Origin of the sequence: Psychrobacter pasteurii (assembly GCF_900162815.1) — a bacterium.
In the GTDB taxonomy this organism is placed as follows: domain Bacteria; phylum Pseudomonadota; class Gammaproteobacteria; order Pseudomonadales; family Moraxellaceae; genus Psychrobacter; species Psychrobacter pasteurii.
This window is the reverse complement of sequence record NZ_FUGD01000076.1, coordinates 1-57,671: the sequence shown is the minus strand read 5'-3', so window position 1 is coordinate 57,671 and position 57,671 is coordinate 1. Positions and strand designations below refer to the sequence as shown.

The 57,671-nt window shown below is 43.3% G+C and carries 43 protein-coding genes and 1 pseudogene; 28 read left to right on the top strand and 16 right to left on the bottom strand.

Going from position 1 to position 57,671, the window contains the following annotated elements; all coding sequences use genetic code 11:
- Positions 1–89: 89 nt before the first annotated feature.
- Together A1232T_RS06410 and cysS are read right to left on the bottom strand one after the other, a co-directional pair.
- Positions 90–2,042: a mechanosensitive ion channel family protein gene (locus A1232T_RS06410; RefSeq protein WP_077448635.1), complete on the bottom strand. Its 1,953-nt coding sequence runs from the start codon at positions 2,040–2,042 to the stop codon at positions 90–92.
- 106 nt (positions 2,043–2,148) lie between these two features.
- Positions 2,149–3,588 carry a cysteine--tRNA ligase gene (cysS, locus tag A1232T_RS06405; RefSeq protein WP_425272063.1) on the bottom strand — a complete coding sequence of 480 codons (1,440 nt, stop codon included), beginning with the start codon at positions 3,586–3,588 and terminating at the stop codon, positions 2,149–2,151.
- A 257-nt stretch (positions 3,589–3,845) separates the two neighbouring features.
- On the opposite strand from cysS, the gene A1232T_RS06400 reads away from it, so the two are divergent.
- A complete protein-coding gene (locus tag A1232T_RS06400) occupies positions 3,846–4,442 on the top strand; it encodes a cob(I)yrinic acid a,c-diamide adenosyltransferase (protein ID WP_077448633.1) in 597 nt (198 codons plus the stop codon).
- 148 nt (positions 4,443–4,590) lie between these two features.
- On the opposite strand, the gene A1232T_RS06395 is transcribed toward A1232T_RS06400, so the two are convergent.
- Complete coding sequence (locus A1232T_RS06395) at positions 4,591–5,583, bottom strand: hypothetical protein (RefSeq protein WP_077448632.1); 993 nt, start codon at positions 5,581–5,583, stop codon at positions 4,591–4,593.
- A gap of 351 nt (positions 5,584–5,934) precedes the next feature.
- Between A1232T_RS06395 and A1232T_RS06390 the strand changes: the two genes are divergently transcribed.
- The 6 genes from A1232T_RS06390 (at position 5,935) to glyA (ending at position 13,221) form a co-directional block, all read left to right on the top strand.
- A complete protein-coding gene (locus tag A1232T_RS06390; RefSeq protein ID WP_077448631.1) occupies positions 5,935–6,828 on the top strand; it encodes a glycerophosphodiester phosphodiesterase in 894 nt (297 codons plus the stop codon).
- A gap of 507 nt (positions 6,829–7,335) precedes the next feature.
- On the top strand, positions 7,336–8,526 hold the full coding sequence (locus A1232T_RS06385) for an acyl-CoA desaturase (protein ID WP_244152404.1): 1,191 nt from the start codon (positions 7,336–7,338) through the stop codon (positions 8,524–8,526).
- A gap of 290 nt (positions 8,527–8,816) precedes the next feature.
- Complete coding sequence (locus tag A1232T_RS06380; protein WP_077448630.1) at positions 8,817–9,923, top strand: RNA-guided endonuclease InsQ/TnpB family protein; 1,107 nt, start codon at positions 8,817–8,819, stop codon at positions 9,921–9,923.
- Between the two features lie 18 nt (positions 9,924–9,941).
- Complete coding sequence (locus tag A1232T_RS06375) at positions 9,942–11,174, top strand: GNAT family N-acetyltransferase (RefSeq protein ID WP_279625891.1); 1,233 nt, start codon at positions 9,942–9,944, stop codon at positions 11,172–11,174.
- 27 nt (positions 11,175–11,201) lie between these two features.
- Positions 11,202–11,672 carry a chorismate--pyruvate lyase family protein gene (locus tag A1232T_RS06370; RefSeq protein ID WP_077448628.1) on the top strand — a complete coding sequence of 157 codons (471 nt, stop codon included), beginning with the start codon at positions 11,202–11,204 and terminating at the stop codon, positions 11,670–11,672.
- A 292-nt stretch (positions 11,673–11,964) separates the two neighbouring features.
- Entirely contained in the window at positions 11,965–13,221 is a 1,257-nt protein-coding gene (glyA, locus tag A1232T_RS06365; protein WP_077448627.1) for a serine hydroxymethyltransferase, read from the top strand.
- A gap of 106 nt (positions 13,222–13,327) precedes the next feature.
- Here the strand turns inward: glyA and A1232T_RS06360 are convergent, their stop codons facing one another.
- Positions 13,328–13,576 (bottom strand): DUF2164 family protein, encoded by a 249-nt coding sequence (locus A1232T_RS06360; RefSeq protein ID WP_077448626.1) that lies wholly within the window; start codon positions 13,574–13,576, stop codon positions 13,328–13,330.
- A gap of 183 nt (positions 13,577–13,759) precedes the next feature.
- On the opposite strand from A1232T_RS06360, the gene pepF reads away from it, so the two are divergent.
- Positions 13,760–15,595 carry an oligoendopeptidase F gene (pepF, locus tag A1232T_RS06355; RefSeq protein WP_077448625.1) on the top strand — a complete coding sequence of 612 codons (1,836 nt, stop codon included), beginning with the start codon at positions 13,760–13,762 and terminating at the stop codon, positions 15,593–15,595.
- Between the two features lie 101 nt (positions 15,596–15,696).
- Here pepF and gltS read toward each other — a convergent pair whose 3' ends face one another.
- Both gltS and A1232T_RS06345 read right to left on the bottom strand, forming a co-directional pair.
- On the bottom strand, positions 15,697–16,971 hold the full coding sequence (gene gltS / locus A1232T_RS06350; RefSeq protein WP_077448624.1) for a sodium/glutamate symporter: 1,275 nt from the start codon (positions 16,969–16,971) through the stop codon (positions 15,697–15,699).
- A gap of 631 nt (positions 16,972–17,602) precedes the next feature.
- On the bottom strand, positions 17,603–18,901 hold the full coding sequence (locus A1232T_RS06345) for a glutamate-5-semialdehyde dehydrogenase (protein ID WP_077448623.1): 1,299 nt from the start codon (positions 18,899–18,901) through the stop codon (positions 17,603–17,605).
- Positions 18,902–19,319: 418 nt separating this feature from the next.
- Here A1232T_RS06345 and A1232T_RS06340 point away from each other — a divergent pair, with 418 nt between their 5' ends.
- From A1232T_RS06340 to A1232T_RS06300, 9 genes are all read left to right on the top strand, one after another.
- Complete coding sequence (locus tag A1232T_RS06340) at positions 19,320–20,129, top strand: ABC transporter ATP-binding protein (protein WP_077448664.1); 810 nt, start codon at positions 19,320–19,322, stop codon at positions 20,127–20,129.
- Positions 20,130–20,535: 406 nt separating this feature from the next.
- The gene (locus tag A1232T_RS06335) at positions 20,536–21,333 is read left to right on the top strand and encodes a transporter substrate-binding domain-containing protein (protein ID WP_077448622.1); all 798 of its coding nucleotides are present in this window, start codon (positions 20,536–20,538) and stop codon (positions 21,331–21,333) included.
- A gap of 69 nt (positions 21,334–21,402) precedes the next feature.
- Positions 21,403–22,248 carry an ABC transporter substrate-binding protein gene (locus A1232T_RS06330; protein WP_077448621.1) on the top strand — a complete coding sequence of 282 codons (846 nt, stop codon included), beginning with the start codon at positions 21,403–21,405 and terminating at the stop codon, positions 22,246–22,248.
- Between the two features lie 184 nt (positions 22,249–22,432).
- Positions 22,433–23,266, top strand: a complete 834-nt coding sequence (locus A1232T_RS06325; protein WP_077448620.1) for an ABC transporter substrate-binding protein — start codon at positions 22,433–22,435, stop codon at positions 23,264–23,266.
- A 374-nt stretch (positions 23,267–23,640) separates the two neighbouring features.
- A complete protein-coding gene (locus A1232T_RS06320) occupies positions 23,641–24,381 on the top strand; it encodes an ABC transporter permease (RefSeq protein WP_077448619.1) in 741 nt (246 codons plus the stop codon).
- 9 nt (positions 24,382–24,390) lie between these two features.
- Positions 24,391–25,116: an ABC transporter permease gene (locus tag A1232T_RS06315; RefSeq protein ID WP_077448618.1), complete on the top strand. Its 726-nt coding sequence runs from the start codon at positions 24,391–24,393 to the stop codon at positions 25,114–25,116.
- A gap of 134 nt (positions 25,117–25,250) precedes the next feature.
- Positions 25,251–25,946 carry a fumarylacetoacetate hydrolase family protein gene (locus tag A1232T_RS06310; protein WP_077448617.1) on the top strand — a complete coding sequence of 232 codons (696 nt, stop codon included), beginning with the start codon at positions 25,251–25,253 and terminating at the stop codon, positions 25,944–25,946.
- 233 nt (positions 25,947–26,179) lie between these two features.
- On the top strand, positions 26,180–28,213 hold the full coding sequence (locus tag A1232T_RS06305; RefSeq protein WP_077448616.1) for a PhoX family protein: 2,034 nt from the start codon (positions 26,180–26,182) through the stop codon (positions 28,211–28,213).
- Positions 28,214–28,351: 138 nt separating this feature from the next.
- Entirely contained in the window at positions 28,352–29,800 is a 1,449-nt protein-coding gene (locus A1232T_RS06300) for a PGAP1-like alpha/beta domain-containing protein (protein WP_077448615.1), read from the top strand.
- Between the two features lie 101 nt (positions 29,801–29,901).
- Here A1232T_RS06300 and hslO read toward each other — a convergent pair whose 3' ends face one another.
- The gene (gene hslO / locus A1232T_RS06295; RefSeq protein WP_077448614.1) at positions 29,902–30,831 is read right to left on the bottom strand and encodes an Hsp33 family molecular chaperone HslO; all 930 of its coding nucleotides are present in this window, start codon (positions 30,829–30,831) and stop codon (positions 29,902–29,904) included.
- Positions 30,832–31,473: 642 nt separating this feature from the next.
- Here hslO and A1232T_RS06290 point away from each other — a divergent pair.
- From A1232T_RS06290 to A1232T_RS06260, 7 genes are all read left to right on the top strand, one after another.
- On the top strand, positions 31,474–33,174 hold the full coding sequence (locus A1232T_RS06290) for an AMP-binding protein (protein WP_077448663.1): 1,701 nt from the start codon (positions 31,474–31,476) through the stop codon (positions 33,172–33,174).
- Between the two features lie 98 nt (positions 33,175–33,272).
- Positions 33,273–34,883, top strand: a complete 1,611-nt coding sequence (locus A1232T_RS06285) for a carboxyl transferase domain-containing protein (RefSeq protein WP_077448613.1) — start codon at positions 33,273–33,275, stop codon at positions 34,881–34,883.
- Between the two features lie 104 nt (positions 34,884–34,987).
- The gene (locus A1232T_RS06280; RefSeq protein WP_077448612.1) at positions 34,988–35,809 is read left to right on the top strand and encodes an enoyl-CoA hydratase/isomerase family protein; all 822 of its coding nucleotides are present in this window, start codon (positions 34,988–34,990) and stop codon (positions 35,807–35,809) included.
- Positions 35,810–35,922: 113 nt separating this feature from the next.
- The gene (locus A1232T_RS06275; RefSeq protein WP_077448611.1) at positions 35,923–38,052 is read left to right on the top strand and encodes an acetyl/propionyl/methylcrotonyl-CoA carboxylase subunit alpha; all 2,130 of its coding nucleotides are present in this window, start codon (positions 35,923–35,925) and stop codon (positions 38,050–38,052) included.
- A 56-nt stretch (positions 38,053–38,108) separates the two neighbouring features.
- On the top strand, positions 38,109–39,020 hold the full coding sequence (locus A1232T_RS06270) for a hydroxymethylglutaryl-CoA lyase (RefSeq protein WP_077448610.1): 912 nt from the start codon (positions 38,109–38,111) through the stop codon (positions 39,018–39,020).
- A 69-nt stretch (positions 39,021–39,089) separates the two neighbouring features.
- A complete protein-coding gene (locus A1232T_RS06265) occupies positions 39,090–40,277 on the top strand; it encodes an isovaleryl-CoA dehydrogenase (protein ID WP_077448609.1) in 1,188 nt (395 codons plus the stop codon).
- Positions 40,278–40,413: 136 nt separating this feature from the next.
- Positions 40,414–41,811, top strand: a complete 1,398-nt coding sequence (locus A1232T_RS06260) for an FAD-dependent oxidoreductase (RefSeq protein ID WP_077448608.1) — start codon at positions 40,414–40,416, stop codon at positions 41,809–41,811.
- 98 nt (positions 41,812–41,909) lie between these two features.
- On the opposite strand, the gene A1232T_RS06255 is transcribed toward A1232T_RS06260, so the two are convergent.
- The 3 genes from A1232T_RS06255 to metX all read right to left on the bottom strand — a co-directional run bounded on the left by A1232T_RS06255 (position 41,910) and on the right by metX (position 44,777).
- Complete coding sequence (locus A1232T_RS06255; RefSeq protein WP_077448607.1) at positions 41,910–42,491, bottom strand: tetratricopeptide repeat protein; 582 nt, start codon at positions 42,489–42,491, stop codon at positions 41,910–41,912.
- Between the two features lie 409 nt (positions 42,492–42,900).
- Positions 42,901–43,512, bottom strand: a complete 612-nt coding sequence (gene metW / locus A1232T_RS06250; protein ID WP_077448606.1) for a methionine biosynthesis protein MetW — start codon at positions 43,510–43,512, stop codon at positions 42,901–42,903.
- A complete protein-coding gene (metX, locus tag A1232T_RS06245) occupies positions 43,509–44,777 on the bottom strand; it encodes a homoserine O-succinyltransferase MetX (RefSeq protein WP_279625890.1) in 1,269 nt (422 codons plus the stop codon). The genes metW and metX overlap by 4 nt, the downstream gene beginning before the upstream one ends.
- Positions 44,778–45,169: 392 nt before the next feature.
- Here metX and hemH point away from each other — a divergent pair, with 392 nt between their 5' ends.
- Positions 45,170–46,189 (top strand): ferrochelatase, encoded by a 1,020-nt coding sequence (gene hemH / locus A1232T_RS06240; RefSeq protein WP_077448605.1) that lies wholly within the window; start codon positions 45,170–45,172, stop codon positions 46,187–46,189.
- A 164-nt stretch (positions 46,190–46,353) separates the two neighbouring features.
- Here the strand turns inward: hemH and A1232T_RS06235 are convergent, their stop codons facing one another.
- Both A1232T_RS06235 and A1232T_RS06230 read right to left on the bottom strand, forming a co-directional pair.
- The gene (locus tag A1232T_RS06235; protein WP_077448604.1) at positions 46,354–46,545 is read right to left on the bottom strand and encodes a hypothetical protein; all 192 of its coding nucleotides are present in this window, start codon (positions 46,543–46,545) and stop codon (positions 46,354–46,356) included.
- A gap of 184 nt (positions 46,546–46,729) precedes the next feature.
- Entirely contained in the window at positions 46,730–47,149 is a 420-nt protein-coding gene (locus A1232T_RS06230) for a hypothetical protein (protein ID WP_143513961.1), read from the bottom strand.
- 619 nt (positions 47,150–47,768) lie between these two features.
- On the opposite strand from A1232T_RS06230, the gene A1232T_RS06225 reads away from it, so the two are divergent.
- Entirely contained in the window at positions 47,769–49,532 is a 1,764-nt protein-coding gene (locus A1232T_RS06225; protein ID WP_077448602.1) for an amidohydrolase, read from the top strand.
- Positions 49,533–49,789: 257 nt separating this feature from the next.
- Positions 49,790–51,043, top strand: coding sequence for an alkane 1-monooxygenase (locus tag A1232T_RS06220; protein ID WP_077448601.1), 1,254 nt, complete (start codon positions 49,790–49,792; stop codon positions 51,041–51,043).
- Between the two features lie 53 nt (positions 51,044–51,096).
- Here A1232T_RS06220 and A1232T_RS06215 read toward each other — a convergent pair whose 3' ends face one another.
- Positions 51,097–52,143, bottom strand: coding sequence for a hypothetical protein (locus A1232T_RS06215; protein WP_077448661.1), 1,047 nt, complete (start codon positions 52,141–52,143; stop codon positions 51,097–51,099).
- A 230-nt stretch (positions 52,144–52,373) separates the two neighbouring features.
- On the opposite strand from A1232T_RS06215, the gene A1232T_RS06210 reads away from it, so the two are divergent.
- Complete coding sequence (locus A1232T_RS06210) at positions 52,374–53,621, top strand: oxygenase MpaB family protein (RefSeq protein WP_077448600.1); 1,248 nt, start codon at positions 52,374–52,376, stop codon at positions 53,619–53,621.
- Position 53,622: 1 nt separating this feature from the next.
- On the opposite strand, the gene A1232T_RS06205 is transcribed toward A1232T_RS06210, so the two are convergent.
- The 3 genes and pseudogenes from A1232T_RS06205 to A1232T_RS06195 all read right to left on the bottom strand — a co-directional run.
- Positions 53,623–53,889: a hypothetical protein gene (locus A1232T_RS06205; protein WP_077448599.1), complete on the bottom strand. Its 267-nt coding sequence runs from the start codon at positions 53,887–53,889 to the stop codon at positions 53,623–53,625.
- 142 nt (positions 53,890–54,031) lie between these two features.
- Entirely contained in the window at positions 54,032–56,941 is a 2,910-nt protein-coding gene (gene polA, locus A1232T_RS06200) for a DNA polymerase I (protein WP_244152402.1), read from the bottom strand.
- A gap of 440 nt (positions 56,942–57,381) precedes the next feature.
- Positions 57,382–57,671 (bottom strand): annotated as a pseudogene (locus A1232T_RS06195) (transposase); the annotation flags it as partial.

The following is a 57,671-nucleotide window of genomic DNA, read 5'->3' as shown; positions in this document are numbered from 1 at the left end:
GGTATTAATTCGACCTTAAGTAATTGTTAATATTAAGTAGCATTTTACTTTCAATTATTTATACAAAATCTGATAACTCAAGGCGCAATCTATGATCTGGGCGCATAAGTAATACGGTCTGTCGGTAGATAGTCACGGTGCTCTTCATTTAAGTAATCCAGCATTTGCTTACGAATATCACACTCTAAATACCAAGCATTAAGTGGACCATCAGCGCTTACCTTGCCTCGAAGCGTAATACTGTCTTTATCAACGGCCGTGACCTTCATTTCAGGCTCCATCTCTTCATCCCAAAGCTCATGTGCCAAAGCCAGTTCAAAAAACTTTTTTTGTATGGCTTCAATATCCGCCCCATAATCGACATATAAATAGACCGCAGTAGATTGGTGGCCCGAGGTGTGAGACCAGTTTTCTAACACTTCGGTGACAAAATACTTCATCGGCACAATAAGCCTTCTATCATCCCAAGTTTTCAGAACCGCATAGGTATAACGTAAATCCTCTACTTCACACCAAATACCGTCGACAAATATGGTATCGCCTATTCTAATGGGCTGAGTAATTGCCACCTGAAATCCGGCGATAATATTACCTAATGTCGGCTGAGCTGCGATACCAATAATCGCCCCAGCGATACCTGCAGAGGTCAATAATGTGGTGCCTAAGCCTTCTAAATCTGTAAACTCGGCTAAGCCAATCCACATCCCCCCAAGCACCATGACAAAAATAAAAATACGTCTAAAAATTGAGACATAGGTCATGCGTATGCGCTGGGTATTGAACTCTTCTTCACTCAAAGAGTCAATGTGATAGTCCTGATAGCGGTTTGCAAAAAAGTTAATAATTCTAACCCCCAACCACAATCCGCTGACTACCAGACACAGCCAAATAAAGGCTCGGGTGGAGGTAGCAATGGCATCCACTCTCGGCAAACTGCCCGAAACCAAAGCAAACATCATAGAGAAGCTAAGAGTAACCGTTAAGGGCACCGTAATTTTGGTTAATAAATCCGTTAGCCCTTTACTTCGCAGCGATAATTGATCTGTCTTAGTCCGCTTAATAATGACATCAGAATAGAGAGATACCAATTTAGTGACGCCTATACTAATCAGGTAGCCTATCCCCATGGTGGCCAACATAAATAAAAATAGGGTCAATACTTCCCAAACACTCACGCCCCAAACTTTGGTGGTCATGGCTTTGGGTAAAAACCGCTCAAAATCCGCCGGCTTATGCATGTCATACAAGGCATTGATATTAGCCACAGATTGTGATGAAAACACCCAAACTGGGGCCTGCTCACCGACTCGAACTCGCTCAAGGTATAACGGAACACTTCTATTTTTGTAGTCAATGCTACCTAGCTTAATAGAGCGTCTTGGCACCCCATGAACAGGGCTGTCCGTACCCAGTGACGGCTCAATCAAGCCATCGGAGCGATCTGGAAGCTCATCGAAAGCGTAAAGCGATTTTTCGGTCATTAAGTAATCTAGCTTCTCAGCTAACTCTGCCGCCTCATTTTTTTGGTCAGCTTCAGGCAATAAATTTAAGTTTAAAGCATAGGCCGCTAAGGCAAAGTCCTTTTGCATACTGGCACTATTAAAGAACTCTAAAGTAGCCAGAGGTGTTTCAAGATTGGGCGGTGTGGATAATGCAGGAAGGCCGGAATTCAGCGTATTTAGGACATAATAGGCTTCATTGAACTCTCCGGTAAGCTCATTTTCAGCCAATAAAGGGCGGGTTGGATCCTCTTCTTCAGTCTCTGGATTATCTTGTTGAATCTGCTGAATAGCGTAATCAATGATGTTATCAGGCTCTTCATCACTCTGCTGCTCTTGTGTCTGTGCGGTTTCAGCAGAAGCTTTAGCTTGAGATAAAATGGGTGTAAAGGTCATAAACAACACGACCACAGCTAATTGGAGCGCCCTAACAAGACGGTTATTCCAATTAGTCATGATCGGAGTGACCATAGCATCGTCATCAGCATGAGAAGCTGATGACTTATGCTGAGCCACATTACCTTTGTACGGTAAGTTATTCATACACACTCCAAATATTTTGGTTGCCAATCCCTAGCATTTTGTGTGAAACAAAGACTCTACCCACCTAGTATGGACTTGTCATTTATGACCTTCTTTTAAAGTTAAACTAGATACGTCTCCAAGTTGTCCCTTGCTTACTGTCCTCAAGCTCAATGCTGTTTTGCTGCAGTAAATCACGGATCTCATCAGCACGAGCAAAGTCCTTATTGGCCTTAGCATCAATACGCTCTTGAATAAGGGCATCAATTTGCTCATCGCTCATCTGATCTTCACTTACTGCACCAATTTGAGCTTGTAAAAATTCGGTCGGGTTTACTTGACCAATATTTAAGGTAGCTGCCAGTGCTTTTAAAGTTGCCACAGCGGTTTGTAGTTTCGCGATGTCTTGTTCGCTTTGTGTCTCACGTGCCAGCTTATTAACTTCTTTTGCCAAGCTAAATAGAACACTAATGGCTTGTGGTGTATTAAAGTCATCATTCATGGCTTTGATAAAGTTAGCACTATAGCCACTAATTTCATTAACCACTTCGGTTGAAGCTTCTACCGACTCACCCGCTTGGCCGGCTAGTTTTTCATTCAAGACAGCTTCAGCCGCTTTTAACGCTTGATAAACACGCGTTAAACCTGAGTGCGCTTCTTTTAGGGCAGCGTCTGAGAAGTTCACCTGACTGCGATAATGGCTTGATAAAATGAAGAAACGAATGGTCTCAGGGTGGAACTTCTCCATCACTTCACGAATGGTAAAGAAGTTACCTAAAGACTTAGACATCTTTTCGCCATCAACGTTGATGAAACCCACATGCATCCAGTTATTGGCATAAGTACAGCCTGTTGCTGCTTCTGACTGGGCAATCTCGTTTTCATGGTGTGGGAACTGTAAGTCGTGACCGCCGCCATGAATATCAAAGCTGTTCCCTAAGCACTTGGTCGACATGGCAGAACATTCAATGTGCCAGCCTGGACGTCCACCACCCCAGTTAGAATCCCACTGCGGCTCACCTGGCTTAGCAGCTTTCCATAACACAAAGTCAAATGGGTTCTTTTTATCGGTATCGACATCGACACGTGATCCTGCTTGTAAATCATCTAGTTTACGCTTAGATAATTTGCCATAGCCTTCAAAGGTTTCAACGGCATAATAAACATCACCGTTAGCTGCAGCATACGCATGGTCTTTTTGTTCCAGGGTATCAATCATTTGCAGCATTTCATCAATGTGCTCTGTGGCGCGTGGCTCTGAGTTTGGATCCGCACAGCCTAAAGCCGCAGCATCTTCATGCATAGCTTTGATAAAACGTTCGGTTAAATCGCCAATTTTTTCGCCATTTTCATTAGCACGCGCAATGATTTTGTCATCGATATCGGTGATATTACGCACATAGTTCACGTCAAAACCTAAGTGACGCATCCAACGTGACACCACGTCAAAAGCAACCATGACACGAGCATGACCAATATGACAATAATCATAGACCGTCATACCACACACATACATACCTACCTTGCCCGCTTGTAGCGGTTCAAACTTACGTTTGTCGGTGGTCATTGAATCATAAATCTTCAACGTGGCCTGACTTTCGACCAGTTGTTTTGACAAGAATTCAGGAGTTTGTGTGATTTTGGCGGATACAGACATATTAAAACCTTATAATGAAAACTGATGAATTATGACATCAAGTATTATTCTTAGCGAGGCTCATATTACCTAAGCTTGGCAAAAATTGCTATATTTCATCGGCATAGGATATGATGCCAACTTAACTTTTTTACTAAAATGACCTTAACTTTACTGGAGCTCCCGTTATGGGCAATCGATTGACCAAAATTTACACCCGCACCGGAGATGATGGCACTACAGGCATGGCAGATGGTAGCCGTGTCAGTAAAGCAGATGCCCTCTTTGTCGTGATGGGCGATGTTGACGAATTAAATGCCCATATCGGCATGATTTTGGCACAGATAAACAGCCTAGCCGCTGAGCAGATAAAAAACTTTGATGCGATATCTGATAGCTTAAGCACCGTTCAACACTTATTATTTAATGTTGGCGGCGAGCTTGCCATGCCTGAGTACCAAGGCATTAGTGAGGTTCATATTGGCTGGCTAGAATCTGAAATTGATGCTTTTAACCAAGACCTGCCTGCCTTGAAAGACTTTATCTTACCTGCCGGCTCAACCTTAGTTAGCCAAGTTCATATTGCTCGTACTGTCTGTCGCCGCGCAGAGCGTCAAGCAGTTAACCTGCAGCTGGTCAATGACAAAGCCATTAGCGCCAACGCACTTAAGCTATTAAACCGTTTATCAGACTGGTTATTTGTCCTCTCAAGATATTGCGCTAAAGTTGAGGGCTCAAAAGAGGTGTTATGGAACAAAACCATACTGGACAAATTTAGCAGCTAAGCTTTCGGTTAATACAGACTTTAAATTAAAACTATTTACAAAAACCGCTTACAATAAAAAAGGTCCGACAAACTATGTTGGACCTTTTTTTTATCAAACCTAGAAGCTTTACTTACTTCAAGCTTTGTTAAACTTAGCTTTCTTAAACTTAGTAAGTACCGTCTTCTTCAATGATGACCATTTCGATACTGTCATCTTTAGGCGTGGTTAGATTCTTCGGAGCTTCAACTGGCTTAGCGGCTGTATTATTCGCCTCTTCAGCTGCAGGCTTACTTGGCTTTGGCGTTTCAGCAGGTTGCGGCTTAGCAGGCTCAGCGGGTTTAGCAGCTGGCTTTTGTTGAGCTTGCGTCTGTGCTTCAGCACTGCGGGCAGGCTGAGTTTGACGTACAGGCGCTTTTTGCTTTTGTTCAGGCTCTGGACGAACACGAGGCTGCGTAGGCTGTCTTGGCTCAGCAGGTAACGCTGGAGCTGGTCTTGGCTTATTGGTATCTGGAGCAGAACGGCGTGCATCAATAATAGCTTGGTACTGAGACTTAGAGATAATATCTGCCGCAGCCATTAAGATAGCAGGCTGACCCACAACTCGAGCAACAGACTGACCGCCTTGCATGCCCACAACATAATTAAAGTTATCGCTAACTAACATGTTGTTATTTAAGATAATACCTTCAGAACGTAACAAATCAGCTAGGCTACGGTCTTCAACTTGTGTGTACACACGGTTGGCACGACTCACGTCTTGGTTTGGTAAAGTTAAGCTTAGGCTCGCACTACAAGTAATCATACCTTGTGCATTGGCCCCTTGGATCTCTCTTGGATTAGCAACATCAACCAACACTGACCCTACCGCACTCTTAAGGTTGGTTAGACTTAATGTCTCGCCATTGCTTTCTGCATAACTATTAAATAGTCTTTGTGACTGAGACCCTAAGGTAGACTGCACAGTTTGTGTCAGCTGAGTTAAGGCGACTTGATCATCACATTGAACTACTGGATCAGTGGTGACTACTTCAACTTTGGCCTCATCTGATTTATCAGTAGACTCCTCTTTTTTGCTACAACCCACAGCGGTTAATCCGCATAGCAACATCACTCCTACCAAGCCGGCAGGACGAGAAACACGATCAAAACTTAACTTCATTATAACCTCTTTTAAGACCTGCTTTGGCTATCGCATGGCAATTGATATATTTAATAAAGAGCTTATAGGTCTTTGATGTAAGACAAGCGCCTTAACCCTACTAGCCAGTATTGTTGCGTATTATACGCCAAAGCATAAAAATTTGTTAATTCATATTTCAGTTATCCTATTTTAATGAAGCCTTATCACAATTTATATCTATACTTTGTAAAGCAGGCTGATTAACCCCCTATCAATTGGGCTAATTGAGTTAATTGGGCTGTTAATTGTTTTTATTATCTGCCATTATTTACTACTTATCTTGTTCCGTTTTAGCCAAAAAAAATGTTGGTTCAATCTCAAAGAGTGTTTATGACTTCCCTAGCTACCTTACTCGATACTCATAAAACCTATCTATTAGGTCACCGAGGCGCTCGTGGTGAGCAATTAGAAAACACTAAGGCTGGCTTTATCCATACCCAGCAGCTCAGTCAAAAGTCGACAAGCTACTTGGCTAAAAGTAAATTAGTTGGCATAGAGTTTGACGTTCAGTTAACGCTAGATGGCAAATTGGTGGTATTTCATGATGAAAACCTGCTTAGGCTATTTTCTCATCAATCTAGAATAGACCAATTAACCGCGGCACAGATCCAGCGTATCAGCCGCTCTGCTAGAGCCGAAAAAAGTGACTCTATTTTGCTGCTGCAACAGATGCCAAAGCACCTTAAAGGTTATAGCCATATTGAACTGGAAATTAAAACTCACGAACGCACCAACTATGCCCAGCTGATTCAATCATTAAAGCAGTGTTTGGTAGACCCAAACTTGAGTAGTTTACCTTTGACCTTGACCAGCTTCGATATTCGGTTACTTGAGCAGTTACAGGCAGATTCTGTACTTAGTCACTTTAAAAGAGGCCTTTTAGTTGAGCCTACCTGTCCTCAATTAACGATTGACCTTATGAGAAGCCCTGCTCTTAACCCCTCAAAACGCCCCATTATTGATATGAAAATTGATATAAAAAATGCAGCGATGAGTACGGGCCAGCCCCTAGCCGATACTGTGTTAATTGCGTTACGACTAGGCTGTTCTTCTATTGGTTTGTTTTATCCTTTATTTGATTCAAATTTGATTGCTCAATGTCAAAGATACGGCCTTAGCAGCACAGCCTGGACAGTTAATGATGTGGATTATGCCAAGCAGCTAACCAAACTTGGGGTGAGCTATCTTATTACCGACTACCCTACCGCCTTTTTGCACAATTAACCTGACTTGCACAATTAACCTGACAAAAAGTGCTTAGGCTAAATTTGTTTCCACCCTATTAATCAACTGTTATATAAAAGTAAAAAAGCCCCAAAACCTCCCTTTCTCAACAAAATTCGAGTGTATAAGTGTTCACTTTAATCTTTATTTAAGGTATTCTACTTACATCGAAATCTCCAATCTCAATTCTTTATATCAAGTAAGGATGCTCTAAGAATGAAAATAAGAAATGGAAGTCTTTTATCTTCCTTGCGTGCTGTCGGACAACGTTCACTACACAATGCCAGCAAAGCAGTTAACTCCGGCAAAAAAGTAGCAGGCGCATTGTCTCGTTCGCCATTAGTTCAGCTAATTAATAAACAGCTGAACTCTAGCAGCCCTTTGCCTATTCCTACTTCTATGAAGACTGTCAAAGATGAGCGTCAAAATACAGCAGAGTTAGAGTCAGAATCTGTTGGTAATTCTTCAGAGCCATTAACGGCTGAGGAACAACTCAAACAAGAGCAACTGGCCAAAGAACTTGCCTTTAAACGTGCTCCCATTAACTGGATTCCTGCAGCAGTATTGATAGCAACTCCGATTGCCGCAGCAGTGATTACTCCTTGGTATCTCGCTACTCATGAAGTCAGCAAACCTGTCTGGATAACTTTTGGTGCTATTGCCATTTGGACAGGGATGAGTATTACCACCGGCTATCATAGATTGATGTCACATCGCACTTATAAGGCACATCCTGCAGTGCGTAACTTCTTCTTATTAGGAGCCACACTGGCGGTTCAAGGATCAGCATTTGATTGGTGCTCAGGTCACCGAACTCACCATAGACATGTAGATGACCCTATGGATGATCCTTATTCAGCCAAACGCGGCTTTTGGTTTAGTCACATTGGTTGGATGTTAAAAAATTACCCCAGTGGTAACTTTGACTACAAAAACATCCCAGATTTAACCAAAGACAAGGTGCTCCAAATCCAGCATAAATATTATGGATTATGGGTAGTGGCCACTAACGTTGGTCTAATCGGTGCTATTGGCTGGTTAATTGGCGATGTCTGGGGAACTTTATTGCTAGCAGGTCTAGTGCGTTTGGTTATCAACCACCACTTTACCTTCTTTATTAACTCTTTATGCCATATGTTTGGAACCCGTCCTTATACGGATACCAACACTGCCAGAGATAACTTCTTATTGGCTATACCGACTTGGGGTGAGGGCTATCATAACTACCATCACTTCTTCCAATATGACTACCGTAATGGGGTTAAATGGTGGCAATACGACCCAACCAAATGGCTTATTGCCGCGTTAGCAAAAGTAGGATTGGCCTCTGATCTACGTACGGTAGACAACATGACCATTAAACACGCTGAAGTAAATATGATGTTTAAGCGGGCTCAGAAAAAGATTGAAAAAATCAGTGATGAGCAAGGTCTAATTACTGACAGTAACCTGCCACGTAGCCTGCAAAACTTTAGCGACCGTGTTCATTTTGAATATCAGTTATTTAATGACACCGTTAAAGAATGGCAAGCTTTAAAAGCCAAAGCCATGCAGCTGAAGAAAAATGAATTTGCTGAGCGTTTGCACGAGGCAGATGAGGCGCTTAAAGATCAGTACCACATGATTGAAAAACGCATCTTAAAACACAACCACAACTTAAAGCAGGCTTTTAAAGAAATAAGCTTTAAAACGGCTTAAGCCAAAGCTTTAAACAAAAAAATAATAATAACAAAACTAAAAATAAGAACTAAAATAATAATAACAGCAAACTTTCTCCACCCCCTTGCTTCTGGTAAGGGGGATTTTTTTATTCTCCTGTTATTGAAAAACTCTATGACTACTGTTATTAACAAGTTCAGGCAACAGCTTATTTATCACCGGTCGCCGTAAAACCACCCACTTCAGGGGGTGGATATAAGGCGACGTATACTGTCGTGAGTAGTACTTAAAGGGTTGTAAGTTAAAATTAACCTCGGCATACTAAAGGTATGAAAACCCTCAAGCTACGCATTAAAGACAAGCACATAAAAGAGCTGAATCAGCTAAGCGGTTCGGTAAACTTCGTGTGGAACTATGTTAATGCTCTAAGTTTTGAGCATCTAAAACGTACCGGTAAGTTTTTTAGTGCTTATGATCTAAGTGAGTACACCAAAGGAAGCGGTGAGTATTTAGGATTACACAGTCAGACCTTACAAGCTATCAATGAGACTCACGCCAAGGCTCGCAAACAGTTTAAAAAGGCCAAACTTAACTGGCGTACCAACCGTCCTGATGCCAAACGTAAATCACTGGGCTGGATACCTTTTAAAAAATCTGCTATCAAGCATCTAAGCACAAGACAAACGGGAAAGAAAGCACTTAAATCAACCCTTCAATTATCACTATCCAAAGGTCAAAAGCTTATTATAGATGTATTCGATAGCTACAACCTAAGCCTGTATCAAATCAACACGCTTGAGATAGTACAAGACAGTCGTAATCGTTGGTATGCGTGTATTACTGTTAAAGACTCCCCCAAACAAGCAAGTGGTATGGGCAGCATTGGTATTGACTTAGGTTTAAAAGAGTCTGCTACCACCTCAAATGGTGACAAGCTAACTATTAAGCAAACGCAAAAGTGGGCGAATAAATTAGCAGTAGCCCAGCGTGCTAAGAATAAAAAACGTGTCAAAGCAATTCATGCCAAAATAAAAAATACAAGATTAGACTTAATTCATAAATTCACCACCAAGCTTGTGCAGAATAATGCCTTGATTGTGGTTGGTGATGTTAAATCACGCTCATTTACCAATTCGATGACCAAACTGGCTAAATCGACATACGATGCCGGATGGTTTGAACTTAAACGACAACTGGAATATAAATGCAAGCATGCAGGTTGTCAGTTTGAGATGGTAAATGAGAGTTACACTACCCAGACCTGCTCGTGCTGCCTTAATATAAGTGACAGTAGTCCGAAAGGTAGAGCAGGTTTGCGAATAAGAGGATGGAGGTGTGCTGAGTGTGGCTCATGGCATGATAGAGATATCAATGCTGCTAAGAACATCCTTGCGGTCGGGCTTGACCGTCTAGCTGTAGGAATCCCCTCGGTTTAGCGAGGGGAGGAGGTCAAGATTTATTCATACGCAATCACGCAAGACTTAACTTGGCAGGCAGACGCTAACTGGCAGCAGCCAGACACCCCCTTTATGTCTTTTGCTTATTGGCAAGCGCTGACAGAGACGGGCGCTATTGGTCAAAAATCAGGTTGGGTGCCGTTATATATTATTATTTATCAAGATGAAGAGCAGTCGCCAGTTGCGGTACTTCCTCTGTTTATTAAAGGTCATCATCAAGGGGAGTATGTGTTTGACCATGCATGGGCGGATGCTTATGCGCGTTATGGTGTGGACTATTATCCTAGGCTCGTGACCAGTGTGCCTTATACCCCAGTGAGTGGGCAGCGCTTTTGGTTGGCGGAGGGAGTTACAGTAGACCAAGCAATTTGGCAAGTGGCGATCACTGCAATCGATGATGTGGCAAAACAAACAGGAGCTTCAAGCTGGCATGGTTTGTTTGTCAATGATGAGCAGCAACAAGCGTTTAATGTCTTATCTAACCCTTTGTTTGAGCAGCAGTTACTTGAGCGTGAAGGCTGTCAGTTTTTATGGCAAAACCAAAAGCTGACTGATATTGACGAAGAGGGTCGCCCAAAACCGTTTTCTAACTTTGATGACTTCTTAAGTACGCTGACCGCCAAAAAGCGCAAAAATATCCGGGCTGAGCGTAAGAAGATTGCCAAGCAAAACCTGACCTGTCAAATTAAAACTGGGAATCAGATTACTGATGAAGATTGGGCGGTATTTTATCAATGTTACGCCATGACTTACGCGGTGCGTGGCCGTCATCCTTATTTAACCCCAGAGTTTTTTGAGAAAATTTCCCAAACTATGCCTGAACACTTAATGTTGGCGCAGGGTCTAGATGAAAATGGGGATATCGTGGCCAGCAGCTTGTTCTTTTATGATGACCCAAATCAGCCTGATGCGACATTATATGGTCGCTACTGGGGCTCATTAGATGAGTATGACAGCCTACACTTTGAGCTGTGTTATTATCAAGGCATTGAGTTTGCTATCGAAAAAGGATTGCAGTACTTTGACCCAGGTACGCAAGGTGAGCACAAACTGATTCGAGGTTTTATACCCCATAAGACCCACTCGCTACATCGTGTTTATGATGCGCGCTTTGAGCCAGCAATTGCGAATTTTTGTGAGCAAGATCGTCAGTATATGCAGCAATATCGTCAGCAAGCCCATAACGCGCTCCCCTTTAATATTGACAACATGCCTCAGTTTAAAGGCTGAGCATCATACTTGGTTCAAGGATAAAGCATGTCTATATCAGCAGAGGCGCTATATTGGCTGACCTCAGACGGCTCATTAACTGCCTTATTAGAAGCTAAGGCAGGGCAGTCGCTAAAAGTAGAGCCTACCTTTGAGGGGTATCGGGCCTTAACTTTGGCCCAAAAAAAGCAAATGGGCTATCAAGGTGCGCAGTTAAATAGGCCGGTAATGGCTTGGGTGCGAGAGTCTTTATTATATGGAAATAGTGAGAAGCCTTGGGTGGCGGCGCAAAGTATCTTTCCTTTGATTAGCTTAAAAGGAGAGGCTAAGCGTCTACAGTACTTACGCGGCACTCCCATTGGTTATGTGTTATTTAAGCGTCAAAACTGCTTGCCCAATAGCCGAGTAATTGAGTCTACGGACTTGGGTTGGCGCCGAAGTACTCTTTATAACTGGTATAATCGAGACTTGTTAATTAGTGAAACTTTTTTGGCTGATTTTTTTACAGAGGCTTCTTAAGTCAAAGGGGTTTTGCTTATAATCTGTATTTTAAATACCCTATAAGTTAGCTAAACTCAAAAAACATCCTCTTTTTAGGGTGTTTTTTCGCTTTAGTCGACAAGATTTCATGTTACACTTATCTTCTAATTGTGCAGAGTTGCCCCCTCCTAAAAATACTTCATTCAAATCTATGCGGTAATAGCAAAATATTGCCTGATTGAACGATTGTTTTTAGGATATAGAGCGGTTGGTGGGTTCGGCGCTTGTATTTTTTTATATGTCGTATGTGACTTATTAATAGGATAGAACTATGTTTAAAGATATTAGCATTAAAGACTATGATCCTGATTTATATCAAGCCATGGTGTCAGAAACCAAGCGTCAAGAAAGCCATATCGAGCTAATCGCTTCAGAAAACTACTGCTCACAAGCAGTTATGGAAGCGCAAGGTTCTGACCTAACCAACAAATATGCTGAAGGTTATCCTGGCAAACGCTACTACGGCGGTTGTGAGTTTGTTGATATCGTTGAGCAATTAGCGATTGACCGTGCTAAAGAATTATTTGGCGCTGAATACGCAAACGTACAGCCACACGCGGGTAGCCAAGCAAACTCTGCAGTATTCTTAGCGTTACTAGAAGCAGGCGACACAGTTCTAGGCATGAGCTTAGACGCTGGTGGTCACTTAACTCACGGCGCACACGTAAACTTCTCAGGCATCAACTACAATGCAGTTCAGTACGGCCTAGTAGAAGAAACTGGCCTAATCGACTATGACGAAGTTGAGCGTTTGGCCAAAGAGCACAAGCCAAAAATGATCATTGCTGGTTTCTCAGCGTACTCACAAGTGGTTGATTGGCAGCGTTTCCGTGACATCGCAGACAGCGTTGGCGCGTATCTATTTGTAGACATGGCTCACGTTGCCGGTCTGGTTGCAGCTGGCGTATACCCGAGCCCAGTACCATTTGCTGATGTGGTAACAACGACGACTCACAAAACACTACGTGGTCCACGTTCAGGTCTAATCCTATCTCGTGACGACAAGTTAGCTAAGAAACTAAACTCAGCGGTATTCCCAGGCAACCAAGGTGGCCCATTAATGCACGCTATCGCTGCTAAAGCGGTTTGTTTCAAAGAAGCGCTTCAGGACGACTTCAAGACTTACCAGCAGCAAGTGGTTAAAAACGCTCAAGCAATGGCAAAAGTTATCCAAGAGCGTGGTTATGAAATCATCTCTGGCGGAACTGAAAACCACCTAATGCTTATCAGCCTAGTTAAGCAAGAAATGACGGGTAAAGAAGCGGACAAATGGTTGGGCGACGCGGGCATCACTGTGAACAAAAACGCCGTACCAAACGATCCAAAATCACCATTCGTAACTTCTGGTATCCGTATCGGTACGCCAGCCATTACCACTCGCGGCTTCAACGAAGCACAAGCTGCTGATCTAGCGGGCTGGATCTGTGACGTATTAGACAGCCGTGGTGACGAAAAAGTACTAGCAGAAACTCGCGCTAAAGTTGAGAAAATCTGCAAAGAGTTACCAGTTTATGAGCGTAACCAGTAATTAGTTTTATTATTACTGATACGTTTTAAATAAAAAAACCGCTTAGCTTGTCGCTAGGCGGTTTTTTTGTGGCCGATAATAAGCCGATAATAAATTACAGGCTGGTCTAATCTTTCTTTAAAGCAGACAGGTCTTCTAAAATCCCAGTAAAGCGGTCATACAGCCAAGGCTCAGCATCCTCAATGGCTTGGTCGTAAATCTTTGGCCCAATTAAACTGACCATAAAATCCAGTAAGAACTTAGCTGGCAGGTTGCCAAGATCCATATCAAGTTCATCACTCATGTACTCTCGTAATTCATCGAGCAGAACCTCTTCCTCTTCTTTATCCAATTGCAACAGTTTTTTATGTTTCATAATTAACTCAGTCAGTCTCTAGAAAGTAGAGCACTTGAAGATAACTCAAGGCTCAGGCAGGGTGTGGTACTATTTATGATTATCAAACTCAGTCTATGACAGGGCTATATATAAAAGCCATTTAGACTGACGACTTATAATTGTTATGCCATCTTACTACAGACAAAAAATTAAAGGACATCCATGACTCAAGTTCTCGAAACTACGGAAAAACAAGTTCAGTCACTACCAAATCGTAAAGACGTGCCACAACATTTAACCTGGGATATGACAGCGCTTTATGCCACGCCAGAAGATTTCTATGCAGACCTAGACAAAGCTAGTGAGCTTACTGATGAATTAACTTCAGAGTCGATGCTGACCTTAACAGATGGCAATAGCATCATACGTCTGCTACAGACTTATGAATCCTATTTGACCATTTTGTCTAAAGCAGGTACTTATGCTGGCGCGCAAAGTGCAGTAGATATGAGTGACAGCGAGCTACAAATCAGAGCTAGAGATTTTGATTCAAAAGTAGCCCAGTTAAATAGCCAAACTGCGATAGTAGAGCAAACCTTAAAGCAGGCAGATGAGCTGCTAATTAAGCAAGCGATGGTGGATAACGATAAGTATCGTCCCTTTTTATCCGACTTATTGGCGCAAAAGCCATACACCCTAAGCTTAGAGTTAGAAACGGCGCTTATTTCGTTATCACCGGTATTAGATTTGCCGTATCAAAACTACGAGCAGTGCAAACTGGCAGATATGAGTTTTGATGACTTTGAGGCCAAGGGTCAGACGTATCCATTAAGTTTTTCTACCTTTGAAAATGAGTATGAAACGGCAGTCGATACCGAGTTTCGTCGTAATGCGTTTAAGGCATTTTCAAAACGGTTACGCGAATCACAGCACACCATAGCCAGTAACTATTTGACCCAAGTTAAAAAAGAGAAAATCATGGCCGATATGCGCGGCTATGACTCGGTATTTGACTATCTTTTGCACGATCAGAAAGTGTCGCGCGAGGTATATGACGAGCACATCGATACCATAATGCAGCATCTTGCACCGCCAATGCGACGTTACGCCAAGCTATTGCAGCAAGCCAATGGTATCGACAAAATGACCTTTGCTGACTTAAAAGTGCCACTTGATGCCAATTTTGTGACGCAGGTTAGTATTGATGAGGCGAAGCAATATTGCTTGGATGCGTTATCTTTATTGGGTGCTGATTATACTGACATGGTGCAACGCTCGTTTGATGAGCGCTGGTATGACTTTGCTCAAAATAAAGGCAAGATTACCGGTGGATTTTGTGCGTCACCCTATGGCGAGCACTCATATGTGTTGATGTCGTGGACACAAAACCTAGGCGATGTGTTTACCTTAATTCACGAAATAGGCCACGCCGGACATTTATATAATGCTGGCCAGTATCAAAACTACTTAAGTTATGAGCCGTCACTGTACTTTATTGAAGCCCCGTCAACTTGTAACGAGCTGTTATTGGGCCATCATTTATTACAGCAAAATACAGACGATAAGGCGTTTCAGCGTTATGTGGTGTCCTCATTATTATCAAATACCTATTATCATAACTTTGTGACCCATTACTTAGAAGCGCACTTCCAACGTGAAGTGTACCGTGCGGTGGATGCGGGTAAGAACTTAAGTACCGATGATTTGCATCAGCTCATGCAATCCACGTTGCAACAGTTCTGGGGTGAGGAAGTAGAGATTGATGAGGATGCAGCGTTAACTTGGATGCGTCAGCCGCACTATTATCTAGGTCTATATTCTTATACTTATAGCGCTGGTCTAAGTATCGCTACTCAGCTGTTTAAAAAACTACGCAAAGGCGAAGATGTCATTGAGGACTGGTTAGAAGTGTTACGCGCTGGCGGAACCAAAACCCCAGCCGAATTGGCGCAAATGATAGGAGTGGATATCACAGATAACGCCACTTTGATTGATAGCATTAGCTTTATTGAAGAGCTGATTGATCAGGCTGTGGGGTTAACTGAGCAGTTGAAATAGAGGCAGTCGAGTAAATTAAGGGCAAGTTTTAAATATAAAAAAGGGCGAGATTAAAACCAATCTCGCCCTTTTTGCGTTATCTAAGCTTGTACTAAACTGGCTTACATAAAGGGCAGTTTAGTGAAAATTTGCAACACAGTGGCGTTGACGATATCCACGAAGAAGGCGCCAACCATAGGCACAATCAAGAAGGCTTTGTGCGAAGGCTGATAGCGGTCGGTTACTGCTTGCATGTTGGCAATAGCAGTTGGGGTTGCACCCATACCAAAACCACAGTGACCTGCTGATAACACGGCAGCGTCGTAGTCTTTACCCATAATTCTAAAGGTAACCAGATAAGCGTAGCCAATCATGACTAAGGTTTGCACCAGTAGGATAATCAGTACTGGACCTGCTAGGTCGGTTAATTGCCACAGTTTTAGAGACAATAATGCCATTGCTAAGAACAAGCTCAATGAAGCGTTACCAATGACGTCAATGGCACGATCGAACATATGGAAGTCAAATACCATAGTTAATACGTTACGCAGAATCACACCACCAGCCAGCGCCCAAACGAAGGTAGGTAGCTCAAACCAAGTGCCTTGACCAACATTAGTCATGATGTCAGCAAAAGCTAGAGCCGCAGCAAATAAGGCCAAAGACTCAATGGTTGAAGAGGCAGTAATTAGACGAATGTTATCTGGCTTCTCAAAGATTTCTTTGTTTCTATAAACATCTTCTTCATCATGCTTGGTGCTGTATAGAGACTGCTTGCCTGCCAGCTCCTCAGTAGGAGTTGGATTGGGATTAACAGCAGAAGGTTGAACGCCTAAGCGGTTAATCAGACGACGAGCCACTGGACCCCCGACAACACCGCCTGCTACCAGACCGTAAGTAGCCACAGCGATACCCAAGGTGGTCGCACCCACTACGCCATACTGCTCTTCTAAAGTGATGCCCCAAGCACCGGCAGTACCGTGACCACCTGTTAGAGCGATAGACCCAGTTACCAAGCCTAGTAGCGGGTCAAGGCCTAGCAGTTTGGCCATAGAAACACCAACCACGTCTTGCAGAATAATAAATACTGAAACCACGGCAGTGAAGATAAGCAGTGGTGTGCCACCTGCTTTGAGTCGGGCAAAGTCAGCACTTAAGCCGATAGAGGCGAAGAACATCAACATACAAGCGGTTTGCAGGTCTTGATGGAAGTTGAAGCTATAGCCCCATACGATATTGAGTGCATAAACAATGACCGCAGCCACTAGGCCACCTGCCACAGGTTCAGGGATGTTGAAGTCTTCTAAAAACTTCACTTTCTTTACCAAAAAACGCCCCATAAGTAGGACGAGTGTGGCTAATATAAGCGTATAGTAGCCATTTAAAGTAACTTCCATAAGTTGCTCCTCTAATAAGTATAAAGCCACCTTAATTTGGAATGTAAAACGGGGTTGCTGCATCCCAAATTAAGGTGTACTTAGCTAAGTTTTAGTGTTTCATAAGATTGCTTTTAAGCGATTAATAACAGGCCAGTTATATCTAGGGCTTATTATTGTTGGCTTAATTTTGAAAATAGAATGCCTTCATACCGTAGTATCTGAGAGTGATAAAAGTAGGCATTGTCGTATTAGCAAAAGCCACAAAGCTGAATTTTCTGAGAGTGCCAAAGCGGCAACATTCTGATAATTATGCAACTGGCTATTGCTAACGGCTCAAATAGATCAGTTGTCTATATATTGTGTGACAAGATTTAAAAAGGCGCTGACTTAAAATGGCCTTATCTATGTCCAAATTGAAGGGACTATATTACTAAATTTGGCATTTTAAAGCACCCTATATCTGCCCAAAACATCAAACAATAAAGTCAGCTAATTTAGGTTAGCTCTTAGTTTAAGCAGATAGTGGTTTGTTATATTTAACAGGCAGTTAAGTAAACATAAATAAAAAACGCCAACCGTAAGGTTGACGTTTTTATAAGAAGCAAAGGGGTAGGGAGTAGGGCGTTAATTACAGTATTAACTATAACCCTTAGCCACGTACTTCACCATGACCATAAACAATCCATTTTTGTGACGTCAGGCCATTTAGACCGACAGGACCACGGGCATGGATTTTGTCTGTAGAGATACCAATCTCAGCACCCAAACCATATTCAAAACCATCCGCAAAGCGGCTAGAGGCGTTAATCATGACACTAGAAGAGTCTACTTCACGGATGAAGCGCTGTGACTTAGTGTAATTGTTGGTGATAATGACATCTGTGTGATGGCTACCGTGAGTATTGATGTGAGAGATAGCTTCATCAATGCCTGCCACAATTTTAATCGCTAAAATAGGCGCTAAATACTCTGTATCCCAATCTTCCTCATTGGCATCATTTAAATGACCAGCAAGTTTAGCATTGTCTTGTAAGATGGCTTTTGATTCAGCATCTAAGCGCAGCTGCATCGCATCATCGGCGTCGACAATGGCTTCTGCAATCTTTGGAAGCAGTTCATTGGCAACGGTATTATCGACCAGTAAGGTCTCCATCGTATTACAAGTACCATAGCGATGGGTCTTAGCGTTAACGCTCACTTTAATAGCCACTTCAGGGTCGGCATCACTGTCGATAAAGGTGTGACAGTTCCCGTCTAAATGCTTAATGACCGGTACACGAGCATCATTACTGATACGCTCAATCAGGCCTTTACCGCCACGAGGAACAATCACATCGACGAATTCAGTCATAGTAATTAGCTCACCCACAGCAGCGCGGTCCGTAGTCTGCAGTACTTGCACGCCATGCTCTGGCAAGCCAGCTTCTTTTAAGCCCTCTAAAATGCACTTAGCAATGGCTTGGTTGGATTCAAAAGCTTCAGAGCCACCACGCAAGATAATGGCATTCCCTGACTTTAAAGCTAGAGAAGCGGCTTCAAGAGTGACGTTTGGACGTGATTCATAAATCATACCAACGACGCCTAGGGGCACTCGCATTTTACCCAGTTGAATACCAGAGGGGCGGTAAGTCATGTCTGCCACCTCACCGATAGGGTCTGGTAAAGCAGACACATCTTTTAAGCCTTGTAGCATGCCCTCAAAACGGTCATCTGTTAGCTCTAAGCGATCTAATAGAGCAGCATCTAAATTATTATCATGACCATTTTGCATATCAATTTTATTAGCGGCCAAGATTTCAGGCTTTGCTTGTTTTAATTTGTCATAAATACACAAAAGCGCGTCATTTTTTGCCCCGGTATTGGCAGCGGCTAGCAGTCTTGAAGCCTGTCTGGCTTGTTGCCCCACTTGTTGCATATACTCTTTGACGTCCGTGATGTCTTGTGCCATTTATAGTTCTCCTGCCTGTAAATATAAAAATAAGAGTCATTCGCTTATAACATAAAGCAGATATAGGCAATAGTAAAGCCAAACGCAAGCTTTATAGTAAGCTTGGGTAACATGGGATTAAGTTAATTATAAAAAGGACCCCGATAAATTAAAGGGTCTGTTATGGAGAGTTAGTTATGGAGAGTTAGAGCTTAATTTTCAAAGCAATGAATGGACAGTACAACAGTAGATTTGTTTTGGCGCTTAATAAATTTACAAATAATGTGGTGGTTTTGGCACTGAATTGGGCAAAATATTTGCTTATGCACTGGGTTTTAAGAGACAATACGCTATTAAAACTTATAGGTTAGGGTTGCCTGCCTATTTTTATGTTATACCCTTTATTGCTTTCAACTTATTTCGGACACCAGCCACTGTTATGCCACACTCTACTTCAGATCGACCTATTGCCCTTGATTTGCAAAACATTCATAAAAGCTACGGCTCGCTTGAGGTATTAAAAGGGGTCTCGCTCACAGCCTATGATGGTGATGTGATTTCTATTTTGGGCTCATCAGGCTCAGGTAAGTCAACGCTACTGCGCTGTATTAACCTTTTAGAACATCCCAATCAAGGCACCATTACCTTAGGCGGTGAATCATTGGATTTAGTGCCTGGTAAATCAGGGGAGCTAGAAGCTGCTAATAGAGGACAGCTTGAAAAATTCCGTGCTCGTGTTGGCTTTGTTTTCCAAAACTTTAACTTATGGCCGCATAAGACTATTTTACAAAACATTATTGAAGGCCCGACTCAGGTCTTGAAGATAAGTAAAGATCAAGCCATCACAGAGGCGGAGCAGCTGTTAAAAAAAGTGGGCCTGCTTGATAAAAAAGATGCTTATCCCGACAACTTATCCGGTGGTCAGCGTCAACGTGTGGCTATTGCACGTGCTTTGGCGATGAACCCACAAGTACTGTTATTTGATGAGCCGACTTCAGCGCTAGACCCAGAGCTTGTGAATGAAGTATTGGCCGTTATGCGCGACTTGGCAGCAGAAGGCCGCACCATGCTTATCGTAACTCACGAAATGCGCTTTGCTCGTGATGTCTCGTCGCAAGTGGTGTTCTTACACCAAGGTCGTATTGAAGAGGCGGGCACACCAGAGCAAGTATTTGATAACCCGACTTCGCCTCGAGTGCGTGAGTTTATGGCTTCTCATCGTGCTGATGCCAACAAAATTGCTTTGTAATAGCGTCAGCTAATTTATGCACTGCCTGACTATTTGTTTCTTGATTGCTTAATAATTAATAAACAGTGGGCTAAAAAGAGTGAGTATCAATCGATACTCACTCTTTTTTATTTAGGTAAACTATAAAAAAACCATAGCTGTATAGAGTAAAAAAGTCTTAATTAAGCAGGGGTTATGAGATTGACTCAAAGTTAGAGAATAAAATGATTTGTCTTTACTCAAACCCTCATGTATTATTTTTGTTTATAAAGATTACACAAACCTTATCGTATATCCCTCATAATCACTATACTAGCTTGGGTTTTGGATGGGTTTATAGAGCCATTGATTCGGTTGGCAGCACCCCCTAAAATTTTAGCCCACTCAGTTTTGTATAGGCCACTTTTTGGCTTCGGAGAAATAAGAAATGTCATTATTTGATATCCAGTTATCGCGCAAGGTTTTACCTGTCCTAGTTATGGCGGGTATGGTTGGACTAGCAGGCTGTTCACAGTCTGATACCACGGCAGAAGGAGAAGGCGCGACTTCTGCAGAAGGCAAAACGGTTCGTATCGCTACTGAAGGTGCGTACCCTCCATTTAACTACACCAACAATGATGGTAGCTTAGGCGGCTTCGACGTAGACGTTATCAACGCTGTTTGTGATGAAATCAAAGCCAATTGTGAGATTGTTGCTCAAGACTGGGACGGTATTATCCCAGGTCTATTGGCCAACAAATACGATGCCATCATCGCGGGTATGTCTATCACTCCAGAGCGTGCAGAAACCGTTGACTTTAGTGCTCCTTACTTCTCAAACACCATGGTTTGGTTGGCGAAAAAAGACGGTACCTTTAGTCCTGACGACATCACCAATAAAGATTTAGGTAGTCAACGCTCAACAACCTTAGGCGAATACTTACTAGCTAACTTTGACAAAAAAGATGGCAACAAAGTAAGTCTGTATGACACTTATGAGAATGCTTATCTTGATTTAAAATCAGGCCGTGTAGATGCGGTATTGGCTGAGAAAGTTTCAGCAGCAGATTGGTTACCAGAGAATCCTGATTATGCAGTAATTGGTGAAGAGATTGATAACGATGACAACTTAGGGGTTGCCTTCCGTAAGGATGATCCTTTAAAAGATGAATTTAGCAAAGGTATTGAAGCCATTCGTGCCAATGGTAAACTGGCTGAAATTGAAGCTGCTAACTTCAGTAAATAAGATTAAGCCGTCGTAGTCTTATTAATAAAATCTCTATTACCAACTATCAGTAAAAATTAGGATCACATCATGACAACTGCAATAAAATCAAAAAGTAAATGGGCTGCACTATCTGTTGCTTTATCCGGCTTAATGCTTGCTGCTTGTAGTAATAGCAGTGAGGCTCCAGAAGCTGGTGAGGCAACTGCTGCTGCCAATACTGATAGCACAGAGCAAACCATTAGAATCGCCACTGAATCAAGCTACAAGCCATTAAGCTATACCGATGCTGATGGCAAATTGATTGGCTTTGAAATTGATTTAATCAATGCACTTTGTGACGAAATGGCAGCCAAGTGTGATATCAGCTCTCAAGAGTGGGATGGTCTAATTCCAGGTCTTCAGGCTAAGAAGTTCGATGCCATTATTGCGGGTATGTCAATCACGCCTGAGCGTCTAGAAAAAGTAGACTTCACTGATCCGTACCTAAGTAACGGTCTTATCTTAGTGGCCAAAAAAGGCGATGAAGTTAGCGTAGAAGATGACTTTAGTGATGTGTCTGTCGGTGCTCAGCGCGCTACTATTGCAGCACAATACATTGAAGAGACGCACCCAAAAGCCAAACTTAACCTATATGACACGCAAGAAAACGCTTATCTAGATCTGACTTCAGGCCGCATTCGTGCGCTGTTCTCAGATAAAGTTACAGCAGCTCACTGGTTAATGAGTGATGAAGGTCAGGCGTTTGAGCAAAAAGGTGAAGAGTTTAATAGTGATGACACTATGGGTATCGCTGTACGTAAAGGCGATGAGTTAGCGGGCAAGTTTAATACTGCACTGCAAGCTTTAAAAGCCAGCGGTAAGTACGATGAGATTTCAGCCCCTTACTTTGGTACCAGTACCACAGCTGCTGCTCAAGAGGCGACTGCTCAATAGACTGTTATTAAGTAGTATTTAGCCCTAAACAGCAAGATAACAAATGAACATTGTTGCTGAAAGGCAGATGTTCGTATCGCTGGCTGAAGTCGTAAGTCTTTAACTTGCTCTCTGGTTTTGAGAGGGCAGTTAAGGCGATAAGATTTCAGACCAGCTTTTTTTTAGATTTTATAAGGACATAAGGATGCTTAAAAGCCCAATAGCACACAGCAACGTACCGCACAGTCGTCTTAAGAAAGGGGCCATCACTCTTATTACTGCTCTGTCTGTTTCTGCCTTAGTAGCAGGCTGTAATAATGCAGATAATACCAGTGAACCTGTAGCTGAAGGTACAGATACAGAGCAAAAGGTATTACGCGTGGCCACTGAGGGAGCCTACGCTCCTTTTAACTATACGGATGCTGAAGGTAATTTAGCAGGCTTTGATGTGGATATTGCCAATGCTCTGTGTGAAGAGATGCAGCTAAAATGTGAAATCACAGCTCAAGACTGGGAAGGTATTATTCCAGGTTTAAAAGCCAAGAAGTATGATGCCATTATTGCTGCGATGTCAGTAACCCCTGAGCGTGCTGAACAGGTAGATTTTACTGAGCCTTATTTCACCAACTCTTTGGTATTTATTGCTAATAAAGACAGCGACTTTGATCCTGGTGTTGCTGATGCGATTAATAACAGTGAGATTGCAGCCCAGCGCTCGACTATTTCATCACAGTGGTTAGAAACCAATTATCCAAAAGCCACTATGAAAATGTATGACACATTAAATAATGCCTTTTTGGATTTAGAGTCTAATCGTGTAGACGCTATGGTCTCTGATAAATTACCGGCTGTAGAGTGGTTAACTAAGAACCGCTCAACGTTTGAAATTAAAGGCTCAGACATTGAAATCGATGACAACTTTGCTATTGCAGTGCGTAAGCAAGACGCCTTAAAGCAAGACATCGACACTGCATTGGCTGCGATCAAAGCCAATGGCACTTATGACCTTATTAAAGACAAGCATTTCCCAATGCCTTAGTTTTAAATGTTTTCATTTAGCAGCGTCTAAGTAAAGGGTCTAATTAAATAAGATGTGAACTAAATAATTAGCCTCACTATACAGTGAGGCTTTTTTTACAGATGAAAAATATTACGTCTTAAAGTGTGGGTCTCATAATGACATCAGCTGCCTATTGAGGCAGACACTGGGTTCATCATATACTTAACTATTTGGCGTATAATATGTTAAAATTCGCCGTTTGCATATAATCGTAAAATACGATTTAATCTCAGTGTTGCTCAATACACTTGATGACAGCCCCAACTTTAGGACTGTTACTGAGTACTCAGTTTTACTATCCCGTTTCGTATATAGTCGATTATTCTACTCTCATTATTTAGGTTGCTTCTCACGTGTTTGATTTGCAAGGTTTTGGACATCTCTTACTTAGTGGCTCGTTGATTACGATCAAACTTGCCTTATCAAGTCTTGCAATAGGTTTGGTCTTGGGGCTGTTAGGGGCTACTGCCAAACTTTCTAAGATTTGGATATTTCGCAAACTGGCGACGGTTTATACTGCGACGATGCGTGGTATACCTGAGCTGCTGTTGGTATTATTTTTATACTACGGCGGCTCCATGCTCATTATGGCGGTACTCCAGAAGTTCGGTTATAACGAATATGTTGAAGTTAGTCCATTCTTAGCAGGGGTCTTGGCCTTATCTATTGCCTTTGGTGCTTATGCTACCGAAGTGTTTAGAATGGCGATTCAAGAGATACCAAAAGGGCAGTGGGAAGCAGCGCAAGCCTTAGGTATGAGACCCATGCAGGTTTATTTCCGCATTATTGTGCCACAAGTTTGGCGCTTGGCTCTACCTGGTCTGGGTAACCTGTTTTTGGTGTTATTAAAAGACACGGCATTGGTCTCAGTGGTGGGATTAAAAGACATCATGTATCATGCTGCGCGCGGGGCTCAAGCGACCCAGCAAGCCTTTACTTTCTATATGGCGGCTGCTTTTATTTACTTGGGACTTACCATCGTGGTGACTGCCTTTATGATGTGGCTTGAGTGGCGGGCTAATCCTGCTCAGCGCTATGCAAAAAAACTTGCGAAACAGCACGTATCGCAATCAATTAATGCAGCTAAAGGGTAGGGGGCAGACATGGACTGGAATTGGCAAGTAATTTTCACATACCTACCGGACTTACTAAGTGGTGTCGCACTAACGGTCAAGCTTGTGGTGATCTCGGGTATTCTGGGCTTTATTTTTGGTTTGGGTTTGGCTCTATTGCGCTTATCTTCCAATAAATTGATTCAGGTATTGCCCTTTTTATATATCTTCTTCTTTCGTGGTACCCCGTTACTGGTACAGATATTCCTCATCTATTACGGCTTATCTCAGTTTGAATTCATCAAAGATTCTTTCTTGTGGGAGCCAGTATTAAAGCAGCCGTTTTGGTGTGCCATTATTGCCTTTACTCTAAACACCAGTGCTTATACTGCAGAGATTATTCGTGGGGCGATTCAATCTATTCCACCAGGGGAGCTTGAGGCAGCAGATGCCATTGGTATGTCTCGTTTGCAGAAGCTAACACGCATTACTCTACCTCGTGCCTTTGGAATCATGATTCCAGCTTACAGTAATGAAGTTATCTTTATGCTAAAAGGCAGCTCGCTAGCTATGACCATTGCCTTAATGGACATTACCGGTATTGCCAAAACCATCAGTGCGCGTACTTATACTATCTTTGAATTGTACTTTGCCGCGGGTGTTATTTACCTAGTATTGTCTTGGGTTGTCTTGCTAAGCTTCCGTTTGATAGAAAAGCGGATGAATCGTCATGCTAGCTACGTTCCCCCTGAAGTGGTAAGCAATACCATTCCTTAAGGGTCTGAATCTAAGATAATGAGCAGCCAGCTATTTTGATATGCTGGCTGTTTTTTTATCTAAACATGGATAATAATGTAGTTATCAGCCATAACCTCTATAAAACACTGCTTCTGTAAATTGAGAGATTTAATATGACAACCTCCCTTGAGAGCCTTTCTAAAACCGATACTACTCAGCCAGAATTACCCCTAGGCAAGGTGGTGTGTGTCGGGCGTAATTATGCAGCTCACGCTGCGGAATTAGGCAATGAAATTCCCACACGACCTATTTTATTTATTAAACCTGCCTCTAGTGTGATTGGTACCGACTCACTTATTGCCAGTCAAATCATAGATGTGCCAAGAGACACAGCGTATGACGTGCATTACGAAGCTGAGCTTTGTGTGCGTATTGGCGCTCCTCTGAAAGCGGCTTCAATCGAAGAAATAAAAGCGATGCCCAAAGCCATTGATGCGGTAACTTTGGGACTGGACTTAACCTTACGTGACCTGCAAAGTGAGCTAAAAGCCAAAGGTCATCCTTGGGAGCGTGCCAAGTGCTTCGATGGGTCGTGTGTGCTTGCCCAATGGGTGGAGCCTGAGTCTTATGCAGACTTTAGCGCGGTCAATTATCAGCTGTATATCAATGAGCAGTTAACGCAAGATGGCCATACTGAGCTGATGCTGTTTCCGCTATATGAGCTGTTAAGCGAAATCAGTTATGCGTTTAGCTTACAGCCTGGCGATGTGATTATGACAGGTACGCCAAGCGGGGTAGGAGTGCTAAAAGCAGGCGATAAATTAACCTTGAAGCTCGGAGAGCATCAATGGCAAGCCAATGTAGGCTAGGCGCTTTTGTTGTTTTCTAGCATTTAGAATAAAAAGCCGTCATTAATTTTAATGGCGGTTTTTTTATGGGGCAAACGGACGCCTTATATTTTGTCATATTTGTGTCATAAAACCTTAAACAGAGTGTCACTTAACTGTATTAGGCTAGGGCAATGTTTAACTTAAGCGGTTTTGAAAGCTGGTTTTTTAATGAACTTTGATAGTCTGGATTAAAATAATTTAAGGAATAAAAAATGACCCAAGTAGCTGAGAAAACAAGAGAAGCTAACCTGCATAGTCACGAGAATAGTGTGTCTCATGATACTGCCAATAAGATCTTACAAACATCGGCCACACGCAGAAGTGTTTTAACCTTTTTGGCTGGCGTGCCCATGCTGCCTTTGGCAGGTTGTACCACAGCTTCATCGATGGGTCAGGTTAGCCGTAACTCAGCTTCGACTCCTTTGATGCCTATGACCAAAGCGGTAAAGCAGGTCAAGTTTATCGGCATGGAGGCGCCTTCATTAGATAATCCCGAGCAGATGGCTACAGTTTATGTAGATTCAAAGATGCAGGCTGATTTTACCGATGGGTCTAAGCAAGTTTATGATTTGGCCTATACGCCATTTTTTATTACCGGAGACATGGTGCCAGACGGTCTTGGGGGAACAACACGCGCCGGCCAACTATACGATATCCATAATAAACCGCTATATGATGCTTCAGCCGGTCAGCCTGTTCCTTTTTATTCTAACTGTCCTGATGGCTCTTCATTAATCACTGTGAAAGGGGCAAAAGTTCCTGAGGTGAAAGGCAATCCAGTATTTGCTGTGGTGCAGTTTGAGTATGCCAGTATGGACCGTTCAGGCAAAGACACTTGGGGTCGTCTGCCTTCTCCGATTGCGGTATTAACTTTGGATCAAAACCCGACTACTGGGGAGCTAAAGCTGGTTAAATACCACAATATTGATACCTCTAAGGTTCATGGCTTATGGATTACGTGTGGCGCTTCATTGTCACCCTGGGGAACGCATTTGTCTTCTGAAGAGTATGAGCCGGATGCGCATAACTTGGCAGGAGAGGATGATGGTAAATTCCTTGATTTTAGTAAAGCGTTATATGGCGATCAGAATAAAGCCAACCCTTATCATTATGGTCATATGCCAGAAGTTTTCGTCAATCCGGATGGCACAGGTTTTGTGAAAAAGCACTATAACCTAGGCCGTATTTCTCATGAATTAATTCAGATGATGCCCGATGAGCGTACTGCCCTAATGGGGGATGATACCACCAACGGCGGACTGTTTATGTTTGTGGCAGACAAGCCTCGTGATCTATCTTCAGGCCACTTATATGTCGCCAAAGTTAAACAGACTTCTGCAAAAGGGATTGGAACAGGGGAGTTTACAACGCAGTGGATTCATCTAGGTCACGCCACCAGTAATGAAATCGAGGCAATGGCCAATACCTTCAAGCCAGAAGAGATCATGAGTGTTAAATACCAAGATCCTAAAGACCCTAGCTATACCAAAATTTACTTTGGGGGTAAGCCAAACTGGGTTAAGTTAAATAGCAAAAATAAACATGCCGAAAAAGCCGCAGCTTTCTTAGAAACCCACCGTTATGCTGCTTTAAAAGGCGCTTCGATGGCCTTTAGTAAAATGGAGGGCACCACAATCAATATTAAAGACAAAGTGGCTTACTCCGCTATGGCTAGAATTGAAAAGTCGATGGTAGACCCCGTTAAGTATGGCGACCATGGCGTGCATGTGGCACTAAACAAGTCGGGTGCAGTCTATGCTCATAAGCTAAGTGGCGGACAAAAAACCATCAACAATGCGATGCCTATTAACTCAGAATGGGTGCCTGTCTCTATGTCGGTACCCCCGAATTTAGCAGGCCAAGACATCGCTGCCGATGAGCTAGGTAATAAGTCGCATCCTGACAAAATATCCTGCCCTGATAACATCAAGTATTCTGAAAAAATGCGTACTTTATTTATCGGTGAGGACTCAGGAACGCATGTGAATAACTTCTTATGGGCTTATAACGTGGATACTCATGAGCTAAGCCGTCTACTATCTACGCCGGCTGGTGCGGAATCAACGGGTTTACATGCCATTGATGAGGTAAATGGATTCACTTATATTATGAGTAACTTCCAGCACCCAGGTGAAGGACTGGCAGACAACCCGAAAGTGGCAGAAAAAGTACTGCCATTGATTAATCGTCACTATAAGGACAGTTATGGGGCGGCCGTCGGTTATCTAGGGTTGAAGCTAGAATAAAAACTAAAAATAACAGTTAAACTCTAGTTAAATAATAACAACTCTACAGAAACCTCAAGTATGTAACACTTGAGGTTTTTACTTTATGGGTAAGACAGGCTAATATGAAGCCTCTATCATAAATTACACTATCTGATTATGACTAACCCAAAACCTGTTGAAAGCTATAATTTATATGAGGCGTGTGATCTAATCACCTCTTCTCGTCCTGTGTTCTTAAATGAGCTCCATGAAAAGATGGACACGCTTGATATTCTTGATGAAGAAGAGATTATCAAGATGGCGGCTACCGACATGGGCAACCCTCGTAAAAGTACGCCACTCACAGTAGGGGATGTGTTTGAGGGATTGACGCATCTTGCGACCTCTGGTGTGCTAGAAGTCACTGAAATTGTGGAGTCTCTACACTCAGAGCTGCTGCTTAGACCTTTGGGCCGCTTTAATGAAGATTCTTTGGCACGTTGGCAAAATGGGTTTACCCGTAAGTTTTACAATGGCATGCGCTTTTTAGTACAAAAAGTGGGTACAGGTATCACCCAGACCAATATCAAGGTGGCTCGTAAGGCCTTGAGACGCTACCATGATCGACGACTGCCTAATACTTTAAAGCAGGGAGTCAACATCATTAACGGTATGATTGGCGATCACTTAATTGACCAACAAAGCCCCCTTGCTGTGCCCATGACTCTTTATGATAGATATGGTCAGCCTTTGGGTAATACGCTGTCGGGTCGAATAGTTGTGCTCTGTCATGGCTTGGCTTTAAGCTATCTAAATTGGCACCCTTGTGAGGACGATAGCTTAGGCGAGAATATTGCTTTGGCTCAACCACAGTCGACTGTACTTTATTTAGACTACAATACCGGCAAGCGTATCTCGCAAAATGGACGCCGCCTTTCGCATATTATGAAGCAGTTGGTTGAAGAGAATCCTGACATCACCCAAATTGATTTGGTGGGCTATAGTATGGGTGGGCTGGTCGCTCGTAGTGCGCTGTTTTATGCAGAGCAAGAAGGACTAGATTGGATAGATCGAGCCGGTAACTTAGTGACTATAGGCACCCCTCATCAAGGCGCATTGCTTGAGCGCACAGGTCATTATTTGTTAGACATTATAGGTAAGGTACCTTTTGCCGCTTCCTTGTCTAAGATGGGCAATATCCGCAGTGCGGGCATTATTGATTTGCGTCATGGCAGTATTCGTGATGAGGACTGGAAATACCTAAAACAGCGCGATGTCTTACCAGAAGAATTTCGTCATCCCACAAAGCTGCCTCGCCATGTCAGAACTTATTTCATTGCAGGCTCTATCGCCGAGGGGATATATGACTCTAAGGCCACAAACTTGGTAGGCGATGGCTTAGTAACCGTCGAGTCTGCGTTAGGGGAAGCCGGAGAGCTGCATACGCTGTATGTACCAGAAGGGCGCAAAGCGGTTTTCTATGGTGTGAACCACCTAAACCTACAATATGACCGCCGGATTCACTATCAGATTATAGAGTGGCTAAATGACAATGGCCGAAGTGACTCTGCGCTAAAGCCACGTACAGAGTCATTCGCCGATGATGATATTGAAGTTGTGGTCTAAAGAGACCCCTAAAAAAACCTCCTAAGCTTAGCCTAGGAGGTTTTTTTATAGCTAAATTATTAAATCATTAAGTCATTCAGCATTAATTAGCAAAAGGTCAATTAGCTAAAAATCTCTTCGATATCGGCTTTATTGAACTTATAGATAGAGCCACAGAAGCCACAATCCATCTCAAAAGTGCCGCCTTGCTCTTCAACGATTTCTAAGGCTTCAGCTTCCCCAATTTGAGCGATGGCTGCTTCACATTTGTCACGAGAACAAGTGCAACCAAATTCTAGGGCCACAGGATCTGGCGCCACTACGCTCTCTTCGTTATACAAACGATAGATGATTTCATTGGCATCCAGTGTGGTTAGCTCTTCAAACTTCACAGTACGAGTCAGTAGGGTTAATCGTGTCCATAGGTCATCATCGATGCCTGCGGTCTCATCCTGCTCTACTTGATACTGCTCTTCTGCGGTGCGAGGCAACATCTGCACTAAGATACCGCCAGCTTGCAGGCCATCACAGGCTAAGTTAATTAGCGTTGGAATCTGTGCTGATTGTAGCTGGTAGTGTGCCAAACACTCGGCTAGATTGTTATGGCTTCTTTCAACGATACCTTGATAGGCTTCCCCTTTGGCAGGCTGAATATTAATGAACATAACCCCTTTGCCCACAGCGCCTAATTCAGCGAAGGCCTCATCGGCACTGGCTTTGTTGGCCCAAGCTTGTTGCTGCTCTTCGGTCTCATTTTTCCAGCTGGCTAAAGCACGAATGATACCTGATTGGTCACATTCTGCCATGGCCCAATTTAGTAAACTGCTTTCATCTGAGGACTGTAGCTGAATAGATAAAGTCCCATCAATTTTAAGCGTACCAATCAATAAGCTGGCTGCCGTCAACATCTCGCCCAATAATCGCTTGATTGATTCAGGATACTCTTTTTGTGCAGTGATGGTGGCATAGCTATGTTGTAAGCGGACCACATCACCACGAACAGGTGAGTCTGCGATAAAAAAGCGTTGACGTAAATCAGTAAGTTCGGTCATTTAGTGTCTCAATCAGTTGTATAGTGCGGTTATCAATTAAATAGTTTTGAGTAAGTTAGTAAAATTATATGGGGGATGCTGTCCAGTTTATCAATATAAAAATAAGGAAGAAAGATAAGTTTTTTAGGGATAACGTAGTCAAATTCACAGAATAAGTGAGCAGATAAATAAAATTTGGCAGACAGCTTAGGTTGACATCGACCATGATTAGCCTTTATATTAGGGCAGTAAACAGATGTGTCCTGATATGGCTTGGTTATAAGACTAAGTTACTGTTTTAGAAATAAATAAACAGTTTAGGTGAGCAGTCTTATTTGCCTAAAGTCCGTTTTAAGACCTATCAGCAACACAGTTATGGTGACCCACCAAATGTCACCGATATCATAATTTTCCAAAAGGATTTTGGGCAGGTTAGCGCCTTATCACTGCGACCGTTGGTGCAGGAAGATAAAGTGTTAACCCTATTTTTATATAGTTAACAGCTATGTAGTTTTCACAACAACGTTAATGGTAATAACGTTCATAGCAACGAAAGGATTCGTTATGATTGGTTCTGTCAATTCTTCAAGTAATACCTCCAACGCTTCTTCTGTTTCAAAAAAAAATCCCCCTGTTGATCTAAGCGCCTTACAAGGCGTCAGTATGGGCGCAAAATCTGCCAATGCGCCTTTAAAAATGAGCCATGATCGTGGGCCAGAAACTCCGCTCATTGAAGCCACTATTGGTGATTTCTTTGATGCCGTGGTTGAAAAATATCCCGACAGAGAGGCTTTAGTTGTCTGTCATCAAAATATCCGATGGACTTATCGTGAGCTACAGCAAAAAGTGAATCAACTCGCCAGTGCCATGATTGAAATGGGGCTGGAGATTGGTGATCGTGTCGGTATCTGGTCGCATAACAATGCTGAGTGGCTACTGATGCAACTGGCTACCGCGAAAGTGGGTGTGATTCTAGTAAACATCAACCCTGCCTATCGTAGCTTTGAGCTGCAATATGCTTTAAACAAATTAGGCTGTACGGCGCTGGTATTAATGCGTCACTTTAAGACCAGTGACTATGCCAATATCATCCGTGAATTATGTCCTGAGATTTATCACAAGCCTTACTATCAGCTGGATCTGGTCGAGATTCCTACGGTTGAGCGTATCATCTGGATTGATGAGCCGGGCAGTGATGAAGAGTTTGGCTTTATGCAGAAGTTCTCAGAATGGATGCAAGACGGTGATGCCAATGACCCCCGTGTGGCTGAGCGTCAGGCACAGCTCAAAAACACCGATGCCATCAACGTTCAGTTTACCAGTGGTACCACAGGTACCCCTAAAGGTGCGACGCTAACTCACCGCAATATCTTAAATAATGGCTACTTTATCGGTGAAGCGATGGACTTAAGCGAGGAGGATCGCTTATGTATTCCTGTGCCACTGTATCACTGCTTTGGTATGGTCTTAGGTAACTTAGCGATTTTAACCCATGGGGGTTGTATCGTTTATCCTAATGATGGGTTTGAGCCATTAAGCGTGTTAGAGGCGGTACAAAGCGAAAAATGTACGGCGTTGCATGGCGTACCGACCATGTTTATTGCAGAGCTAGATCACCCAGACTTTGATAAATACGACTTATCGACCTTACGTACCGGCATTATGGCGGGTTCAAGCTGTCCGATTGAGGTCATGCGCCGTGTTATCGATGAGATGCACATGAGTGAGGTCACCATTGCTTATGGTATGACTGAGACCAGCCCAGTATCTTGTCAGACCAACAAACACACACCGCTTGAAAAGCAGGTGTCGACTGTCGGCTTAGTACAGCCAAATTTAGAAGTAAAAATTGTGGATACCGAAACTGGTGAGGTAGTGCCAGTTGGTGAAACCGGTGAGCTATTAACCAAAGGCTATTCGGTGATGAAAGGCTACTGGGGTAGTCGATTTAAGACCAAACAATCCATTCAAGATGGCTGGATGCACACCGGTGACCTAGCGACCATGGATGAAGAGGGTTATATTAAAGTCGTTGGCCGTAGTAAAGATATGGTTATCCGTGGTGGTGAGAATATCTATCCGGTCGAGATTGAAAACTACTTATACCGTCATCCAAAAATCAGTGATGTACAGATTGTGGGTGTCCCTGACAAAAAATACGGTGAGGTACTGGCCGCTTGGATTATCCCAAGAAAAGGTGTGGAGCTAACAGAGGATGAGGTTAAGCAGTTCTGTAAGGACAACATTGCTCATTATAAAGTGCCGCAGTACTACCGCTTTGTCACTGAGTATCCAATGACCATCACCGGTAAAATCCAGAAGTACAAAATCACTGAGATGATGATCGAAGAATTGGGGTTATAAATCCTAAGAAGTGCGTAACCATTAATTATAAATAACCGCCACTGTAAACCAATACTTAGTACAAATAGTGGCGAGTAAAATCATAGATAAGGGATGTCATGAGTGCCATTATTAACAGTAAGCTGAGTCCGAATTCAAAAGAGTTTGCCGACAATACTGCAGCCATGCAGGCAGTAGTAGATGATTTACACGCGCATCTAAAGAAGATTGCACAAGGAGGCCCAGAGCACTCTCGGGCCAAGCATTTAGCTCGTGGCAAGTTGTTACCACGTGAGCGTGTTGAACGTCTTTTGGATCCGGGAACCGCTTTCTTAGAGGTGGCACCGATGGCTGCCTTTGATATGTATGATGCCGACATTCCTGCGGCAGGTGTGATTGCAGGTATTGGCCGTATCAATGGCATTGAATGTATGATTGTCTGTAACGATGCGACTGTTAAAGGCGGTACTTACTATCCAATGACGGTCAAAAAGCATTTACGCGCACAAGAAATCGCGCAAGAGAACAACCTGCCTTGTGTATATCTGGTTGACTCAGGTGGTGCTAACTTGCCGAACCAAGATGAAGTGTTCCCAGACAAAGAGCACTTTGGACGTATCTTCTTTAACCAGGCCAACATGAGTGCGGCCGGTATTCCGCAAATTGCAGTGGTCATGGGTAGCTGTACCGCAGGTGGTGCTTACGTTCCGGCAATGAGTGATGAGTCTATCATCGTTAAGGAGCAAGGCACTATCTTCTTAGGCGGTCCACCACTGGTTAAAGCGGCTACGGGTGAGGTGGTGAGTGCAGAAGACTTAGGCGGTGGTGATGTGCATACCCGTTTATCTGGTGTGGTGGATTATCTGGCACAAAACGATTTGCACGCCTTATCGCTGGCACGTGATATTGTCGGTAACTTAAACCGCCCGCCAAAACAAATCCCCAATCAAATCGAACCACGCGAACCAAAATACGATGCCAAAGAGCTGTATGGCGTGATTCCAACCGATACCCGTAAGCCGTTTGATATTCGTGAAATCATTGCGCGTATTGTGGACGCCAGTGAATTTGATGAATTCAAGGCCCGTTTTGCGACTACTTTAGTCTGTGGTTTTGCTTATATTGAAGGCATGAAAGTCGGTATTATTGCCAACAACGGTATCTTATTTAGTGAGTCAGCTCAAAAAGGCACTCACTTTATTGAGCTGTGCTGTAAGCGCAATATTCCCTTGGTGTTCTTACAGAATATCACCGGTTTTATGGTTGGCCGTAAATATGAGAACGAAGGTATCGCCCGTCATGGCGCGAAAATGGTAATGGCCGTTGCCAATGCCAAAGTACCTAAGTTCACAGTCATTGTTGGCGGCTCATTTGGTGCTGGTAACTATGGTATGTGTGGACGTGCGTATAGCCCAAGATTCTTATGGATGTGGCCGAATGCGCGCATTTCAGTGATGGGTGGTGAGCAAGCAGCATCGGTATTGGCCACAGTTAAACGTGACAATATTGAGCGCAAAGGTGAGACGTGGAGCGCCGAGGAAGAAGAGGCGTTCAAAGCTCCTTATAAAGAGATGTACGAAAAACAAGGTCATCCTTATTATGCCAGCGCCCGCTTGTGGGATGACGGCGTAATTGATCCTGCTGATACTCGCAAAGTATTGGCACTTGGATTAAGCGCGGCTTATAACGCTGAAATTGAAGAGACTAAGTTTGGCGTGTTTAGAATGTAAGCCTAGGTTTTCATTAACTTTAGCGGCTTATGCCTCAAAGCCTTAGATTACAGGCAAACTCAACCACTTTCATGAATGCAAGAATAAGAGATAACGAGAACCTTATGACAACCAGCTTACCCTCTCAGTTAGCGCCCTTAGCAGAGCTTGATACCTTAAAAGTTAGCGTCGAAGATTATATTGCTACCGTCACACTCGCGCGCCCAGACAAGCGCAACGCCTTTAATGATGACGTCATCGAAGAGTTAAACCAAGCTTTTACTCAACTAGGCAATAGCAAGGATGTGCGAGTCATTGTTCTAGCAGCCGAAGGCAAAGCGTTTTGTGCCGGTGCTGATCTAAACTGGATGCGTGCCATGGCTGATTACAGCCGGGAAGAGAACCTTGCAGATGCCGATAAATTGGCGCAAATGCTCAAGGTGATTTATAGCTGTCCAAAGCCTACCATTGCTGCTATTCAAGGAGACGTTTATGCTGGTGGTGTCGGACTGATTTCTGCTTGTGATATCGCGATAGCTGTGGAATCTGCTAATTTTTGCTTGAGCGAGGTTCGTTTAGGTTTAGTGCCAGCGACTATCAGCCCTTACGTTATCAGAGCTATGGGGGCTCGTGCTACTCACCGTTATTTCTTAACCGCAGAAGTATTTGATGCCGTCGAGGCACAGCGAGTCGGTCTTATTCATGAAAGCGTGGCCACTGAAGAGCTGGATGAAAAAGTCGCTTCTGTGGCCAAAAAGCTCCGTAACAACAGTCCAAACGCGGTGAAAGAGTGTAAGCAACTGGTGCAATATGTTGCAGGTGAGACCATTGATGAGTCGCTGATTGCACAAACCGTGGAAGGCATTGCGGATATTCGTGCCTCTGATGAAGGTAAAGAAGGGGTGCAATCCTTCTTGCAAAAACGTAAGCCAAATTGGTTAAGTTAGTATTCAGTATTATAAAATTCTCCCCCTTTATTGAGTGCTAGATTCATAGATAATAAAGGAATAAATACATATAGGGCCATATTGTAAAAGAGCCAACTTCTAAAGGAATAGCTATGTTTTCTAAAATTTTAATCGCCAACCGTGGAGAGATTGCTTGTCGAGTGGCAGCCACTGCGAAGCGTATGGGCGTACGTACGGTAGCGGTCTACTCTGACGCTGACCGATATGCCAAGCATGTTAGTGCTTGTGATGAAGCCGTTTACTTAGGAGGCTCAGCGCCAAAAGACAGTTATCTTAAAGGTGACTTGCTGATTAAAATTGCGCAAGAGACAGGGGCGCAGGCCATTCACCCAGGTTATGGCTTCTTAAGTGAAAACGCCTCTTTTGCCAAAGCATGTGAAGATGCGGGCATTGTGTTTATTGGTCCTTCAGCCTCAGCCATCACTGCAATGGGGCTTAAGTCAGAATCAAAGCAGCTGATGGAAACTGCTGGGGTACCTTTAATTCCAGGCTATCATGGTGACAATCAAGACCCTGAGTTTTTACATAAAGAGGCCGATAGAATTGGTTATCCCTTATTAATCAAAGCCAGCTCAGGCGGTGGTGGTAAGGGTATGCGTCTGGTAGAGCGCAGTGAAGATTTTATGGGTTTATTAGATTCTTGCCGCCGCGAAGCCATTACTAGCTTTGGTAATGATGCGATGCTTATCGAAAAATACGCCTTAAACCCGCGTCATATTGAAATCCAAGTATTTGGTGATAGCCATGGCAACTATGTTCATTTATTTGAGCGTGATTGCTCGGTACAGCGCCGCCACCAAAAAGTATTGGAAGAAGCGCCAGCTCCTGGTGTTGATGAAGAAATGCGTCAAGCCATGGGAACAGCTGCCATCAATGCTGCCCGTGCAGTGAACTATGTCGGTGCAGGTACGGTTGAGTTTATCGTAGAGCAGCGTCCAAGTGCAGATGGTAAGGTCGAGATGGGCTTTTATTTCATGGAAATGAACACCCGCCTGCAGGTAGAGCACCCAGTGACAGAAGCCATTACCGGTATGGACTTGGTTGAGTGGCAATTATTGGTAGCGGCAGGGGGAGAGATCCCGGTTAAACAAGAGCAGTTATCGATTCAAGGTCATGCCATCGAAGCGCGTATCTGTGCTGAGAACCCAGACAATGAATTCTTACCTGCGACCGGTACTTTATTTACTTACCGTAAGCCTGAGCATGCCAAATTTGACGTTGGTGCCGTCCGCGTTGATGATGGGGTAGAAGAGGGCGATGTGATTAGCCCATTCTATGACTCAATGATTGCGAAGCTGATTGTTCATGCCCCAACGCGTGAGCAAGCATTGGCAAAATTAGATCAAGCATTAGCACAAACAAGAATTGTCGGTCTTCCGAATAACGTAGCCTTTTTACGCCATGTTTTAGCGACTGAGTCGTTTAGCCAAGCTAAGTTAGATACCGCCTTAATTGAGCGTGAAAAAGAGGTGCTCTTTAATCAGCAACCCCTATCGTTACCACTAATGGTAGCTTCCGCTGTGGTGAATAAGCTAAACTCAGAGCAGCAGGCCAAATCTGCATATAATCAGACTCAAACCCAAGATCCCTTTAGCACCCTGGGCGGCTGGCGAGGCTATAGCGACTATCAGCGTGAGTTTGAATTATTGTTAAACCAAGGGGATGAAGAGCAAAGCTATATTGCCACCATTAACAATATTAAAGCCAACAGCTCACAAAGCTCAGACAGCAAAGGCGGTCAAACTTTTGATTTAACCCTAAAAGCGGCTGATAAAGACGAGCAAGACAAAACAGAGGCTGCTCAATCACCAGTATATAACGGCACCATTGAATACAGTACAGGCGACTCTGATAGCTATATATTGTGGATCGATGGACAGCGTAAAAGCCTACAAAGCTGGGTGGAAAATGAGAAGGTCCATATCTTTAGTGATGAAGGCAGTGGCAGCATTACCCTAATTGATCCGATGGCACATGTCGAAGGGGATTCTCAAGCCGCGGGTAGCTTAAAGTCACCAATGCCAGGCCAAGTTGTGGCTTTCAAAGTAGCTGCAGGAGATGAGGTGAAGCGTGGTCAACCGCTAGCCGTCATTGAGGCAATGAAGATTGAGCACACCATTAATGCTCCTGCGGATGGCGTAGTGGCAGAGTTTCTATTTGCTCCAGGCGACTTGGTAGCAGATGGTGATGAGCTGTTAAGACTAGAGACTGAACCTGCATAAGGGTTTTGTAATCTCTGCACAAACGCCTTATAACCCATAGAAGATGAGTAACGCCAATGAATTATCCAGACAAGGTTCAGATTATCGATGTTAGTCCTCGTGATGGACTACAGAACGAAAAGCAGACAGTACCCACTAAAATTAAGTTTGAATTGATTGAAGGCTTAATCGATGCGGGTATCAATAAGCTTGAAGCTACCAGTTTTGTGTCCCCAAAATGGGTGCCGCAAATGGGCGATAACAGCGAGCTTATGCAGTTGATTAATCAGTCGCGTAAACCTGAAGTTTGCTACTCGGTGCTAACACCAAATATGCGTGGTTTCGAAAACGCATTGGCTTTTTCTCCAGACGAAGTGGTTATCTTTGGGTCAGCCAGTGAAACTTTTAGCCAAAAGAATATCAACTGTAGTATTGATGAAAGTATCGAGCGCTTCGCCCCAGTAGCTGCAGCAGCTAAAGACGCCGGGATTAAAGTGCGCGGTGTGATCTCTTGTACAGTGGGTTGTCCTTACGAGGGGGAGATTGCTCCTAGTCAGGTGGCTTATGTGACCAAGCGTTTGGTAGAGATTGGGGCTGAGCATATTGGGGTGGCTGATACCATTGGTGTGGGTACGCCAATTAAAGTTCAAAATGCCCTAAAAGCGGCAATGGACTATATTGATGTGAAAGACATCTCAGGCCATTTCCACGATACTTATGGACAAGCTTTAGCCAATATTTTAACTTCTTTAAGTTTGGGAGTGGCACAGTATGACACCTCTGTTGCCGGCCTTGGCGGTTGTCCTTATGCTAAAGGAGCGACCGGTAACGTTGCCACAGAAGACGTGGTCTATATGCTGCACGGTATGGGTATTGAAACTGGCGTAGATTTGGATAAGCTAGTCTATATCGGTCAGCAAATCAGTGATTTTTTGGGCCGAACCAATGGTTCGAGAACAGCGAAAGCTTTATTGGCTAAGCAGCAATAATGCTTAGCCAAAAGCGTTAACTTAACTATTAATAGCAAACTATTAACAATCAACATAAAAAGGATATTTATGAGCTTACCAGGGTTAGATTTTCAGTTAGGGGAAGACATTCAGGCGCTTCGTGACACCGTTAGAGCTTTTGCCGAAAAAGAAATCATGCCACGTGCTGCTGAGATTGATAGCAGTGATGAGTTCCCGATGGACTTATGGCAAAAAATGGGTGACCTAGGCCTGCATGGTATTACCGTGCCAGAAGAGTACGGCGGTGTGGACATGGGTTATGTGGCGCATATGATTGCCATGGAAGAGATTAGCCGCGCTTCAGCCTCAGTTGCCCTAAGCTATGGCGCACACTCAAACTTGTGTGTGAACCAAATTAAGCGTAATGGTAGTGAAGAGCAAAAGCAGAAGTTTTTACCGAAATTAATCAGCGGTGAATTCGTCGGTGCTTTGGCCATGAGTGAGCCAGGTGCAGGCTCTGATGTGACAAGCATGAAGCTACGTGCTGAAGCAAAAGACGGCGGCTATGTGTTAAATGGTAGCAAGATGTGGATTACCAACGGTCCAGATGCCGATGTAATGGTAGTCTATGCTAAAACCAATCCAGAATTAGGTGCCAAAGGTATCACTGCTTTCTTAGTAGAGAAGGGCATGGAAGGCTTTGGCACAGCGCAGAAGCTAGATAAGCTAGGTATGCGTGGTAGTCATACTGGTGAGATGACCTTCAATAACGTATTTGTCCCTGAAGAAAACGTCATGGGTGGCCTAAATAACGGGGTCAAAGTATTGATGAGTGGTCTGGATTATGAACGTGCAGTATTGGCGGCAGGTCCAGTGGGCATCATGCAAGCGGTAATGGACAACGTTATCCCTTACATTCATGACCGTAAGCAGTTTGGTCAATCTATTGGTGAATTCCAGCTGATTCAAGGTAAAGTGGCTGACATGTACACCATTCTTCAAGCCGGTCGCAGCTTCTTATATACCGTAGGTAAAAACCTAGACATGCTTGATGAGCGCGGAGCAGGTCATAGCCGTGAAGTGCGTAAAGATTGTGCCAGTGTTATCTTGTGGTGTGCCGAAAAAGCAACTTGGATGGCAGGGGAAGGTATTCAAATCTTCGGCGGTAATGGCTACACCAATGAATATCCATTAGGCCGCTTCTGGCGTGATGCTAAGCTGTATGAGATTGGTGCCGGTACCAGTGAGATTCGCCGTATGTTGATTGGTCGTGAGCTATTTAACGAAACCAAGTAAGATGGCGGTTGATGTCTGATAATGATATTTAATCAACTAACGTCCCATTCTTAGGATTGGGGCGTTTTTTTATTGGATTAATAGTAATATAGACAATGAATAAGAAGTAAAAAGTTAAAATAAAAAAGGATGCACAATGAATATCACCCAATATGAGTGCCAAGCTTGTGGCTGGATTTACCCTCCACAATCCGATAATCAATCAAAACAGGTCGCTCAATTTACTGAGTTGACGGATAGTTTTAGTTGTCCCTTATGCGGAGTAGGTAAGTCTGAATTTCGCCCCGTTAATGAAGCCAATCAACAAGGCGAGTCTGATGCTGAGAGCGCTCAAAGTAACCGTCAGCAAATTATAATTATAGGGGCAGGGCTAGCAGGCTGGTCGGTAGTCGATGCGATACGAGCCTTGAATAAAGAGGTGGCCATTACTTTAATTGCTGCTGATAATGCAGATCGCTACCACAAGCCGATGCTGTCAGCCGCCTTTAGTCAAAAAAAGAGCGCCAAGGACTTGATACGTTTTACCGGGGAAGAGGCAGCCAACAAAGCAGATATTACACTGTTAGCCAACAGTAAAGTGCTCGCTATTGATAGTGATAATCGCAAGGTACTACTCGATAATGCTGAGCTTAGCTATGATAAGCTGGTTATGGCTATTGGGGCTGCTCCGGCGATTCCACCTAGTATAGATGCACAAAACGTATGGCATATTAATAATATCGGTAGCTTCAATGATATTGAGCAGGCGCTCTCAAACTCGAGTACACCCAAGCATATTGCCATCATTGGGGCAGGTATGGTGGGAACAGAAGTTGCTGAAGATTTAACCAAAGCAGGTCACAAAGTTAGCTTGTTAGATATGAATAAAGCGCCTTTGGCACTGATGTTACCGGAGGTCGCTAGCAGCAAAATCAAACAGGCAATAATCGACCAAGGTATTAATTTTATTGGCAATAGCCGAGTAGATAGCGTGTCTTCCCTGCCAGACGGGGGCTATCAGGTAGCGGTTACTGATTGTGGTGATAGCAGTCAACAAACGGTTGAAGTCGACCATATATTAGTGAGTACGGGGCTTAAAGTAGAAGAGACCTTGCCTCAAAGCGCCAAGTTAGACTTTAATAGGCTATGTGGTATATCGGTACAAGAGGCGACCTTGCAAAGTAGTGATCCGGATATTTATGCCATTGGGGATTGTATGTCGATTTCTGGAGCACCTTGTCGCTATGTGGCACCGCTTAGGGCTCAAGCCTCAACGATTGCTGAGCATCTTCTGGTCCATCTAGAGCAGCACCCTGCACAGGCAGATCAGGCTTATGAGCACAAAGCTTACGTGCATAAACCGCCTATGATTCGACTAAAAAACAAATCTATTTCTGTTAGTGCCACAGGAACGCCGACCGCAGATGAGCAGTATGGTAAATGGCAAGTGGTTAGTGATACGGAAACAGAGGTGGGTCAAGAGCTGGTATTACAGCAGGTAGCAGCAGATGGTACGGTAGTAGCAACAGCCACAGTTAAGAGTGCAAATAAATAAATTTGTAATGCTCATTTAGTCTTACAATTAAAAAAACCCAGCTAAGTGCTGGGTTTTTTTAATATTCGGCTAGCTAATGCTTCTTAGCTATTAACTATTTATTTGCTTTGGAACCAGCTGTCCGCTTGGTTGCGAGCTGTGGCCACATCAGAGCTTGATAAGTTTAGGGCCAATTGACCAATCTTACCACGTGCTTTAGTGCGAACTTCGTCGTTTAACATGCCATCACGAGCAGCAAGTTCATACCATTTATAAGCGTCTACCAGTTTACGCTGCTTTTCATCAATCAAGGCTAGAGTATAGCTAGCACGGTTATCACCACGTTTTGCAGCACGCTCTAACCAGTAACGGGCTTGCTGTTCGTTAACGGCAACGCCTTCACCGCGAGCATACATAATACCTAGGTTTAATTGAGCTGGAGTTACGTTTTGCTTAGCGGCACGAGTGTACCATTCGATTGCTTTTAATGAGTTTTTAGCAACGCCTTCCCCTTTTTGGTAGCGTTTTGCTAAGTAAAATTGCGCATGGTCATTACCTTGATTGGCACGACCCGTTAATTCATTGATATCCATCACCTCAAAACGAGACACGTCTAAAGGAACGTTGGCGATTAGATCTGCTTGAGCCAAACCTGCTGTTGCAAACAGAGCAGTGAATAGAGTTGCTTTTAAAAGTTTCATAGAGGTATCCAGAAATTGACTGTATTTAAACAAAAAAATTTAAACAAATATAAAGCGAAAATTTATTTATAAAATACTTAGAATCTAAAAATAACCCAATTTACCGTCTTCGGTTTGCGTTAAATTGGTAACATTTAAGATGATAATTACACTGTGAGTTTGATTAGAGGGGTCATGTCAATAACATATATTCGACACGATTTACATAGCTTAACACCCAAAAAGACGAAACTCAAACGCTGTTAACGCCAAAATAGCCTTTAACAATAATTTAACAGTCAAATTACCTCAGACTTTTGTAACTAAGTAATACTAGAAAGATTGAGGTAACAATTAAAGCTGTTTGGATGTTTTCAGTTTTAAAGGTTACCTCGAACAGTCTTTAGGGCTTTACTTAGACTTGGTGGCTCTATAACTTGGTAACTCTATAAATAGCCACGTCAGCCAATAGGTTAGGGGCTTTACGAATTATTGAGGCCATTAATGGAGAGTGCTTCTTGGAGTGAGAGTCGGTAACCGCAAAGCGATTTATGATTTTAATATCATTATCCGAGCACAGCTTTTCAAAGTCTTTGAAGGTACATAAATGAATGTTTGGGGTGTTATACCACTCATAAGGCAAAGCTTCAGAGACTGGCATTAACCCTTTTAAACCTAAATGTAGGCGGTTTTGCCAATGGGCAAAGTTAGGGAAGGTAATGACCGCCTCTCTCCCCACACGTAGCATGTCTAATAATAAAGTGTCAGGTGATTTCACCGCCTGTAATGCTCGTGCCATGACTACTGTATCAAAGCTATTGTCAGCAAAGCGGGCCAAACCGTCATTTAGATCTTGCTCAATGATATTCAGACCCTTGGCAATCCCGACATTTATGTTTTCTTCATCCAGCTCAAGCCCATATCCTGTAACGCCAAGCGTGTGTTGCATATGCTCAAGTAATGAGCCGTCACCACAGCCTAAATCCAAGACACGAGAGTGCGGGGCAATCCACTGTTTGGCAAGTTCATGGTCTATTCTCATGCTAGGCTCTCCTGAGTTTTGGCATTAATTTCAGTTTTAGTCTCAGTTTGTTGAGGGCGTACCTTGGGGTTAGGGCTTAAAAAAGGAGCATTTAAGAACCCTTTAATGGCGCCCATATAACGCGGAATATCAAACAAGAAAGAGTCATGACCATGGGGAGCATCAACATTGACATAGCTTACTTGCTTGTCGTTGGCCATTAATGCATCGACAATTTCTTGTGAACGGGCCGGAGCAAAGCGCCAGTCTGTGGTAAAGGAGACGATAAGAAATTGGCAATGAGTGTGTTTTAATGTCTGTTTTAAAGCTTCTAAATCTGACAAAGATTCATCATCGACATAATCGCGGGTAGGATCGAAGTAATCCAGTGCCTTGGTCATTAGCAGATAAGTGTTGGCGTCAAAGTTTTTACTAAAGCGCTCACCTTGATATCGTAAATAACTTTCAACTTGGAATTCTACGTCATAGCCATACATAAATTTGCCGGACTTTAAGTCACGACCAAATTTAGATTTCATGGCATCTTCAGTCAGATAGGTAATATGACCCACCATGCGCGCTAAAATTAGACCACGGCGAGGGTAGGTGCCCGCTTCCAAATAGCGGCCCTTATTAAAGTCAGGGTCAGATAAGATGGATTGACGCGCGACTTCATTGAAAGCGATGTTTTGAGCCGACAGTTTTGGCGTACTGGCAATAATGACGCAGCGCTTTAAGCGATCAGGATAATCAACTGACCACTGTAAGGCTTGCATGCCGCCCATAGAACCACCGACCACTGCGTGCCAAACGTCTATACCCAAACGATCAGAGAGCATGGCTTGGGTTTTTACCCAGTCTTTGATGGTAATTAAAGGGAAGTCTGGGCCATAAGGTTTACCAGGCGTTCCGGCATCGCTAGACTCTGGGATAGGTGTGGTTGGGCCTGTAGAGCCATGACAGCTACCAATATTATTTAGGCAGACCACAAAGAAGCGTGTGGTATCAATGGCTTTACCAGGGCCAATCATATTGTCCCACCAGCCAGGCTTCTTATCCTCTTCGCTGTGCCAACCGGCAGCATGATGACTGCCTGAGAGAGCATGACAAATCAAAATAGCATTGGATTTATCAGCATTTAATTCGCCATAAGTTTCATAAACCAGATCAAACTCAGGCAAAGTTCGGTTGCACTCTAAAGTTAGGGGGGTATCAAAATGCATCGTCTGCGGCGTTACAATGCCCACAGAGTTGGCAAATTTTGGATCTGTCGCGGTCGATTGGATACTCAAAATTACCTCAATAATGATATTTGCTATGTCAGTTAGGAAAGGGAGCAAAGAAGTGTTGGGTCATAGCTATTGTAGGCTTAAGGGCTTATAAGTACAACTTGCATCTGCGAGGGTCAGACCCATAATTGTCAGAGTAAGGTTTGGCCCTTAGGATCTAGCACTACTTTAGTAAATTGACCGTTAATAATGTTACACTGAAGCTTCATGGCCAATCAATATCTGTTGTCAATCAGCGACTTAAATGATAGTTATCAATTTTAAACTAAATCCTTTAATTTATATAACGAGATAAAGCTGAATTAAGGCAGATAATATAAGCCTAGGCTAGGCCCATTACGCTTTTATAAAATCATTAAATTTGATTTAGCAAGGACACTCAGCGCACTATGAAACCCAATAAGCCTCCCCGTATTGCAGTCTTGCTCGTCAACCTCGGAACCCCTGATGAGCCAACAGCCCCCGCAGTACGACGCTATCTAAAACAATTTTTGTCTGACCCAAGGGTAATTGAAATACCGCAGTTTTTGTGGGCGATTATTCTTAACTTGTTTGTACTGCCAACTCGTCCGAAGCGGGTGGCAGAAGCTTATGCCAGTGTTTGGGAAGGCGACTCTCCGATCCGTAAGATATTAGGCCAGCAAGTTGAGAAGTTACAGGCTCGTTTAGACGGTAGCATGGCACCTTTTGAGGTATCAGTTCATGCAGCAATGACTTATGGTAACCCAGGTCTGCCTGATGTGATGGATAAACTGCGTAGTGAAGGCGTGGACCATTTTGTTATCTTACCCTTGTTTCCTCAGTATTCAGCCACGTCAGGGGGCGCAGTCTATGATGCGTTAACCAAGTGGTCGCTTAAACAGCGTAACCTGCCCAATTACACTATTGTTAAAGATTACTTTGCCCATCCTTTGTATATCAAAGCATTGGCAGATTCGATACGCCGTTTCCAAGCCGTACACGGTAAACCTGAGAAGCTGATGTTTAGCTTCCATGGTATTCCTCAGCCTTACGCTGATAAAGGTGACCCTTATCCCAAACGCTGTAAATGTACCGCAGCTCAGGTAGCCCAGGAGTTAGGGTTAGCAGAAGATGAGTGGATTACCAGTTTCCAGTCACGCTTTGGCAAGCAAGAGTGGGTTAAGCCTTATACCGATGTGACCTTAGAGGAGTGGGGCAAATCGGGTGTGCGCTCAGTTCAAGTGGTCAGCCCAGCGTTTTCTGCCGACTGTTTAGAGACGCTTGAAGAGCTAGCGATGGAAAATAGAGATAACTTTATCAACGCTGGGGGTCAAGAGTATCACTATATTCCTGCTTTAAACGATGATGAGGCCCATATAGACTTAATCGAAGCCTTAGCGAAGCCTTTGGTTGCAGCTTGGGCAGTGACCTTAGAAGGTTGGGATTAGATTTTTGAAGATATGGATATAGTCGTTATTTGTCATAGCCGAACTAACCTTAGCTAAACTATAGTTAAACCAATGTAATAAAAAATCCCACTATCTTGGATAGCGGGATTTTTTGATAAAGACTCAAATCTCAAATATTGATTAACGATTATAGATACTCGAGACTAATCATCTTCATGACTATGAGGTACAGCTTCATCATCAGCAATATCACGGATATCAGGATAATCAGTGCTGTCTAAGCTCTCTTCTACCAAGACTTCATCAATACGCGCCTCATCAATGTTTTGACGGTGCATCGGCGTTAATCCTTCTTCAGCCACAATCTGATCTAAGTTATTCTCTGGATCCTTCATAACATTCTCCTAACGTGATTGGCTAAATAAATTGACCTCAAAGTTGAAGTCAGTAGCACAGTAGCCATTATTGCTTATAGGTGCTTAACCCTTACACTTCATTATAGAAGCAATGTTTCAGTTAATAAGTAAGGCTGAGTTATGAGTTGTTCGCATTCTGTGATAGAGGTAAAAAGTTGTAACGTTAGCTTTTATGAATAAATCTGCTGTTAAAGTCATCCAATTTAAAGCGCCATAAATATACAAAAGCAATAATATAAATGATGACCTCACAAAGCTCTTCAATTATGTTGCCGCTGACGGTACTGAACCCCATTTCATTTTCAGCCACATACTGAACAACAACTAGAATAGCAGTCACGATATACAGCTTTTTAGGGACCTCTTTGAGGACGGCCCAAACATAGCGGCGAGCATAGATAAGCAAGCCAAGAGCCGTTAAGGTAATGACTAATAAGGCAGCATCCTCCCACCAATCATAGCTTTGACCAATAAATACAAAGTCTTCAGGCACCAAAGCGTCTGATAAAAAACTCAGCTCACGACGAAGGGCAGAAAGAAAGACTAAGGTAGCGCCTATCCAAAAATATCGAGCGACATTCAAGTGGCTTTTTATGGCATAAAGCACACAAGGAACGATGGATAATACAAGTAAAAAGGCCTCAAAGTATTCAATGAGGCTGTCTTCGGTAATGATGGCTATCTCCTTAGTTTGCTTGAGAAAATAATGGGCTTGTATTTTATTAATAAAAATTAAACCTATTATTTTAATAGTTTAATTGTATTTAATAGTATGTCTTATTATAAATCATATTATCCCTAAAATAAAACCTTTAGCTCTTACTGGAAAGGAACAAATAATCACCGTGAGCTAAGGCTAAATTTGCTATGTTTGCTATCTATATAACTCTGACACTAAACCTGACACTTTATAAAGCGCATTGACGCTAGAAATTAAAGAGCCCTGTTGAAAAATATGCCCATTAAGCATTTAGGGGACGCTGACGATATAGCTGTAGCAATATTATACTTTGCAGCCGCTATTTCTGAGAGGCAAATGGCCAGACTTTGTTTGGTAGGATTGTAAAGGGCGGCGGTGTACAAGTTTTAGAGTAACTCCTTGATTGTCCAGGTATTTATATATGTGCACCTATATAAAAGCTTGCGACATCAAAAAAACATTTAAAAACTGTGTTGAACTTAAAGGGTATCCATAAATAGTTATGATTAAAAAAATTATCCCCGCTGTAGTGGGTCTAAGTCTTCTTGCGGGATGTGGCTCTAATACTGAAAATAAGGTCAGTATTGAGCCTAAGGCGACCAAGGTAGATAAAGCTCACCTGTATTACAACGGTGACATCATTCCTATGAGCACCCTTCAGCCTAGCACTGTGGAAGCGGTAGTAGAACAGCAAGGTAAGATTGTCTATGTTGGGAATTTGGCAAAGGCCAAAGATCAGTTCTCCAATATTGAGCACGTCGACCTTCAAGGTAGAACTCTATTACCTGGCTTTATAGACCCACACAGCCACTTTGGTATGGTTTCCAACACCATGGGCCAAGTGGATTTAAACCCACCTCCAGTGGGTACTATCTCTAGTATCGAGCAGATGTTAGCTGCCTTAAAAGCTTATAAAGCCGAGAATAATATTGCAGAAGGTGAGTGGATCTATGGTTGGGGTTATGATGAGAGTCAGCTGACCGATAAGCGACACCCTAATAAGTTGGAGCTAGATGAGGCTTTGCCTAATAACCCAGTTTATATTCAACACACCAGTGGTCATATGGGCGTTGCCAACTCACTGGCGCTTGAAAAGATGCAGGTCTCAGCGGCTACCAAGAACCCTGAGGGAGGCATGATTGGTCGACTGCCTAATTCAAATGAGCCTAATGGTTTGGTACAAGAAACGGCGATGTATCCCTTCGTTGGACACATGCTACAGGTGCTTAATAGCAAACAGGCTGAGTTTTTTGAGCAAACCCAAGACTTTTATGCTGCAAAAGGTATCACCACAGCACAAGATGGTATGACCGATAGAGAAGCCATTCGCTTCTTTCAGTCCCAGGCTGATCAAGGTAAGTTGAAAATTGACTTGGTATCGCTGGCAGGATTTAGTGAGCTTGAAAGTAACCTTAAAGATGCAAGTCTTAAGTTTAAAGATTACAAAAATGGCTTTAAAGTTCAAGGTACTAAAATTATTGCTGATGGGTCGCCACAAGGCAAAACTGCTTATTTTACTCAGCCTTATTTGACTAAGGTGGAAGGGTGTCAAACAGACTGTAAAGGCTTGCCGAGCCTGTCGCAAGATACGTTGAATGATTTATTTAAGTTGGCCTATAAAGCAGACAATCAGCTGTTCATTCATGCCAATGGCGATGCCAGTATTGATATGATTATTAAGGCGCATGAGGTTGCCTCTAAAGCGTTAAAGCAGCCTGTAGATAAAAACCGGCGTACCGTTGTGATTCATTCACAGTTCGTTAGACCCGATCAGTTAGAAACTTTTAAAAAGTACAATATTGAACCTTCCTTCTTTACCAATCATGCTTATTTTTGGGGTGATGTCCACGTTGAGAACTTAGGTAAACAAAGAGCCAATTTCTTAAGTCCTATCGTAAGTGCCGATAAATTAGGGCTTAAATATACCAACCACTCAGATGCAATGGTTACCCCAGTTGATCCATTATTTACGGTGTGGAGTGCAGTAAATAGGCTCTCTAGAAGTGGTAAGATTATTGGTGCTGAACAACAGGCCAGTCCTTATCAAGCCTTACAGGCAATTACCAGCCATGCAGCGTATCAATTGTTTGAAGAGGACAGTAAAGGGACGCTTGAGGTGGGGAAAGCAGCCGACTTTGTGGTACTTGATAAAAACCCACTAACGGTGAAGCCGATGCAAATTCGAGACATTAAGGTGGTCCAAACCATCAAAAATGGTAAGCCTATTTATCAGATCAACTCTAAGGCTACTGATGCCACACAGTAGCAGCTGATATGGCTATTTGCTATTTAACTTATTAATACTTGAATTTAACTTAAGCCCAGTCATTAGCACTGGGCTTTTTATTGCTACAACTTATTGCTATAACAACAAGCCGTTTGCGCTTATTGGTTAAATAATCTAATCTAGCTGTTAAGCTATTTCGTTTAGGAAGTAATGTTTGGAATTAGGGGGTTTGAGTTTATTGATTGCAGGATTAGCAATGGATAACCCCACTAAATCAGAAATACAGGGAATGTATCATGACTAATAACTTAAACTCACCTCAGAGTGAGCTTATCAAACGTGCCAGCGAGCCTGAAAGCTGGCAAGACCCAAAACGTAAACTGTGGCTACTTAGTCCTATGGCGCCGGTGATTGGGTGGGGCATGTGTTTGGCGGTGAAAGATCAAACAGGTTTTGATGCTAAAAATACCGCCATCGCTTGGGTAGGGAGTATTTTTACTTACGGCTTTATCCCGTTGGCAGATTATCTGATGGGGCTGGATAAAAGTAACTTATCAGAACAAGCCTATCAGCAGTTAGAAAAAGATGATTATTACCAAAAAATTGCCCACGCCTTTATTCCTTTGAACTATATCGCCTTATTTATCGCAGCCCATCAATTTACTCAGCGTCAATTGCCTTGGTACAACAAGCTGGGTGTTGCCATTACAGCGGGTATTGGTAGTGGCATTGCTATTAACACGGCGCATGAGCTTGGGCATAAGTCTGATAAATTAAACCGTACCTTGGCTCGAATCAGTCTTGCGCCTTCGGCATATGGTCACTTTGCTATCGAGCATAATTTTGGTCATCATCGCTGGGTGGCTACTCCCCAAGATCCGGCAAGCAGTCGTTACAATGAAAGCTTTTGGCAGTTTTTACCCCGTACCGTAATAGGGGGATTACGCTCCTCAATTAACATCGAAAAACGCCGTCTACTGCGTAAGAAAAAAAGCTTTTGGAGTAAAGACAACGAACTGCTACAAGGTTGGGCTATTACTGCTGTGCTTTATGGCGCTTTGTATAAGCTTTATGGGTCCAAAGTCATTCCCTTTATTGTGAGTCAGGCAGTGTATGGCTTTAGCTTACTGGAGTCTGTCAACTATCTGGAACACTATGGATTGCTGCGTCAAAAAGACAGCCAAGGAAACTTTGAGCGTACCCAGCCGGCCCATAGCTGGAACAGTAATAACATTGTCACTAACTTGTTTTTGTATCAGCTACAGCGTCATTCGGATCATCATGCTCATCCAAGCCGGGTGTATCAAGCGTTGCGTCATTTCGATGAGTCACCGCAGTTACCCAGTGGCTATGCCAGTATGATTATACCGGCCTACATTCCGCCTTTATGGTTCGCGATTATGAATAAGCGAGTGGTTGAGCATTATAAGGGTGACATGAGTAAGATTAATAAGCATGACAAACCACTTAGCCCACGTATGCAGCAGGCTACTGACGCTGTGCGTAAGGGGCTAGACTGGTTAGGTCGCTTTAAAGCCAAACAGGCTTAGTGCTAATGGCAGATGCACTCATATAATAGCCTGACTAAAACAGAGCAGACTGACTAAAAAAGAGCCTCTAATCTTAGTAGAGTGGATACGAAGTGGTCTTTATCTTGCTCTTTATCATTAAAGTAATTTAGCTCAGTCTGCAAAAACAACCAATCCCGCCAAAAAGGTTGGCGGTAGCTGAGGGTGGGACCATAGCTGTTTAAAGAAGGTTCGCTATGTTCAAAGTCGCCAAAGGCGGATAGGCCATAAGACAGTTGTTTGTCTTTGCCAAAAAAGTGGATTTGACGCAGTTCATTGGCCCAATCAGTCTCTTCCTTATCGCCTTCGTGACGATAGCGGATACTGACGTTGTTATTTATATAGCTGTTGCGGTCTAAGTTGTACTGAAAGTTTAGCTCGCCCTTAACAGTGTGCTCACTATCGCTACCATAGCGGTAATAATTATGGGTAGATATCTTCCACTCGTCTTGCTGATATAAGTCTTTATCTGCACTAAGTTTCAGATAGATATCATCTCCTGAGCGTATCCCTATATCAGCATCAAAGCCAAGGGCCTCCTCAATTTTGGACCAGCGTAATGCAATAGAGGCATTATCCTCACGAGCTCTTTTTCGATCATAGGTTTTATCCTGATAGCCTTGGTCATTATTTGAGTTTGCACTATCAGAACCTTTGGTCAGGATTCTTTCTTCATCTAGATCTTCATCACCGATAATTAAGCTTAAGCGCCTTTCTAAGACTGGTAATTTCAAGCGACCTCTAATTCTTGGTTTAACGGTGACATAACTGCCCTCAACAGGATCATCCGCCCAGCGTGTATCTAGCACCACACGTAAGTTTGCAGAGGCAGGCTTATTGGGGTCAGGCTCTCCAAACCAATCATCCATGGTATGCGCCCAATCTTTGAGTTTGCCTTGTACCTCTTCACGTTGATCGTCTGCCCACTCTGTGGCCTCTTGATTGAGCTCACTAAGATTTGAGGTTATGTCTGGAGAGTTTTCGGTTTTAGGGGGCTCTGCCTGATTATCATTAGCGAGGGCAGGGGATAAAATGGCTAAGCATGCCAAGGGCAAGATTCTGGTTTTGATGAACTGATTCATAGCAAAGCGGGTCACGGCGATAGTAAATAAGATTGAGGTAAATAAACCTAAATATCAAAAGAGAAAGCTTACGCCAAATTTATACAAAATAGAAGACAACTTGGCGTATTTGTTTAATAGATTTTTTAGTGAAATTCAAATACTTAGTATAAATTGGTAGAGTATAAGACAGCTTATCAGTAAGGTATTAGATTGATTAAGCCAGTATTTTTTAGATAAAAGGTATTAGTATGGGATATTCACAAGCGTCTGCAAGGATTTATGCGTATGGTCGCAGTGCAAGCCCGACCGAAAATAAAGAGCTGCAAGTGCTGCAGCGGATGCACAAGTTTTTATTGCCTAGAGGCTATCAATTGCAGCCCAAATGGCTTGATGACATTGCTGAGGGTTATGAAGTAACCGATCTGGCTGTCGATAATATTATTAATAAACACGGTAGATTTGCTGATGCTTTACAGCAGTCGATAATCGACAAAGCTGCTTTTGAGTCGTCCGACAAAGCGTATTTAATGAACGACCCTGATTTTAAAAAGCTGCATGAGCAATTTGCCACGCATCCTAAATGGTTCGATGCCAAGCTCGCTGAGAAAGGTGCTATTGCTTATAGACGCTACCCCCTGACTTTGGTTTGGCTACTGCGTAATGTGGCCTTGATGGCAGGCTACAGTATTCCTGCCTTATCACTGCCGTTAATCAAAACTGGAGCTTTAGTGCACGATGCCTTAGCGCGTCTATATCGAACTTATGGCTATATGATGGCGGTCTCTGAGCATCCCCAAATTACCGGAGATAATACGGTTTTAGCCATTGGCGGAGAAGCTTGGCGACAAACCATCCGTGTGCGCCAGTTGCACAGTCTCATTCGTAAGGGGCTTATCAAGGGCGATTGGGACAGTGAGTATTGGGGGCAGCCGATTAATCAATCCGATATGGTGGCTACTCATCTGCAGTTCTCACTGCTGATATCGAGGGGCCTTAAATGGCTTGGAGCACGTATTACTCCAGAGGAGGCCGAGGGCATTATGCACCTATGGCGCCTAGCGACTTGGTGGATGGGCGTGGATTTAGAGCGTATTCCAAAGACGGAAGAAGCCTCATGGGAGTGGTTTTATCATTATTTATCAGTACAAAAGCTGGACTTTGAGGTGGGCAGACCACTTGCTAAGGCATTGCATGACTTGCCGTCACAAATAATGGGTGAGACCAATTGGCGAGGGCATGCGGTGGAGCTGGTCAATGCCAGCGTTACTCGAACCTTTGTTGGAGATGATGTGGGTGATGGGCTAAATCTACCAAAGCTACCGCTACGACAAGCGGTATTAATCAGTGCGCCCATGCTGTTTGGTATCGATACCGCTCGCCGGCTGCATCCCAAGCTTGAAGCTCGTATTGAGCGCTTTAGACGAACCCGTCAGGACAATATGAACTGGTGGTTAAAAAAGCACGATCCTTATTATGCCAATAAAAAGACGCTTTAACTTATTTTTGCTGCCACAGCTCGTGTGCCTCAATCAATGACAGCTCAGGATAGCGTTTGCGCAGCTCTTTAATCGCTTTCACTTTATCTAGATGCGCTAAGTGGGCTCTTAAATATACCAGTCGCTCATCTTGAGACGTTTTGGTTGAAGAGCGGGCTGTTAATTGTTTGATTCTCGCTTCTAGATGCTCAATCTTTTTACTTTTAACATATAAAGAAATAAGTAGAAAAATAATGAACATCAAATAGCCGATTTGTTCTAAAGACATAAAGCACCTTTGTGGGTTTGATTGCTTTTTTATCGCCATAACCAGAGGATAACAAAAAGCGGGACTGGTAAGAAACCAATCCCGCTGACAGCAGCTATTCACAATAACAGATAAGCCCAATTGGCTTTGGTTAATTCATGCTTTAGTGAGCTTCATCCCAGTTGTTGCCTATGCCCGTTTCGACCAGTAGCGGTACCGCGAACTCAACGTCCCAGCCCATTTCTTTGGCAGTATCGCTAAGCACATTTTGCATGGCGTTTTTGATAAGTTCGCTAATTTCATCAACCTTATCTGCATCCACTTCGAACACCAATTCATCATGTACTTGCAATAACATCTTGGCGTTATCTGCAGGCAAGACTTTATCAACGGCAATCATCGCCAGTTTAATCAAGTCAGCGGCACTGCCTTGTAGCGGGGCGTTAATGGCAGCACGTTCCGCACCGCGGCGCACCATTTGATTGCTGTGATTGATATCAGGGGTATAAAGCTTACGCCCTAAAATAGTCTCGATATAACCGTTATCGACGGCACTGCTGCGGGTGTCCTGCATATATTGTCGCACCCCAGGATAGCGCTTGAAGTACTGATCAATATAATCTTGGGCTTCACCACGCGTCATCTCAAGCTGCTTTGCGAGTCCAAAGGCGCTCATGCCGTATAGCAGGCCAAAGTTAATGGCTTTGGCGTTACGGCGCTCTGTTGGTGTGACATCGGCAACAGGCTTGCCCAGTACTTCTGCGGCTGTGGCACTGTGAATGTCTAAGCCTTCGTTAAAGGCTTTGGTTAAGTTGCTGTCACCAGAGAAATGCGCCATCAAGCGCAGCTCAATTTGTGAGTAATCCGCAGCTAGCAAGACACGACCTTCAGGGGCAATAAACGCTTGACGAATTAAGCGGCCCGTCTTGGTGCGAATTGGAATGTTTTGTAAGTTAGGATCGGTTGAAGACAAGCGGCCAGTACTGGTCAAGGCTTGATGATAGCTGGTATGAACTCTATCAGTCTCTTTATCTGCTACCGCATCTAGCGCATCCGTATAGGTGCTCTTCAGCTTTGACAAGCTGCGATATTCAAGGGCAATCTCAGCTAAAGGGTGATCAATTTTTGACAGTACCGCTTCACCAGTGGAGTATTGACCTGACTTGGTCTTTTTACCACCGACAACGCCAAGCTTATCAAATAAGACTTCGCCCAACTGTTTTGGTGAGCCCAGATTAAACTCTTCGCCCGCTTCATAATAAGCCTGCTTTTCAAGCTCACCAATTTCTTCATCAAAGCGCTGTGACAGCTCGTTTAAGAAAGCTCTTTTAATCAAAATACCGCTTGCCTCCATGTCACATAAAATCTGTGACACAGGGATTTCAAGCTCATGCAATAGGCGTAAGTTGACCTCATCGTCTTTTAGCTGGGCTTGGAAAACCTCAAATAACTGATAGGTAATATCGGCATCTTCACAAGCATAATCACTGGCAATGTCCACGGCTACTTTATCGAAGGCAACCTGTTTGGCGCCTTTACCAGCCACATCTTCATAAGTAATGGTTTGGGTCTGTAGGTAATGGCGGGCAAGATCGTCCATACCATGACGTGTGGCAGCAGCGTTTAGCACATAGCTGGCTAACATGGTGTCCATTTTCCAATTGCTCGGCGTGATATTTAGATCAATACCGTAGCGGCGCAATACGTGGGCATCATACTTAATGTTTTGTCCAATTTTGCCAATCTTAGGATTTTCTAAAATAGGCTTTAGCTTGGCCAGAACTTTGTCTTGATCTAATTGCTTAGCAACCAGTGCATCCTCTTCTAAGCTATGATTTAGAGGGATGTAGTAAGCTTCATGGGCTTGTAGTGAAAAAGACAAGCCTACAATGTCTGCTTCTCGCCAATTGATACTGGTGGTTTCAGTATCTACCGCAAAGTGACTGGCCGTTGTTAGTCTTTGTAATAAGCTATCAAAAGCCGGTTCATCCAAAATAGTATGCCAAGCTTGATCGTGATCTTTGCTGTCTTTAATAATATCGATGATGGCAGACTGTTTTTGGTTTTGTAGAGTCTTAGCCACTTGGGCTTGTGATTCCGCTTCGGCTTTACTATTGGCTACGCTGTCTGAAGCCATATTGGCTGGGTGATTGGGATGAGATAGAGAAGCCAGCTCGTTTTTGAATTCCAGCTCAGTATATAACTCACGCAGCTCATCGATGTGAGCAGTTGGGTCCGTATCGATACGTAGATCATCCCAGTCTTGACCAATGTCTAAGTTGGTAACGATGGTAGCCAGCTGTTTGTCACGGGGAATATTGTCTGCAAATTCGACCAGTTTTTCACCCACTTTGCCTTTAATCTCACCAGCATTGGCTAAGATATTATCCACGCTATCGTATTTATTGAGCCATTTAACGGCTGTCTTCTGCCCCACACTGGGCACGCCTTTAATACCGTCAGAGGCATCACCCATTAAGGTTAGTAAATCAATCATCTGTGTGGGCTTGATGCCATATTTATCTTCAACTCCCTGCACATCTACCACTTTGCCTGAGAAGCTGTCCTCTAATATCACACAGTCATTAATCAGCTGCATCATGTCCTTATCGCCGCTGGAGATCACCACATGATGGCCTTCTTCAACCGCACGGTAAGTTAAGGTTCCGATAATATCATCTGCTTCAGCGCCTTCGATGCGCAATAAAGGAATGCCAAGAGCACGGACTAAGCGGTGGATATAAGGAATTTGCTCTGCCAGCTCAGGGTCCATCTTTGGACGATTGGCTTTGTACTCTTCTGACATGGTGTGGCGGAAAGTAGGGGATTTGGTATCAAAGCACACGGCCATATGAGTGGGGTTATAACGGCGCATGACTTTTAATAAGGCATTTAACGTCCCACGAATGGCGTTGGTGGTTAGCCCCTGAGTATTCATCATGTTCTTGGGAAGGGCATGATAAGTTCTAAATAGATAGTAGGAGCCATCTACCAAGATAAAAGGCGGCTGCTTTTTATCCACATGACCAGTATGCATTGAGGCAACATTAGGCATGTGTTCAAAGTCAGGCATCTCATTGGGATCTAATGCTGCATGAGAGGTATCCGTTGTGGTATCGGCAGCTTCAGTCATATCAGTAGTATCTTTAGTGGTTTTGTCAGTCATAGCAGATCACTTTTAATCAAAGTTATAAAAATAAGAAGTGGGTTTTTAAAAGACGGTTTTTTGATAATAGGTTTTTTATTTAAGCAGGATTTAGTAACCTGTCGATTGTTTCATTTAAGATTTATTAGAGTCATTATAACTAAAATTTTGACTGTCGTAAGGGTCATTACTTTTTGATTCAGGCTGATGGATTAGTAGCTTTAGTATAGGGCTGGTTAGTAGCCGTACACAAAATCAGCCTAATAAAAAACCCAAACCGCGATAAGGCAGTTTGGGTTTTAAAGTTTATGAAGCTTTGAAGTTTATCACCGGTCGCCGTAAAACCACCCACTTCAGGGCATAGGTATCTACACAAATTTACTAGCGGCATCAGCGAATTCACTTAGTTTGTCAGGGGGATAATGATTTACCAGTTCGGTAAAATTAAGCCACTGGAACAATCCTGCCATCACAGCAGGTGCGGTTATTGGTTTGCTCCGTTTCATTTGCCGACCTGAGAGGCGCACTAAAAACAAAGCAAACTCTTGTGACTGTTTATCAGATGCTTGCATAATACGCCACACGAGCGTACAAGCCTGAGAGGCAATTAACAACCGCTTAAAATAAGCGTCTGCACTTTGCTGTAACCAGGACTCTA

What these genes read in the sequence shown, in the direction of transcription:
- A1232T_RS06335 (WP_077448622.1), top strand. Translation starts at nt 20,536, where the DNA reads ATGTCATTATTTGATATCCAGTTATCGCGCAAGGTTTTACCTGTCCTA.
- A1232T_RS06310 (WP_077448617.1), top strand. Translation starts at nt 25,251, where the DNA reads ATGACAACCTCCCTTGAGAGCCTTTCTAAAACCGATACTACTCAGCCA.
- polA (WP_244152402.1), bottom strand. Translation starts at nt 56,941, where the DNA reads ATGCCTGACTTTGAACACATGCCTAATGTTGCCTCAATGCATACTGGT.
- A1232T_RS06380 (WP_077448630.1), top strand. Translation starts at nt 8,817, where the DNA reads ATGAAAACCCTCAAGCTACGCATTAAAGACAAGCACATAAAAGAGCTG.
- A1232T_RS06225 (WP_077448602.1), top strand. Translation starts at nt 47,769, where the DNA reads ATGATTAAAAAAATTATCCCCGCTGTAGTGGGTCTAAGTCTTCTTGCG.
- A1232T_RS06220 (WP_077448601.1), top strand. Translation starts at nt 49,790, where the DNA reads ATGACTAATAACTTAAACTCACCTCAGAGTGAGCTTATCAAACGTGCC.
- hslO (WP_077448614.1), bottom strand. Translation starts at nt 30,831, where the DNA reads ATGACCGAACTTACTGATTTACGTCAACGCTTTTTTATCGCAGACTCA.
- A1232T_RS06205 (WP_077448599.1), bottom strand. Translation starts at nt 53,889, where the DNA reads ATGTCTTTAGAACAAATCGGCTATTTGATGTTCATTATTTTTCTACTT.
- A1232T_RS06395 (WP_077448632.1), bottom strand. Translation starts at nt 5,583, where the DNA reads ATGAAGTTAAGTTTTGATCGTGTTTCTCGTCCTGCCGGCTTGGTAGGA.
- A1232T_RS06410 (WP_077448635.1), bottom strand. Translation starts at nt 2,042, where the DNA reads ATGAATAACTTACCGTACAAAGGTAATGTGGCTCAGCATAAGTCATCA.
- gltS (WP_077448624.1), bottom strand. Translation starts at nt 16,971, where the DNA reads ATGGAAGTTACTTTAAATGGCTACTATACGCTTATATTAGCCACACTC.
- A1232T_RS06215 (WP_077448661.1), bottom strand. Translation starts at nt 52,143, where the DNA reads ATGAATCAGTTCATCAAAACCAGAATCTTGCCCTTGGCATGCTTAGCC.
- A1232T_RS06370 (WP_077448628.1), top strand. Translation starts at nt 11,202, where the DNA reads ATGTCTATATCAGCAGAGGCGCTATATTGGCTGACCTCAGACGGCTCA.
- hemH (WP_077448605.1), top strand. Translation starts at nt 45,170, where the DNA reads ATGAAACCCAATAAGCCTCCCCGTATTGCAGTCTTGCTCGTCAACCTC.
- glyA (WP_077448627.1), top strand. Translation starts at nt 11,965, where the DNA reads ATGTTTAAAGATATTAGCATTAAAGACTATGATCCTGATTTATATCAA.
- A1232T_RS06275 (WP_077448611.1), top strand. Translation starts at nt 35,923, where the DNA reads ATGTTTTCTAAAATTTTAATCGCCAACCGTGGAGAGATTGCTTGTCGA.
- A1232T_RS06255 (WP_077448607.1), bottom strand. Translation starts at nt 42,491, where the DNA reads ATGAAACTTTTAAAAGCAACTCTATTCACTGCTCTGTTTGCAACAGCA.
- A1232T_RS06305 (WP_077448616.1), top strand. Translation starts at nt 26,180, where the DNA reads ATGACCCAAGTAGCTGAGAAAACAAGAGAAGCTAACCTGCATAGTCAC.
- cysS (WP_425272063.1), bottom strand. Translation starts at nt 3,588, where the DNA reads ATGACCACCGACAAACGTAAGTTTGAACCGCTACAAGCGGGCAAGGTA.
- A1232T_RS06280 (WP_077448612.1), top strand. Translation starts at nt 34,988, where the DNA reads ATGACAACCAGCTTACCCTCTCAGTTAGCGCCCTTAGCAGAGCTTGAT.
- pepF (WP_077448625.1), top strand. Translation starts at nt 13,760, where the DNA reads ATGACTCAAGTTCTCGAAACTACGGAAAAACAAGTTCAGTCACTACCA.
- A1232T_RS06390 (WP_077448631.1), top strand. Translation starts at nt 5,935, where the DNA reads ATGACTTCCCTAGCTACCTTACTCGATACTCATAAAACCTATCTATTA.
- A1232T_RS06270 (WP_077448610.1), top strand. Translation starts at nt 38,109, where the DNA reads ATGAATTATCCAGACAAGGTTCAGATTATCGATGTTAGTCCTCGTGAT.
- metW (WP_077448606.1), bottom strand. Translation starts at nt 43,512, where the DNA reads ATGAGAATAGACCATGAACTTGCCAAACAGTGGATTGCCCCGCACTCT.
- A1232T_RS06400 (WP_077448633.1), top strand. Translation starts at nt 3,846, where the DNA reads ATGGGCAATCGATTGACCAAAATTTACACCCGCACCGGAGATGATGGC.
- A1232T_RS06325 (WP_077448620.1), top strand. Translation starts at nt 22,433, where the DNA reads ATGCTTAAAAGCCCAATAGCACACAGCAACGTACCGCACAGTCGTCTT.
- A1232T_RS06315 (WP_077448618.1), top strand. Translation starts at nt 24,391, where the DNA reads ATGGACTGGAATTGGCAAGTAATTTTCACATACCTACCGGACTTACTA.
- A1232T_RS06345 (WP_077448623.1), bottom strand. Translation starts at nt 18,901, where the DNA reads ATGGCACAAGACATCACGGACGTCAAAGAGTATATGCAACAAGTGGGG.
- A1232T_RS06265 (WP_077448609.1), top strand. Translation starts at nt 39,090, where the DNA reads ATGAGCTTACCAGGGTTAGATTTTCAGTTAGGGGAAGACATTCAGGCG.
- A1232T_RS06330 (WP_077448621.1), top strand. Translation starts at nt 21,403, where the DNA reads ATGACAACTGCAATAAAATCAAAAAGTAAATGGGCTGCACTATCTGTT.
- A1232T_RS06290 (WP_077448663.1), top strand. Translation starts at nt 31,474, where the DNA reads ATGGGCGCAAAATCTGCCAATGCGCCTTTAAAAATGAGCCATGATCGT.
- A1232T_RS06300 (WP_077448615.1), top strand. Translation starts at nt 28,352, where the DNA reads ATGACTAACCCAAAACCTGTTGAAAGCTATAATTTATATGAGGCGTGT.
- A1232T_RS06210 (WP_077448600.1), top strand. Translation starts at nt 52,374, where the DNA reads ATGGGATATTCACAAGCGTCTGCAAGGATTTATGCGTATGGTCGCAGT.
- A1232T_RS06235 (WP_077448604.1), bottom strand. Translation starts at nt 46,545, where the DNA reads ATGAAGGATCCAGAGAATAACTTAGATCAGATTGTGGCTGAAGAAGGA.
- A1232T_RS06285 (WP_077448613.1), top strand. Translation starts at nt 33,273, where the DNA reads ATGAGTGCCATTATTAACAGTAAGCTGAGTCCGAATTCAAAAGAGTTT.
- A1232T_RS06260 (WP_077448608.1), top strand. Translation starts at nt 40,414, where the DNA reads ATGAATATCACCCAATATGAGTGCCAAGCTTGTGGCTGGATTTACCCT.
- A1232T_RS06340 (WP_077448664.1), top strand. Translation starts at nt 19,320, where the DNA reads ATGCCACACTCTACTTCAGATCGACCTATTGCCCTTGATTTGCAAAAC.
- A1232T_RS06360 (WP_077448626.1), bottom strand. Translation starts at nt 13,576, where the DNA reads ATGAAACATAAAAAACTGTTGCAATTGGATAAAGAAGAGGAAGAGGTT.